Below are 57,671 nucleotides of genomic sequence, written 5' to 3'. Positions count from 1 at the left end.
CCACTGGTACCACATGGACATGACCTACCGCGGCATCATCAATATGCTGATGCTGTGCGGCTGCATCGGCCAGTCCGGCGGCGGCTGGTGCCACTACGTGGGCCAGGAAAAACTGCGCCCGCAAACCGGCTGGGCGCCGCTGGCCTTCGCCGGCGACTGGAACCGCCCGGCGCGGCAGATGAACGGCACCAGCTTCTTCTACGCCCACACCAGCCAGTGGCGGCATGAAAAACTGGGCGTCGGCGAAATCCTGGCGCCCACCGCCGACGGCCGCATGGCCGGCATGGCGCTGATCGATTACAACGCCAAGGCCGAGCGCATGGGCTGGCTGCCGTCCGCGCCGCAGCTGTCCGCCAACCCGCTGGAGGTGACCCGCGCCGCGGCCGCCGCCGGCCAGGACGCCGCCGCCTACGTGGTGGACGGCCTCAAGTCCGGCAAGCTGGACCTGGCCTGCAACGACCCGGACAACCCGCAGAACTTCCCGCGCAATATGTTTGTGTGGCGTTCCAACATCCTGGGCAGTTCCGGCAAGGGCCACGAATACTTCCTCAAATACCTGCTGGGCACCCAGAACGCGGTGCTGAATTCGGAAGACGACTGCATCAAGCCCACCGAAATCACCGTGCGCCCGGCGGCGGAAGGCAAGTTGGACCTGCTGGTGGTGCTGGACTTCCGCATGTCCACCACTTGCTTGTACGGCGATGTGGTGCTGCCCACCGCCACCTGGTACGAGAAGGACGACCTCAACACCTCGGACATGCACCCCTTCATCCACCCGCTGTCCGAAGCGGTGCAGCCCTTGTGGCAGTCCCGCACCGACTGGGAAATCTACAAGGGTTTCGCCAAGAAGCTGTCCGAGCTGGGCAAGGACTACCTGGGCGTGCAAAAGGACCTGGTGCTGACCCCGCTAATGCACGACACCCCGGAAGAACTGGGCCAGCCCTTCGATCCCAAGGACTGGAAAAAAGGTGAGTGCGAGCCGGTGCCGGGCAAGACCATGCCCAAGATGACGGTGGTGGAGCGCGACTACGGCGCGATCTACGACAAGTTCACCACCATTGGCCCCTTGCTGGAAAAAGCCGGCAATGGCGGCAAGGGCATCAGCTGGAAAACCGGCCATGAAGTGGACATTCTGCGCGGCCTGAACCAGGTGGCCAGCCAAGGCGCCGGCAAGGGCCAGCCCAAGCTGGAAACCGCGATCGACGCCGCCGAGATGATTCTGACCCTGGCGCCGGAGACCAACGGCCACGTGGCGGTGAAGGCCTGGGACGCGTTGTCCAAGATCACCGGCCGCGACCACACCCACCTGGCCAAGCCACGCGAGCACGACAGCATCCGCTTCCGCGACGTGCAGGCGCAGCCGCGCAAGATCATTTCCTCGCCCACCTGGTCCGGCCTGGAAAGCGAAGAAGTCAGCTACAACGCCGGCTACACCAATGTGCACGAGCTGATTCCCTGGCGCACCATCACCGGCCGCCAGCAGTTCTATCAGGATCACCAGTGGATGCGCGCCTTCGGCGAAGGCCTGTGCGTGTACAAGCCGGCGGTGGACCTGAAAACCACCCAGGCGGTGCTGGGCAAGCACGGCAACGGCAACCACGAATTGGTGCTGAACTTCCTGACCCCGCACCAGAAGTGGGGCATCCACAGCACGTACTCCGACAATCTGCGCATGCTGACGCTGAGCCGCGGCGGCCCGCACGTATGGCTGTCCGAGGACGACGCCAAGAAGGCCGGCATCGTGGACAACGACTGGATCGAGGTGTTCAACGTCAACGGCACGCTGACCGCTCGCGCCGTGGTGTCGCAGCGAGTGCCGCAGGGCATGACGCTGATGTACCACGCCCAGGAGAAGATTGTGAACGTGCCGGGCGCGGAAGTGTCCGGCAAGCGCGGCGGCATCCACAACTCGGTGACCCGCGCGGTGACCAAGCCCACCCACATGATAGGCGGCTACGCGCAGCTGTCCTGGGGCTTCAACTACTACGGCACCGTGGGCGCCAACCGCGACGAATTCGTGGTGGTGCGCAAGATGAACACAGTGGACTGGATGGATAGTCCGGCAGGAGAGCAACAATGAAAATCCGCGCTCAAATCGGCATGGTGTTGAATCTGGACAAGTGCATTGGTTGCCACACTTGTTCGGTCACCTGCAAGAACGTCTGGACCAGCCGCGACGGCGTCGAATACGCCTGGTTCAACAATGTGGAAACCAAGCCCGGCATCGGCTACCCCAAGGAATGGGAAAACCAGGAAAAATGGAAGGGCGGCTGGGTGCGCAAGCCCAACGGCAAGCTGGAGCCGCGTCAGGGCGGCCGGCTGAAAATCCTGGGCAATATCTTCGCCAACCCCAATATGCCGGCGATAGACGATTACTACGAGCCGTTCACCTACGACTACGAACATCTGCAGAACGCGCCGGAGATGAAGACGCCGCCCACCGCGCGGCCGGTGTCGGTGCTGACCGGCAAGAAGATGGACAAGATCGAATGGGGCCCCAACTGGGAGGACGATCTGGGCGGCGAATTCGCCAAGCGCAGCAAGGACGCCTTGTTTGAAGGCATCCAGAAGGAAATGTACTCGGCCTTCGAGAACACCTTCATGATGTATCTGCCGCGGCTGTGCGAACACTGCCTGAACCCGGCCTGCGTCGCCTCCTGTCCGTCCGGCTCCATCTATAAGCGCGAAGACGACGGCATCGTGCTGATAGACCAGGACAAATGCCGCGGCTGGCGCATGTGCGTGTCCGGCTGCCCGTATAAGAAGATCTATTACAACTGGACCTCCGGCAAGGCCGAGAAGTGCACCTTCTGCTACCCGCGCATCGAGGGCGGCCAGCCGACGGTGTGCTCGGAAACCTGCGTCGGCCGCATCCGCTACCTGGGCGTGCTCTTGTACGACGCCGACAAGATAGACGAAGCCGCCGCGGTGGAAGACCCGAAGAGCCTGTACGAGGCGCAGCTGGGCGTGTTCCTGGACCCGAACGCGCCGGAGGTGATCGCCGAGGCGCAGAAGCAGGGCATTCCGCAGAGCTGGATAGACGCCGCGCAGCGCTCCCCGGTCTACAAGATGGCGATGGAGTGGAAAGTGGCCTTCCCGCTGCACCCGGAATACCGGACCCTGCCGATGGTGTGGTACATCCCGCCGCTGTCGCCGATCCAGTCCGCGATGGAAAACGGCCTGATTGGCGAGAACGGCATCATCCCGGACGTCAAGGACCTGCGCATCCCCATCCAGTACCTGGCCAATCTGCTGACCGCCGGCAAGGAAGAGCCGGTGGTGAAGGCGCTGGAAACCATGGTGGCGATGCGGCGCTATATGCGCAAGAAGAGCGTGGAGAAGGTGTCGGACGCCGCCACCCTCAAGGGCACCCATCTGAATCCGGCCCAGGTGGAGGAGATGTACCAGGTGATGGCCATCGCCAATTACGAAGACCGCTTCGTGATTCCGTCCAGCCACAAGGAACTGGTGGAAAACACCTTCGAGGACAAGGCGTCCTGCGGCTTCACCTTCGGCAACGGCTGCTCCGGCGGCGAGTCCGAGGCCAGCTTGTTTGGCAAGAAGAAGGCCACCCCCATCGTGTTCCACGACATGCGGCGCGACCGCAAGTCCAATCCCGGCCAGTGAGGGAGAACGCCATGCGCATCTATCAAGCCTTATCCGCATTGCTGTGCTACCCGGAACCGGATCTGGTCGCGGCGGCGGACGACATCCGCGCCGAGGTGGCGGCCGAGCCGCGCATCGCCCGGCTGCTGGAACCGCTGCTGCTGTCCTTGGAGGGCGAGGATCTGATCACCCTGCAAGAACGCTATGTGCAGACCTTCGACCGCAACCCCAGCCATTCGCTGCATCTGTTCGAGCACATCCACGGCGAGGACCGCGCCCGCGGCCAGGCCATGGTGGACCTGCTGGCCGAGTACCAGGCCCAGGGCTTCGAGCCGGCGGGCAACGAGCTGCCGGACTACCTGCCGCTGTTCCTGGAGTTTCTGGCGCAGTGCCAGCCGGAGGAGGCCGCCCGGCTGCTCTCCGACGCGGTGCACGTGATCGCCCATGTGGCCGGCAAGCTGGCCGACAGTCACTCCCACTACGCCGGCGTGCTGCAGGGGCTAGTGCTGCTGTCGCCGGTGGCGCCGGAAGCGCTGACCGTGCCGCCGGTGCGCGACATGGACGAAATGCTGGAGACCTTCGGCCCCGGCGCGGACGGCGTGGAGCCGTTGCTGAAGCCGGCGCGGCCGGCCATCGCTCCGGTGAACTTTTACCCGCAGCGGCCGCAGGGCTGAATCCCGCTGCCAGGAGAGCAACATGAACTATCTGCACCAATTCGTATTCGGCATCTACCCCTACATCGCGCTGGCGGTGTTCCTGCTGGGCAGCCTGATCCGCTTTGACCGCGAGCAATACAGCTGGAAGAGCGAATCCTCGCAGCTGCTGTACCGCGGCCAGCTGCGGCTGGGCAACATCCTGTTCCACCTCGGCATCATCGGCCTGTTCTTCGGCCATCTGGTGGGCCTGCTGACTCCGGTGGCGGTATGGGACGCGCTGGGCGTCAGCCACAGCTTCAAGCAAGTGTTCGCGATGACGGCCGGCGGCATCATGGGCGGCCTGTGCCTGATCGGCATCCTGATCCTGCTGCACCGCCGCTTCACCTGCGACCGGCTGGCGGCCAACACCACCTGGCGCGACAAGCTGGTGTTGTTGTGGATTCTGGCCACTTTGCTGCTGGGCCTCAGCACCATCGCGGTGTCGGCGCAGCATCTGGACGGCCACGAGATGGTGTTGCTGATGAGTTGGGCCCAGCACATCGTCACCTTGCGCGGCGACGCGGCCTTCTTCATCGTCGACGCCTCGCCAGTGTTCAAGGCGCACTTGTTCATGGGCATGAGCTTGTTCGTGATCTTCCCGTTCACCCGCCTGGTGCACGTGTGGAGCGGCTTCGGTGCGGTGACCTATCTGGGCCGGGCCTGGCAGCTGGTGCGGCCGCGGGGTTGATCCGGCTGGTTTGCCTAGATTCAGCATGAGGTCGCGGCGGGGCATCCTTGGATGCTCCGCCGTTTTTCATGCCGTCCGGCTACATATAAATTCGAGAAGTTGTGAAGCGATAACAAGAGCGAACAATCCCTAACAATTCGAAACAACCGGCTGTCAACCAAACGGTTAAGCTGCCTCATCCGTTCAAATTCAGGAGTTAGCCGCATGAAACGCGCACTTGTCATCTTTTCGCTGAGCCTGGCCGGCCTGGCCTCCACCGCCATGGCGGACACTTCCACCATCGTCGGCGGCGCGCTGGGCGGCGCGGCCGGCGCGGCGGTGGGCGAGGCGGTGGGCGGCCGCAACGGCGCCATCATCGGCGGCGCGGTGGGCGGCGCCTCCGGCGCGGCCATCGGCCACGACTACGGCAAGCCGGCGGTGTCGGAACGCCGCGATGACGACGGCCGCCGCTACCGCAAGCACCGCCATCGTCACCACCGCGACAAGGGCTATTTCTGCCCGCCGGGCCAGGCCAAGAAAGGCCGCTGCTAAGCCGCCATCGCTGTCCAGCCTGCCATAGGCATTAAACCGATCGCAGTATTCAGCATGGGTCGGGCTTGATCTATATTGATGGGTGTTGGTTTCCATTGTCATGGAAAATCAAGAGAAACAGTCGATAGAGATCGGAGCCCGCCATGCTGTCCAGGCTATCCCTCGCCAGCAAGCTGCTATTGCTGCTGCTGCCTTTTTCCGCCGCCCTGATCGGCCTCGCCTCGGTGCTGGCCGTCGATCGCTTCCAAACCCTGTCGGAACTGCAACGCTCGGATCGCCTGATCCAGGTGGCGGCGCGTTCCAGCCAACTGATCCATGATTTGCAGACCGAGCGCGGCCTGAGCAACGGTTTCCTCAGCGGCCAGGCCGCCGGCCTGCCGCCGCCCTTGCAGCAGGCGCGCGCGGTCAGCGACAAGGACCTGGCCGCCTTCCGCGACGAGGCGGTCAACCACGCCGCCAGCAGCCTGGCCGGCGATCTGTCCGCCTTGAGCAGCCAGCTGGACGGCCTGTCCCAGTTGCGCGACGGCGTGGAAAAACGCGCGACGCCGGCGGCCGAGGCCTTTGCCGCCTATTCCGGCCGCATCGACGCGCTGATCGGCCTGATCGCCAAGCTGGCGCAGGCCAATAGCGACGGCGATCTGCTGCGCAGCACCGCGGCCTTGCTCAGTCTGCAATGCGAGAAGGAGTTCGCCGGCCGCGAGCGCGGCTACGTCAACGGCGTGCTCAGCGGCGGGGTGTTCGATCAGAAAAGTTTCGGCCAGGCCGCCGGTCTGAATGCCAAGCAAGCCGCCTGCGCCGGCCAACTGCGCTTGATGGCGGACGAGGCGCTGCGCGGCCGCGTCGACGCGATGGAAGGCGGCGAGGAAACCAAGGCCTTGCAGGCGCTGCGCGATAAGCTGCTGAGCCAGCCCCTGGGCCAGCCGGCCGGCGTGACGCCGGCCGAGTGGTTCCAGGCGGCGAGCAAGCGCATCGGCGCGCTGAAGGCTTTGCAGGACCAATTGCTGGACGATCTGGCGCGGCAGGTGGCCGCCAAGGTGTCCCAGGCCCGTACCGATCTGTGGGTGACGCTGGGCGGCTCCACGCTGGTGATCCTGTTGCTGGGCGGCCTGGGCTTCGCCATCTATCGCGGCATCCATGGGCCGGTGCGGCGGCTGGAGTTGCTGATGACCTCGATGAGCCGGGATTTTGATCTGCGGCCGCGCGCCAGCATCCAGGGCCAGGACGAAGTGGCGCGCATGGCCAGGGCGTTTGACCACTTGGTGGAAGCTTTCGCCCGGACCCTGAGCCAGGTCAACCAGAATGCCCATTCCCTGGTGGACGCCGCCAATGCGATGCTGGGGATCTCCCACCGCGCCGCCAAGGCCTCGGAAGCGCAAAGCCAGTCGGCGGCCGGCATCGCCGCCGCGGTGGAGCAGATGAGCGCCGGCATCGAATCGGTCAGCGCCAATACCCGGCTGTCGCTGAACGTGGCGCAGCAGATGCAGAGCAGCGTCAGCGACGGCCGCGAGCGCATGCGCAGCACCACCCAGGCGATGAACCAGACCTCGTCGGTGCTGGGCGACGCCGGCGGCCGGATCGAGGCCTTGCAGCAGAAGTCCGAGGACATCCGTTCCATCATCACCGCTATCCGCGAAATCGCCGACCAGACCAATCTCTTGGCCTTGAACGCGGCGATCGAGGCGGCGCGCGCCGGAGAAATGGGCCGCGGCTTCGCCGTGGTGGCCGACGAAGTGCGCAAGCTGGCCGAGCGCACCGGCAAGGAGACGCTGGACATCACCTCGCTGATCGAGGACATCCGCGGCGAAACCCAGACCGCCGCCCACCACATGCAGGAGGCGCGCCAGCGCATGGAGTCCGGCCTGGAGCTGGTGGGTCAGACCGTGCACGACCTGGACGAAATCCACGACGAGGCCAGCGAGGCCGCCGCCAAGAGCCAGGGCACCGCGGCGGCGATGGCGCAGCAGACCGCGGCCAGCGGCGAGGTGGCCAACAATATCAGCGTGATCGCCTCGCTGGCGGAGGAGAACTCCGGCCTGGTGCAGGAGGTGGCGGATTTGTCCGACCGCCTCAACGCCTCGGCCAGCGAACTGGTGGATCTGGTGGACAAATTCAAACACGCTTGAGAGTTCGCGCTCTTGGCTGGATCGTGAGCCGTTCCTGATCGCCGGGAGCGCGGAATTCCGCGCCTTCATTCAGCCGACTGGCCCCTAGTTAGAAGTGACTAGGGGCCAGCGTGCTTTGGTTGGACTGCGAAATGTTGGTCTAGCTAGTAAAATTGAATCAGGAAATATCAGATTGGCGGCGACAGCCGGGCCACTTGGTTGCGACTAAGCGGTATCATTGGCTGCCATGGAGGAACTCATGCTTACCGACCGCTTCGGGCGCTCCATCGAATATCTGCGTCTGTCCGTGACCGACCGTTGCGACCTGCGCTGCAATTACTGCCTGCCCAAAGGCTTCAAAGGCTTCGAGGAGCCGGCCAACTGGCTGACCTTCGACGAAATCGAACGGGTGGTGGCGGCGTTCGCGCGGCTGGGCACCCGGCGGTTGCGGCTGACCGGCGGCGAACCGCTGCTGCGCCGCAATCTGCCGGAGCTGGCGGCGCGCCTGTCCGCGCTGCCCGGCCTCAACGACCTGTCGCTGACCAGCAACGCCACCCAGTTGGCGCGCCACGCCCAGGCGCTGCGCGCCGCCGGGGTCAGCCGCGTCAACGTTAGCCTGGACTCGCTGCGCCGCGATTGCGTGCACGACATCACCGGCAGCGACAGCCTGCCGCGGGTGATGGAAGGCCTGATGGCGGCCAAGGAGGCCGGTTTTTCCCCGATCAAGATCAATATGGTGGCGATGAAGGACGTCAACGACGACGACATCGGCGCCATGGTCGCCTTCTGTATCGAGCATGGCTTCGTGCTGCGGCTGATCGAAGCCATGCCGATGGGCGACACCGGCCGCGCCGCCAGTTATCTGGACTTGCAGCCGGTGCTGCGTCAGCTGCAGACCGAATTCGACCTGGTGGAACAGGCCGCCACCCTGGGCGGCGGTCCGGCCCGCTACTGGAAAACCCGGGACGGCGGTTTCTCGCTGGGCCTGATCACCCCGATCTCTCAACACTTCTGTGCCACCTGTAACCGGGTGCGGCTATCGGTGGACGGCACGCTGTACATGTGCCTGGGCCAGGAGGAGAGCTTCGAGCTGCGTCCGCTGCTGCGCGCCGGCGTCAGCGACGCCGAGCTGGAAGCGGCGATCCGCGCGGCGATAGAACTGAAGCCGGAGCGACATGAATTCAGCGAAAAGCCGCAAAAGCTGGTGCGCTTCATGTCGATGACCGGTGGCTAGGGCGACCACGATGCGGCTGAACGTGTCCCCGGTGCTGGGCGGCCCGCTGGGCCAGCGGCTCAGTGCCAAGATCGTCGGCGTGCTGGCGGCCTTTCTGCTGGTGGCGCTGGGTTCCATCGGCGCCACGCTGTGGTTGTCCTGGCAGCAGGAGGGCGGCGCGGCGGCGATCAACGACGCCGGCAGCCTGCGCATGCGCGTCACCCGGCTGGCGCTGGATCTGCAGCTCAGCGGCCGGGACGGCGCGCGCGCCGACGCGCTACGCCGCGACATGAGCAATTACGAAGCCATCTTGCAGCGGCTGCGCCGCGGCGATCCGGCGCGCCCGCTGCTGGTGCCGCGCGAAGCCGACATCCAGCAAGCGCTGGCCCAGGTGGAGGGGCAGTGGCGCGAACAACTGAAGCCGGTGTTGCTGGACGCGCTGACGCGGCCCGGCGACAACGCGGCGGAAGCCGCTCGTTTTGCCGAGCGCGTGGCGCTCTACGTGGCGGACATCAATACCTTCGTCAGCGGCATGGAGGCCTACAACGCCCGTAACACCGATTATCTGCGCCTGTTGCAGCTCTTGCTCGCCAGCATGGCGGTGGTCGGCACCGTCGCCTTGATCTATCTGATGCTGCTGATCGTGCTGCGGCCGCTGGACAAGCTGCACCAGGGCATACGCCGGCTGGCCGCCGGCGATTACAGCGTGCGGGTGCCGGTGGAGACCGACGACGAGTTCGGCCAGGTCAGCACCGGCTTCAATCTGATGGCGGCCTGTCTGTCCGAATCCCACGCCACCCTGGAAGAGCGGGTACGCGGCAAGACCGCCAGTCTTCAGCAGAAAAACCAGGAGCTGGCGCTGCTGTACGAAATCACTTCCTTCTGCAATCAATCCCAGCCGCTGGAGGCGCTGTGCAAGGGTTTCCTGGCCCGGGTGATGCGCGCCTTCGACGCCGACGGCGGCGCGGTGCGCTTGACCGACCACGGCCAAGGCCTGGTGTTCGTGGTGGCCGACGACGGGCTGCCGGAAGCGCTGCTGCGCGACGAGCATTGCCTGAAAGTGGGCGACTGCCTGTGCGGCGAAGCCGCCGCGATGGCGGAAAGCCGGGTGGAGAACATGGGCGGCCGCGCGGACAAACAATGCAGCCGCGAGGGCTTTCGCGTGGTCAGCGCCTTCCCGGTGGCGACGCAGAACCGCACGCTGGGCATTTTCAATCTGCATTTCCGTCAGGCGCGTATCCTGCCGCCGCAGCAAGTGCGGCAGCTGGAAATGCTGGGCCAGCATCTGGCGGTGGCGATCGAAAACCTGCGGCTGGCGGCCAAGGAGCGCGAACTGGCGGTGCTGGAAGAGCGCAATCTGGTGGCTCAGGGCCTGCACGACAGCATCGCCCAGGGCTTGTCCTTCCTGAACTTGCAAACCCAGATCATGCGCCAGGCGCTGGACAGCGGCGACCCGGGCCTGGTGGACGACACGCTGGCCTTGTTCGAGGCCGGGGTCAAGGAAAGCTACGACGATGTGCGCGAGCTGCTCAACAACTTCCGCTCCAAGCTGTCGGAGAGCCTGGGCCAAGCGGTGAGCAGCCTGCTGGACAAATTCCGCAAGCAGACCGGGATGCGGGTGGAGCTGCGCTCCACCGGCGCCGGCGCGCCGCTGATGCCGGAACAGCAGCTGCAAATCCTGTTCATCCTGCAAGAGGCGCTGTCCAATGTGCGCAAGCACGCCGAGGCCAGCCAGGTCACGGTCAGCCTCAGCGACGACGGCGAGGTCTTCGTGCTCAGCGTGCTGGATAACGGCGTCGGTTTTGATCTGGATACCGTGCGCAACAAAGGCGACGGCCATTTCGGCCTGTCCATCATGCAGGAGCGCGCGCAACGCGCCGGCCTGCAGCTGGATATCGAATCCACCCCGGAGGCGGGCACCCTGGTCAGCCTGCTGCTGCCGCGCGCGCGGCGTCTGGCCGCCTGAGCCCGGCGCGCCGCGGCGCAGCGGAAACCAGGCCGAGAAACTGGCGCGCCATGCGGACAACTCTCATACTGTCCATATCTGAATTTAAAAACCCCTGGACTCGATGATGTCAGAACAGAGCATACGCATTCTGCTGGTGGACGATCACACCTTGTTCCGCAGCGGAATCAAGGCTTTATTGGCGCGCCAGGCCAGCTTTGATGTCGTCGGCGAGGCGGCGGACGGCGCCGAGGGCGTCAAGCTGGCCAAGCAACTGGACCCGGACGTGGTGCTGCTGGACCTGAATATGCCGGGCATTTCCGGTGTGGAGGCCTTGACCTTGATGCTGCAGGATCAGCCCAAGCGGGCGGTGGTGATGCTGACGGTGTCCGAGGAGGCCGAGGATCTGACCGCGGCGCTGAAGGCCGGTGCGCGCGGTTATCTATTGAAAAACATCGACGCCGATTTCCTGACCCAGGCGGTGGCGCGCGCCGCCGCCGGCGAATCGGTGATGAGCGATTCGATGACCGCCAAGCTGATGGCCCAGTTCCGCCACGGCGCGGCCGCGCCGCAGGCGGAGCCGGCGGAACAGGAGCTGGACCGGCTGACCCCGCGCGAACGCGAAATCCTCGGCTTTCTGGCTCAGGGCAAGAGCAATAAGGAGATCGCGCGCAGCCTGGATCTGGCGGAGAGCACGGTCAAGATCCATGTGCAGAACATCCTGAAGAAGCTCAGCCTCAGCAGCCGGGTGCAGGCGGCGGTGTTCGCGGTGGAGAACGGGGTGGGGCGCAGCGCTTAGCCCTCCACCAGCCGATAGCCGACTCCGGTCTCGGTGAGGATGTGGCGCGGCATCGCCGGATTGTCTTCCAGTTTCTGCCGCAGATGGCCCATATAGACGCGCAGATACTGGTTGTGTTCCGAGAACGACGGCCCCCACACCGCCAGCAGCAGCTCGCGATGGGTGATCACCTTGCCGGCGTTGCGGATCAGCGTGGACAGCAGCCGGTATTCTATCGGCGTCAGGTGCACCGCCGTCTCCGCCTTGGCCACCTGGCGGTTGACCAGGTCCACCTTGATGTCGCCAAACTGGAACAGCTGCTGCGCCGCGGCGCTGCCATGGGTGCGGCGGCGCAGCAGCACGCGGACGCGCGCCAGGCATTCGGCCACGCCGAAGGGCTTGGTCAGGTAATCGTCGGCGCCGGCGTCCAGCGCGGCTACTTTCTCTGTTTCCTGGGTGCGCGCTGACAAGACCAGGATGGGCAGGTCGGTCCATTCGCGCAGCTGCTTGATGGTGTCCTGGCCGTTCATGTCCGGCAGGCCCAGGTCCAGGATCACCAGGTCCGGCTTGCGGGTGGCCACTTCGATCAAGCCCTGCTTGCCGGTTTCCGCCTCGTGGACGGTCAGGCCTTCTTCTTCCAGCGCCGCGCTCAGAAAGCGGCGGATCGGTTTTTCGTCTTCAATGACGACGATGCTGATTGGTGCGTCTTGCATGATGGGTTTCGCTCAGGTTTAGGCTCGCGGTTCGGGGAGTTCTTCTGGCAGCGCCGGCGCGGGTCCGGCCGGCAGGCTGAAGCGGAATTCCGCGCCGTGAGGCGAGCGGTTGCGCGCGCTGATGCGGCCGCCGTGGATTTCCACGATGGAGCGGCAGATCGCCAGCCCCAGCCCCACGCCGGGGGTGCTGGATTCCGCCGCGCCGCGCGAGAATTTGTCGAAGGCGCGCTGTTCCATATTGGGCGGCAGGCCGGGGCCGTCGTCACTGACCGACACCAGCACCTCCGCGCCCTCGCGCCGCGCCGCCAGCGTGATATGGCTGCCGGGCGGCGTGTATTTGCCGGCGTTTTCCAGCAGGTTGACCAATACCCGCTCCAGCAGCACCGCGTCGTACTCCAGCACCGGCAGGTCCGGGTCCAGTTCCAGCTTCAGCTCCCGGCCGCGCAGGCCGCGTTCAGCGGCGCGCAGCGCGCTGCCCACCACCTCGTCCAGCATCTGCCATTCCTTGTTCAACTTGACGCCGGATTGCAGCCGCGCCATGTCCAGCAGATTGGTCACCAGCTTGTTCATGCGCAGCGCCTCGTCCTGGATGGCGGCGGCGATCTCGGCGCGCTGGCCGTCGTCCACATTGGGCGAGCACAGCCGCTCGGACAGGCCGGCCATGGTGGTCAGCGGGGTGCGCAGATCGTGGGACACCACCGACAGCACGCTGTTGCGCAGCCGTTCGGATTCCATCGCCACGATGGCGTCCTGCGCCACTTCCACGTAATGCACGCGCTCCAGCGCCAGCGCGATCTGGGCGGCGCAGGTTTCCAGCAGCCGCTGCTGTTCCGGCAGGAAGGCCTGATCGGTGACCTCCGGCAAGAGCGCGATCACGCCGCGGTTGCGCATCGGCGCGCGCAGCGGCACGTAAAGCGCGGCGTTGGCGGGCAGGGTGTTGGTGCCCAGGCCGGCCGGCTGCTGATGATCGTAAACCCATTGCGCAACGCCGATATCCGCATGCTCTCGGCCCTCGCCGGCCAGGCGCAGTTCGTCGCCGCTATTGGGCAGGAACAGGCTGACCTTGGCGGCGAACAGCGGCTCCAGCCGGCTGACGGCGGTGTCGACGATCTGGGCTGCGGTCAGCGCGCCGGCCAGTTCGCGGCCCAGGTCGTACAGCGCGCGGGTGCGGCGTTCGCGATAAGTGGAGATATTGGCTTCGAAGCGCAGCCGGGCGGTGAGCTGGCTGATGATGGAGGCCACCAGCAACATCACCACGAAGGTCATCAGATATTGGGTGTCCGACACCGCGAACGACATATGCGGCGGCACGAAGAAGAAATCGAAGGAGGCCACCGACAGCAGCGAGGCCAGCATGCCGGGACCGCGGCCGTAGCGCACCGATACCAGCACCACCACCAGCAGGTAGATCATGATGTCGTTGGCCAGCGCCACGTGGGGAATCAGCAGGCCGGCCAGCGCGGTGGTCAGCAGGCAGGCGACGAAGGCGGCGAGGTAGCCGAAGCGCGAGCGCGGGCTGTCCTGCTCTTCGAACAGCAGGCTGCCGCCGGTTTTGGCGGCGGCGTCGGCGGCGGCGTCTTCTTGCTCGTGGGCCACCACGTAGAGATCGACGTCGCTGGAGCGGCGGCTCAGTTCGCCGGCCAGCGGGCGGCGCCACAGCCGCGACCAGCCGCCGCGCGCGGATTTGCCCAGCACCAGCTTGGACACATTGCGGCTGCGGGCATAGGCCAGCAGCGTGGGCGCCAGCTCGCTGCCGCCCAGCACCGTGGTCTCCGCGCCCAGCTCCTGCGCCAGCTTCAGGCCCTTGAGCACGCGGGCGCGCTGCTCTTCGGACAGCTTGCGCTGCTGCGGCGTTTCCACGTAGACGGCGATCCAGTCCGCGTCCAGGCTGGCGGCCAGGCGCTTGGCGCTGCGGATCAGCTTGTCGATGCCGGCGCTGGCGCCGACGCAGACCAACAGCCGCTCGCGCGCGTGCCACACCGGGTTGATGGACTGGTCGGCGCGGTAGGCGCGCATCTGCGCGTCCACGCGGTCGGCGGTGCGACGCAGCGCCAGTTCACGCAGCGCCAGCAGATTGCCCTTGCGGAAGAAGTTCTTCACCGCGCGCTCGGCCTGCTGCGGCAGATAGACCTTGCCGGCGGCCAGCCGGCCCAGCAATTCGTCCGGCGGCAGGTCCACCAGCGCCACTTCGTCGGCGCGGTCGAACACGTGGTCGGGCAGGGTTTCGCGCACCACGATGCCGGTGATCTGGCCGACCACATCGTTCAGGCTTTCCAGATGCTGGACATTGAGGGTGGTGTAGACGTCGATGCCGGCGGCCAGCAGCTCCTCAACATCCTGCCAGCGCTTGGGGTGGCGCGAGCCGGGCGCGTTGGAGTGGGCGAATTCGTCCATCAGGATCAGTTGCGGCCGGCGCGCCAGCGCCGCGTCCAGGTCGAACTCGGACAGTTCGTGGCCCTTGTAGGCGATCCGCCGCGGCGGCAGCAATTCCAGGTCCGCCAGTTGCGCCTGGGTTTCCTTGCGGCCGTGGGTTTCCACCACGCCCGCCAGCACGGTCACGCCTTCCTGGCGCTTGGCGCGGGCCGCGGCCAGCATCGCGTAGGTTTTGCCGACGCCGGCGCAGGCGCCGAAGAAGATCTTCAGCCGGCCGCGCCGGGAGTCCAGTTCTTCGCGTTTGAGCTCATCGAGCAGGGCGTCCGGATCGGGACGGGAGTCGGGCATGGAGCGTCCTGTTTTTTGCCACGGAAAAACACGGAAATGAAACTCGACCACAAAGCCCATGTTAGGGCTATTCCATGATATGGAGAGCGATTCGTCCGTGTTTTCCGTGGCTAATTTTTAATTAAGCGCCCAGCTTGTCCAGCGCCAGGTTCAATTCCAGCACATTGACGCGCGGCTCGCCAAGCAGGCCGAAGGTTTCTCCTATCAGTCGGCTTTCCACCAGCTTGCGCAGCGCGGCCGGTTCCATCTTGCGGGCGGCGGCGACGCGCTCCAACTGGTAGAAAGCCGCGGCGGCGGAAATTTCCGGGTCCAGGCCGCTGGCCGAGGCGGTGACCAGGTCCACCGGCACCGGGCCGCTTTGCCCCGGATGGGCGGCGCGGACGCGCGCCACATTGGCTTTCACCGCGTCCAGCTGCGCCGGGTTAGTGGGGCCCAGATTGGACGCGCCGGACCCGCCGGCATTGTACGGCATTGGGCCGGTGGCGGACGGGCGGCCCCAGAAATATTGCGGGCCGCTGAAGTTCTGGCCTATCAGCCGCGAGCCGACGATCTTGCCGTCGCGTTCGATCAGGCTGCCATTGGCCTGGAACGGGAACAGCGCCTGGGCGGCTCCGGTGGTGAGCAGCGGGTAGGCGAGGCCGGTGATCAGGCTCAGGCCGCCGAACACCACCAGCAGGGGACGTAATAGTTTCATTTGGGTTTTCCTTTCGGTGCTCATACCAGGCCCAGAGAGCCCAGCAGCATGTCGATCAGCTTGATGCCGGCGAAGGGCACCAGCAGGCCGCCCAGGCCGTAGACCAGCAGATTGCCGCGCAGCAGCTCCGCCGCGCTCCTGGCCTGGTATTTGACGCCCTTCAGCGCCAGCGGGATCAGGAACACGATGATGACGGCGTTGAAGATCACCGCCGACATGATGGCCGAGGCCGGGCTGTTCAGACCCATCACGTTCAGCGCGTTCAATTGCGGGTAGGTGCTGGCGAACGCCGCCGGGATGATGGCGAAGTACTTGGCCACGTCGTTGGCGATGGAGAAGGTGGTCAAGGAGCCGCGCGTCATCAGCATCTGCTTGCCGATTTCCACGATCTCGATCAGCTTGGTGGGATTGGAATCCAGGTCCACCATATTGCCGGCTTCCTTGGCCGCCTGGGTGCCGGTGTTCATCGCCACCGCCACGTCGGCCTGGGCCAGCGCCGGCGCGTCGTTGGTGCCGTCGCCGGTCATCGCCACCAGCTTGCCCTCGGCCTGGTGGCTGCGGATCAGCTTGAGCTTGGCTTCCGGCGTGGCTTCGGCCAGGTAGTCATCCACGCCGGCCTCGGCGGCGATGGCGGCGGCGGTCAGCGGGTTGTCGCCGGTGATCATCACCGTCTTGATGCCCATCTGGCGCAGCTCGGCGAAACGCTCCTTGATGCCGCCCTTGACGATGTCCTTCAGCTCGATCACGCCCAAGGCGCGATTGCCTTCCGCCACCAGGAGCGGGGTGGAGCCGCGGCGCGCCACTTCGTCGGCGCTCTTGGCCAGCGCGTCCGGGAACTGGCCGCCCTGGTCGGCGATATGGCGGCGGATGGCGTCGATGGCGCCCTTGCGGATCTGGCGGCCGTCGTAGTCTATGCCGCTCATCCGGGTTTGCGCGGTGAAGGGGATGAACACGGCTTCATGGCTGGCCAGCTCGCGCTGGCGCAGATTGAACTGCTTCTTGGCCAGCACCACGATGCTGCGGCCTTCCGGGGTTTCGTCGGCCAGCGAGGCCAGTTGCGCGGCATCGGCCAGCGCCTGTTCGCTGACGCCAGGCGCCGGGATGAAGGTGGAGGCCTGGCGGTTGCCCAGGGTGATGGTGCCGGTCTTGTCCAAGAGCAGCACGTCCACGTCGCCGGCGGCTTCCACCGCGCGGCCGGAGGTGGCGATCACATTGGCGCCCATCATCCGGCTCATGCCGGCCACGCCGATGGCGGACAACAGGCCGCCGATGGTGGTGGGGATCAGGCACACCAGCAAGGCCACCAGGGTGGTGATGCTGATGGGCGAACCGGCCTTGGCCGCTTCCACGCTGAACAGCGAGAAGGGCAGCAGGGTGACGGTGACCACCAGGAACACGATGGTCAGCGCCACCAGCAGGATGGTCAGCGCAATCTCGTTCGGGGTTTTTTGGCGTTTGGCGCCTTCCACCATCGCGATCATGCGGTCGAGGAAGGTTTCGCCCGGGTTGACGGAAATCCGCACCACGATCCAGTCGGACAGCACGCGGGTGCCGCCGGTGACCGAGGAGAAATCGCCGCCGGCCTCGCGGATCACCGGCGCGGATTCGCCGGTGATCGCGGACTCATCCACCGAGGCCACGCCTTCGATCACCTCGCCGTCCACCGGGATCACGTCGCCGGCCTCCACCAGCACATAGTCGCCACGGCGCAGGCTGCTGCCGTCGATCACGGTCTTGCCGGCGCCGTGGCTGGGGCCGGACAGTTTCTTGGCCACCACGTTTTTCTTGGCCGAGCGCAGGCTGGCCGCCTGGGCCTTGCTGCGGCCCTCGGCCAGCGCTTCGGCGAAGTTGGCGAACAGCACGGTGAACCACAGCCACAGCGCCACCGCCAGGATGAAGCCGGACGGCGCCTCGCCCTGGCCGGCCAGCGACTGCAGCCACAGCGCGCTGGTCAGGATGCTGCCGATGTAGACCACGAACATCACCGGGTTGCGCCACTGGGTGCGCGGCGACAGCTTCTTGAAGGAGTCGACGATGGCCGGTTTCACCAGGCTGGGGTCTAGCATGGATTTGGCCGCGTTGCGGTGACCCGCCTGGGCGGGCTGGGCGGCCGACAGTTTGGAATGATTGATATCGTTCATAGTATGAGTCCTCCCGCAAGCTTAGCGGCCGCTGATCATCTGCAATTGTTCGACGATGGGGCCCAGCGCCAGCGCGGGAACGTAGTTGAGCGCGCCCACCAGCAACACCGTGCCTATCAGCAACACCACGAACAGCGGACCGTGGGTGGGCAGGGTGCCGCCGGTGACGGCCAGGCGCTTCTTGGCGGCCAGCGATCCGGCGATGGCCAGGATGGGCACGATCATGAAGAAGCGGCCGAAGAACATGGCCACGCCAGTGGCGATGTTGTAGAACGGCGTATTGGCGGACAGGCCGGCGAAGGCGCTGCCGTTGTTGTTGGCGGCCGAGGTGAAGGCGTACAGCACCTCGCTGAAGCCGTGGGCGCCGGGGTTGAGGATGCCGGCCTTGCCGGAGGCGGCCAGCACCGCGACGGCGGTCAGCGTCAGCACCAGGATAGGCGTCACCAGGATGGTGATCGCCGTCATCTTCATCTCGTAGGTTTCTATCTTCTTGCCCAGGTATTCCGGGGTGCGGCCCACCATCAGGCCGGCGATGAACACCGCCAGGATGGCGAAGATCAGCATGCCGTACAGGCCGGAGCCTACGCCGCCGAACACCACCTCGCCCAATTGCATCAGGAAGGTGGGCACCAGGCCGCCGATCGGGGTCAGCGAATCATGCATGGCGTTGACCGCGCCGCAGGAGGCGGAAGTGGTCACCGCGATGAACAGCGAGGTGTCGATGACGCCGAAGCGGGTTTCCTTGCCTTCCATATTGCCGCCGGCCTGCAGATGGCTGGCCTGCTGATCCACGCCCATGGCGCTCAGCTGCGGCACGCCGGCCTGTTCCGCGCCGGTGGTCGTCGCCACCGCGCAGACGAACATCACCGTCATCGCGGCGATGATGGCCCAGCCCTGGCGCTGATCGCCCACCATGCGGCCGAACACGAAGCACAGCGCCGCCGGAATCAGGAAGATGGCCAGGCTTTGCAGGAAATTGCTCAGCGGGGTGGGGTTTTCAAACGGGTGCGCCGAGTTGGCATTGAAGAAGCCGCCGCCGTTGGTGCCCAGCAGCTTGATCGCTTCCTGCGAGGCCACCGGCCCCATTGGCAGCGTCTGTTTCTGCGTGCTGGCGTCCACCATCACCGGCTTGCCGTCGGCGCCGTTGACTACATTGCCCTGGGCGTCGGTCTTGGCCTGCTGGTAATGGGTGGCCTCCACCGTTTGCACGTCTTTATAGGCGGCCAGGTTCTGGATCATGCCCTGCTGGCTGAACACCAGCGCGAACACGAAGGACAGCGGCAGCAGCACGTAGAGAGTGAAGCGGGTAACGTCCACCCAGAAATTGCCGATCTTGGCCGAGCCGTGGCGGACGAAGCCGCGCACCAGCGCCAGCACCACCGCCGCGCCGGTGGCGGCGGACAGGAAGTTCTGCACCGTCAGGCCCAGCATCTGCACCAGATAACCCATGGTGGATTCGCCGCCATAGCCTTGCCAGTTGGTGTTGGTGATGAAGGAGATCGCGGTGTTGAACGCGGAGTCCGGCGCCACCGCGCCCATGCCCTGCGGGTTGAACGGCAGCCAGCCTTGCAGGCGCTGCAGCAGGTACAGGACCAGCGCGCCCAGCACATTGAACAAGAGCAGGGCCACCGCGTAGCCGCGCCAGCCCATGTCCTCGTCCGGCTTGACGCCGGCCAACCGGTAGAAGCCGCGCTCCAGCGGCGCGAACAGGCGCAGCGGGCCGACGTTGTCGCCCCGCATCACGCGGGCGATGTAGGCGCCCAGCGGCCAGGCCAGCGCCAGCAGCGTCAACAGGAACACGCCCAGCTGCAAGGGTGCGGCCGAGCCGATGAAATTGGCGAACATGATTAAAAATTCTCCGGCTTAAGCAGTGCGTAGATCAGATAGCCAAGCAGGCCCAGCGCGATCAGCGCGCTGAGCAGATACCAGACGCTCATTCCTTGTCTCCCAGTTTCCGGCAGCCGGCGACAAAGCCGCAGGCCAGCGCGCCGAACAAGAGGACGAGTCCCAGATAGACGACATCCATGGTGAAAATCTCCATTTGAATCAGTAATGGAAAGGTACTGAAGCCGGCGTCAAAAACCCGATAAAAGCCGTTGGAGCGGTATAAAAATCGCGTAAAAACCGGTGGGAAATCGCAGTTAGGCGCAAATTCGGCGGGATTTGGGCGGGAAAGGGAATTTTCTTTATGCGCGGCGGCAAGCAGCGGCGTTCGGCGCGTAATGGGGAGGCCGGGGAACGGCTGGCGCGGCGGCGGGAGACGAAACGGGCTGCCCGGCGCAGGCGGCTAGCGCGCTGTCCGCTTCAAGGCAGGAGGGTTGCGGCGTGGCGTATGGCTGGGCCGCTAACCGTTAACAGGCGGCAAGCCGCCAGTGGGCAAGGTGTTCAGAACAGGTCGTCGCAGCGGTCGGCCAGGAACCGGGCATCGTCCCGGTCGTGCGCGCGTTGGCGCACTTTCTGCTGGCGCGACCTCTCAGCATCACTCAACTGAGGCTTGGCGACCGCGTAGAGAAAACTCTCGTGCTGGTCTCTAGCCTGCTTTCTGCGAACACTCAGAGGAATACGGGAAGTCATCATCCTTGCACCTCTCGGTCACGTACTTGTGTGAGGCCAGGGCAAACCCTGACCCTTTGACATTGACGCTATTTTGAAGATTTGTAAAGCCCTGCTTGGTTGCGATTAGAAGCAAATATTGCGTTTGCTTTCCGTCCCGGCCATTTCACGCTACCGGCGCGATGTTACCGCAGCATGATCTGGCGGATGAGCGGGGCAAGTCTTTGAGGTAAATCACTTTTCGAATAATGTTGTTTCAAAACGGTATAAATCGTTATATGAAACTGGCGTAGCATCCGGCTATCGAATGGCGCGGCCAAGGAGCGGGTGTTATGGAGTGGGGGTATGCGATCGCAGGCCTGGCGGTGGGTTTCATCGTCGGTCTGACCGGAGTGGGCGGCGGCTCGCTGATGACGCCCATCTTGCTGTGGTTCGGCATTTCCCCGGCCACCGCGGTCGGCACCGATCTGCTGTACGCGGCCTTGACCAAGATGGGCGGGGCGACGGTGCATCATCGCCAGGGCCACGTCGATTGGCGCATCGCCGGCTGGCTGAGCGCCGGCAGCGTGCCGGCGGCCTTGCTGGTGCTGGCCGGCCTGTCTTATTTGCATCTGCCGGAGAAGATGCTGGACACCTTGTTCAAGCTGGTGCTGGGCGTCGCGCTGTTGCTGACCGCGGCGGCGATCTTGGGCAAGCCTCTGCTGCTGCGCTGGCTGGGGCGTTCTGGCGCTCTGGCCCTGTCGTCGGAGCCGCGCATCGGCCTGACCGTGGCCACCGGCGTGGTGCTGGGCGTGTTGGTGACGCTCAGCTCCATCGGCGCCGGCGCGCTGGGCACGCTGGCCTTGTTCCTGCTGTACCCGGCGCTGTCGACTTCGCGGCTGGTGGGCACCGAAATCGCGCACGCGGTGCCGCTGACCCTGGTGGCGGGTCTGGGGCACGCCGGGCTCGGCAATGTGGATTTTCTGCTGCTGGCCAATCTGCTGGCCGGCTCGCTGCCCGGCATCTGGCTGGGCAGCAAGTTGACGCGGCAGTTGGCTGAGGGCTGGCTGCGGCCGGCGTTGGCGGTGATGCTGGCGGTGATAGGCGGCAAGCTGGTGTTTTGAGCCGGCGCGGCATGAAGGAAAACAGGCGGCTCCGGCCGCCTTTTTTCATGTCCGCGCGCCAAAAAAAACGCCCTGATCGGAGAGGCGAGCAGGGCTGAAATGCAAACAACAAGAGGAGAAGCCAAATTAAAGCCTCTTAATATTAGGGTTCATTAATTTTTACGCCATTGACCTGGAGCAAGAAAGCCGCGCCCGCCGGCTACAATTGTTTTTCCAGGATGATGCGCAGATCGGGGATGCCCGCCGGGTAGGGCTCTTCCGCGACGACGCGATAGCCCAGCGCCTGATAAAAGCGCAGATTGGCCGGCATGCTGGCGCGGGTGGCCAGCTGGACGCGGACGACGCCCTGCTGTTTCAGGCGGGCTTCGCCGTGCAGCATCAGCCGTTTGCCCAGGCCGAGGCCCTGCCAGTCCGGGTGGGCGCAGACGCGCTTGCATTCCGCCGCGGTCGCGCCCAGCGGCGCGGTGATCATGCAGGCCAAGAGCGCGTCCTGCCGGCTGGCGACGTGGATGCGGCCGCCGGCGCGGAGGCGTTGGCGCAGGCTGTCCTCGGTCTCGTCCAGCGCGGTGGGGCGGCTTGGCAAGCGCGCGGCCAGCGGCAGGAAGGCGAGGGCGATCAGGCTCAGCACGGCGGGCAGTTCGTCGGCGCGCGCCGCGCGCAGTTCCAGCGCTTCGAGTCGGTCCATGGCGGTTTCCTCTGCGATGTCCCGGTCCAGCATGCGCGCAATCAGGCCGGTTTGGCAAAAGGCGGACAAAAAAAAGACCGCGCAAACGCGCGGTCTTTTGTCGGAGTGAGGCGTGTGGCTTAGAGCCTGTTCAAAGTCTCGCGAGCAAGGGCGAGACAAGGCGAAAACAAGCGAAAAAGCGGAATGTACAAGTGGTACATGAGCATTTTGAGCTTGTTTTCAACGCCGTATCGCTGAAGCGCAGCAGACTTTGAACAGGTTCTTAGAGCCTGTTCAACGCCGTATCGCCGAAGCGCAGCGACTATGAACAGGCTCTTAGAGCTTGCCGGCCACCCAGGCCTGCACGCCGGCCAAGGCCGCCGCCAGGTTTTCCGGCTGAGTGCCGCCGGCCTGGGCCATGTCCGGACGGCCGCCGCCCTTGCCGCCCACCTGCTGGGCGACGAAGTTGACCAATTCGCCGGCCTTGAGCTTGGCGGTCAGGTCGGCGGTGACGCCGGCCACCAGCGCCACCTTGCCGTCGCCCTTGGCGGCCAGCACGATGGCGGCGGAACCCAGCTTGTCTTTCAGCTTGTCCAGGGTTTCGCGCAGCGCGGTGTTGTCAGCGCCCGGCAGTTCCACCGCCAGCACCTTGACGCCGTTGACGTCGGCGGCGCTGTCGGACAGGCTGTCGCCGGCGGAGGCGGCCAGCTGGCCCTTGAGCTTGGCCAGCTCTTTTTCCAGCGTCTTGACGTTGTCCTGCAGGCTGCCGATCTTGGCGGCCACTTCGTCCAGCGTCTGCGCTTTCAGCGCGCCGGCGGCTTCTTTCAGCAAGGCGTCCTGCGCCTGGATGTAAGCGATGGCGCCTTCGCCGGTGACGGCTTCGACGCGGCGCACGCCGGCGGCGACGCCGCTTTCCGCGACGATCTTGAACAGGCCGATGTCGCCGGTGCGCTGCACGTGGGTGCCGCCGCACAGTTCGGCGGAGAAGTCGCCCATGGTCAGCACGCGCACTTCATCGCCGTATTTTTCGCCGAACAACATCATCGCGCCGGATTTCTGCGCGGCTTCCATGCTCATCACTTCGGCCTTGACCGGCAGGTTGTGGCTGATCACGCGGTTGACCACGCGCTCCAGCTCGGCGATCTGCTCGGCGCTGACCGGTTCGCCGTGGGCGAAGTCGAAGCGGGTGCGCTCCGGATTCACCAGCGAGCCCTTCTGCGCGACATGGTCGCCCAGCACGTGGCGCAGCGCCGCGTGCAGGAGGTGGGTGGCGGAGTGGTTGCGGGCGCTGGCGGCGCGCGCGTGCAGGTCTATGGTGGCGGTCACGCTGTCGCCGACGGCCAGGCGGCCGCGGGCCAGCTTGCCCTTGTGGCCGAACACCGCGGCCTGGATCTTCTGGGTGTCGTTGACGTCGAACAGCGCGCCGATGCCGCCTTGCAGCGAAATCTCGCCGACGTCGCCGACCTGGCCGCCGCCTTCGGCGTAGAACGGGGTGTCGTCCAGCACCACGATGCCTTCTTCGCCGGCTTCCAGCGCGGCGACGGCTTCGGTGCCCTTGAACAGCGCCAATACCCTGGCGTCGGTGCTGGCGGAATCATAGCCGTGGAAGCAGGTGTCGGCGCCGCTGTAGCTGACCTTGCCGGTCATCTTGAAGCTGGAGCCGGCGCGGCCGCGCTCGCGCTGGGCCTCCATCGCGCGCTCGAAGCCTTCCAGATCGGCGTGGATGTCGCGTTCGCGGCAGATGTCGGCGGTCAGGTCCACCGGGAAGCCGAAGGTGTCGTACAGCTTGAAGATGGTGTCGCCGTCAAGCGCGGTCTTGCCGCCTTCCAAGGCGGAGTCGACCAGGCCCATGCCGATTTCCAGCGTCTCGGCGAACTTGATTTCCTCGGCGCGCAGCGCGTCTTCGATATGCGCCTGCTTCTCGCGCAGTTCCGGATAGGCGTCGCCCATCTCGGCCACCAGATCGGCGACGATCTTGTGGAAGAACAGGCCTTTCTGCCCCAGCTTGTAGCCGTGGCGGATGGCGCGGCGGGCGATGCGGCGCAGCACGTAGCCGCGGCCTTCGTTGGACGGCAGGATGCCGTCGGCGACCATGAAGCAACAGGCGCGGATGTGGTCGGCGATCACTTTCAGCGACGGCACGTCCTGGCTGTAGCCAATGCCGGTTTCGCGCGCGGCGGCGCGCACCAGGCAGGCCAGCGCGTCGGTCTCGTAGTTGGACTTGACGTGCTGCAGCACGGTGGACAGGCGTTCCAGGCCCATGCCGGTGTCTACCGACGGCTTGGGCAGCGGATGCAGGGTGCCGGACTCGTCGCGGTTGAACTGCATGAACACGTTGTTCCAGATTTCCATGAAGCGGTCGCCGTCTTCGTCCGGGCTGCCCGGAGGGCCGCCGGCCACGCTCGGGCCGTGGTCGTAGAAGATCTCGGTGCAGGGGCCGCAGGGGCCGGTGTCGCCCATGGTCCAGAAGTTGTCGGACGCGTACGGCGCGCCCTTGTTGTCGCCGATGCGGATGATCTTGTCGGCCGGCAGGCCCACGCTCTTGTGCCAGATGTCGTAGGCCTCGTCGTCGGAGGCGTAGACGGTGACCAGCAGCTTGTCCTTGGGCAGGTTCAGCCACTGTTCGCCGGTTAGGAATTCCCAGGCGAAGGTGATGGCGTCTTGCTTGAAGTAGTCGCCGAAGCTGAAGTTGCCCAGCATTTCGAAGAAGGTGTGGTGGCGCGCGGTGTAGCCGACGTTTTCCAGGTCGTTGTGCTTGCCGCCGGCGCGCAGACATTTCTGGCTGGTGGTGGCGCGGGTGTAGTCGCGCTTTTCAAAGCCCAGGAACACGTCCTTGAACTGCACCATGCCGGCGACGGTGAACATCAGCGTGGGGTCGTTGCCGGGGATCAGGCTGCTGGAGGGCACCACCTGATGGTTTTTGCCGGCAAAGAAATCCAGGAATTTCTGGCGAATTTCAGAGGTTTTCATGTTTGATTTCGTAAGATTGCGAATTCTGGGCCGCTTTGGGGGCTTGAACCCAGAGCGGCGCGGACAGCTGATTGTGTCAAGCCGCGCCGGCGCTGGCAAGGGTTTCGGCGCGACGCTTGAGCGCCTGGTTCATCAATTCGAAACCCTTGCGGGCGTCGGCCAGCAAGGCCTGACCGAACAGCGGCAGCAAGAAGCCGCTGAAAGTTTCGCCGTGATGCAGCCGGGTGCCGCCGTTTTCCAGCGCTTCCAGACGGAAACTGTGGCGGCCGTCCAGCAGGCCGGGCAGCAGCGCTCGCCCCAGCCACGCCAGCTCGTCCGCCGTTTGCAAGACCTCCAGCCGCGGGCGGAAGGTCAGCCGCGGCCGGCCGGGCGGATGGATGCTGACCACCAGCCGGGCGCCTATCTGCTGGCGGCCGTGCAGGCCGACGATGAAGGGGTTCCACGCCGGATAGGCGGCCCAGTCGCACAGCACGCGCCAGACCGCGGCCGGTTCGGCGTCTATGTCGATCTGGGTGGCGATGCTGCGCGTTTGCATGCTCAGTCCTCGTCGGCGGGAAAGTCGTCGTCGTCGGCGCCGCTGAGCACCTTGGCGATGACGGACATCGGGAAGCCGCGTCCGGCCAGAAAGCGGATCTGGCGCGCGCGCTCCTGCGGCGTGTCCGGCATGCGGCCGAACTTCTTCCGCCATTGCGCCTGGGCGGCGGCCAGGTCGTCGCGGCCTTGCAAGGCGTCGCGGATCAGCTCGGCGTCCACGCCGCGCTGGCGCATTTCCTGTTGCAGCCGGCGGCTGCCGTAGCGCTGGCCCTTGCTGTCGGCGAACTGCTGGGCGAAGCGCTGATCGGACTGCCAGCTGTGTTCGGCCAGATCGTCCAGCAGGGCGCTCAATTGTTCCGGGCTTTCCGCAAACGGAGCGAGCCGCCGCTCCAGCTCCCGCCGCGTGTATTCGCGGCGGGACAGGAGGTCGACGGCTCGCGCCCTCAGGCTTTTTTCCATTCGGGAAATCAGGCGTCGAGCGCGTCGTCCGCGAACTCTTCGTCCGGCTGGCCTTCGGTGATTTCCACTTTGATGCCCACCGCGTCGCGGATCTTGCGTTCCACTTCGGCGGCGATTTCCGGGTTGGACTTCAGCCACTCGCGGGTGTTGTCCTTGCCCTGGCCGATCTTCTGGCCGTTGTAGGCGTACCAGGCGCCGGACTTGTCGATGAAGCCGTGCTTGACGCCCAGCTCGATGATTTCGCCCTGGCGGGAGATGCCCTCGCCGTACAGGATTTCGAAATCGGCCTGGCGGAACGGCGGCGACACCTTGTTCTTCACCACTTTGACGCGGGTGTCGTTGCCGATCACTTCCTCGCCCTTCTTGATGCCGCCGGTGCGGCGGATGTCCAGGCGCACGGAGGCGTAGAACTTCAGCGCGTTGCCGCCGGTGGTGGTTTCCGGGTTGCCGAACATCACGCCGATCTTCATGCGGATCTGGTTGATGAAGATCACCAGGGTGTTGGTGCGCTTGATGTTGCCGGTCAGCTTGCGCAGCGCCTGGCTCATCAGGCGGGCTTGCAGGCCGACGTGGCTGTCGCCCATCTCGCCTTCGATTTCCGCCTTCGGCACCAGCGCGGCCACCGAGTCGATCACGATCAGATCGACGCCGCTGGAGCGCACCAGCATGTCGCAGATTTCCAGCGCCTGTTCGCCGGTGTCCGGCTGCGAGATCAGCAGGTCGTCGACCTTGACGCCCAGCTTTTGCGCATATTGCGGGTCCAGCGCGTTTTCCGCGTCGATGTAGGCGCAGGTGCCGCCCAATTTCTGCATCTCGGCCACCGCTTGCAGACACAGGGTGGTTTTACCGGACGACTCCGGGCCGTAGATTTCCACGACGCGGCCGCGCGGCAGGCCGCCGACGCCAAGCGCCAAGTCCAGACTCAGCGAGCCGGTGGAGACCACCTGCAGGTTTTCGTTGATCTGGTTGTCGCTCATGCGCATGATCGAACCCTTGCCAAATTGCTTTTCAATCTGGGCAAGGGCCGCGGCCAACGCTTTGCTCTTGTCTTCGGATGCCATGCTGTCTCCAGTGTGGGGCGCTAAACGAAATGAATGGTCGGCCAGCGGCGGCAAGCGTCCTGTTGGCGGAAAAACCCGATGCCGGACAGGGGTTTGCGGGGCGCGGGCGGGGAAGGCCCGCCGCGCTTGCGTTTGCTGCGCCGATAGCCGAAAAGATGGCGTCGATTATCTCATAAAGCCTTGGCCAACGGCAGGGCCGCTTGCCGGCGATACCGTCCTTCGGGACGGGAAAGCGCGATCTCGCTTGAAAAAGTTGTGATTGCGACCACTTTTACAAGTGTCCACCCTGTGTACAATGAAGCCATCATGATGAACGAACGCGCGCAACACCTGCTCAAGGTCCTGATCGAACGCTATATCGTCGACGGCCAGCCGGTGGGGTCCAAGACCCTGTCGATGCTGCCCGGCGTCGAGCTGTCGTCCGCGTCCATCCGCAATGTGCTGGCGGAACTGGAGGCGATGGGGCTGATCGCGGCGCCGCACACCTCGGCCGGCCGGGTGCCCACCGCGCGCGGCTACCGCATGTTCGTCGATCGCCTGCTGACCATCCGGCCGCTGGAAGAGGCGGCGCTGCACGAGCTGGAGCTGAACCTGCAGCCGGACAGCCCGCAGCGCATCGCCCAGTCCGCGTCCTCGCTGCTGTCCGAACTGACCCATTTCGCCGGCGTGATCGTCACGCCGCAGCGTTCCGACATCGCCTTCCGCCAGATCGAATTCCTGCGCCTGTCCGAGCGACGGGTGCTGATGATTCTGGTGACGCTGGACGGCGACGTGCAGAACCACTTGCTGACTACGGAGCGCGACTACACCCCGTCGGAACTGATAGAAGCCGGCAATTTCATCAACCAGCATTACGCCGGCCAGGGCCTGGACAGCATCGCCAGCCGGGTGGCGGACGAGTTGCGCCAGTTGCAGGGCGACATCGCCGAGCTGATGTCGGCGGCGATCCGCCTGGGGCAGAGCTCGATGGCGGCCAGCAGCGCGGCGGTGGTGGTGGCCGGCGGCAGCCGGCTGCTGGAGGTGAGCGACCTGTCCGAGGACTTGTCGCGGCTGCGCCGGCTGTTCAATGTCTTCGAACGCAAGACCGAATTGCTGAAGCTGCTGAACCAGGGGCGCGAAGCCCAGGGCGTGAACATTTTCATCGGCGAGGAGTCCGGAGTGGTGACGCTGGACGAATGCTCGGTGGTGACCGCGCCTTATCGGATCAACGGCCAGGTGGTCGGCGCGCTGGGCGTGGTGGGGCCCACCCGGATGGCTTACGAGCGGGTGATACCTATCGTCGACATCACCGCGCGGCTAGTGTCCAGCGCCTTGTCGTTCCGCGCTTAGCGTTTGGCCGCGAGCTTGCGGGGTCCGTGGTCGTGTTTTCGCGCCGCGTTCTTTAGGGGAGCGCGGCAAAGTCAAAAATCCAATCAGAAACCAGCCCATGAAATCTTTGCTTAAACTGGCCCCGTTGGCGGCCCTGTTCTCCTTCCAGCTTGCCCAGGCCGACGCCGCCTTCCTGGCGCGTCCGGACGTGCAGCGCTATATCGACGAGCAGGTAGCCGGCGGCCAGTTCAATCGCCCGGAGCTGGAGGCGGTGTTCGCCAATGTCGAACTCAAGCCCAACATCATCAAGATCCTGGACAAGCCGTCCACCTCGCGGCCTTGGTATCAGTTCCGCAATTCCACGGTGGGGGAAAAGACCATCGCCGACGGCGTGACGTTCTGGCGCGCCAACGCGGCCGCGCTGGCGCGCGCCGAGCAGCAGTACGGCGTGGCGCCCGAGCTCGTCGTCGCCATTCTGGGCGTGGAGTCGCATTACGGCCGCAACACCGGCAGCTTCCGCCTGGTGGACGCCTTGTCCACCATAGGCTTCGATTACCCGCGACGGGCGGAATTCTTCCGCAAGGAGCTGACCGAATTCCTGCTGCTGGCCAAGGAGGAGGGCAAGGACCCGCTGACGCTGAAAGGCTCTTACGCCGGCGCGATGGGCTGGCCGCAATTCATGCCGTCCAGCTTCCGCAAATGGGCGGTGGATTTCGACGGCAGCGGCCACCGCGACATCTGGAGCGATCCGGACGACGCGATCGGCAGCGTGGCCAATTACTTCCAGCGCCACGGCTGGCGCCACGGCGACGACGTGATCCTGCCGGCCAGCGTGCAGCCGGGGCCGCAGATCGATCAGCTGATCGCCGACAAATTCAATCTGCACTACACCGTGGGCGAGTTGAAGAAAATGGGCGTGACGCCGCAGGCTCCGGTGGCCGACGACGTGCCGGCGGTGCTGGTGCCGCTGGAAACGGCGCCGGGCGTGACCGAATACTGGCTGGGCCTCAACAACTTCTTCGTGATCACCCGCTACAACCGCAGCACGCTGTACGCCAAGGCGGTGCAGGAAATCGCGGATCAGCTGCGCCAGCGCTATCTGGCGGGCCAGGCCGCAACCCAGCCGTGACGCCGCGCGCCGCCCGCCGCGGCGGCGCGAAACCTGTCGCCACGCGCGGCAATTGCCATTAAAATCCGCCCCCATGAGCTATCAAGTCCTTGCCCGTAAGTGGCGTCCCAAGCGCTTTGCCGATCTGGTCGGCCAGGAGCACGTGGTGCGCGCCTTGACCAACGCCCTCAAAGAACAGCGTCTGCACCACGCTTATCTGCTGACGGGGACGCGCGGGGTGGGCAAGACCACCATCGCCCGGATTCTGGCCAAGAGCCTGAACTGCGAAACCGGCACCACCGCCGAGCCTTGCGGCGAATGTTCGGCCTGTCGCCAGATCGACACCGGCCGCTTCGTCGATCTGCTGGAGATCGACGCCGCGTCCAACACCGGCATCGACAATATCCGCGAAGTGCTGGAAAACGCCCAGTACGCGCCGACGTCCGGCCGCTTCAAGGTCTACATCATCGACGAAGTGCACATGCTGTCCAAGAGCGCCTTCAACGCGATGCTGAAGACGCTGGAGGAGCCGCCGGCCCACGTCAAATTCATCCTGGCCACCACCGACCCGCAGAAAGTGCCGGTCACGGTGTTGAGCCGCTGCCTGCAGTTCTCGCTGCGCAATATGACGCCGCAGCAGGTGGCCGGCCACCTGGCCCACATGCTGGACGTGGAGGGCATCGCCTACGAGGCGCCGGCGCTGGCCTTGCTGGGCCGCGCCGCTTCCGGCTCGATGCGCGACGCGCAGTCGCTGCTGGACCAGGCCATCGCCTATGGCCTGGGTGAGGTCAAGGAAGACGGCGTGCGCGCGATGCTGGGCGCGGTGGACCGCCGCTACCTGTTCGCTCTGCTGCAGGCGCTGGCGGCCGGCGACGGCCCGCAGCTGATGGCCGAAGCCGACGGCCTGGCCGAACGCGGCGTCAGTTTCGAAGGAGCGCTGAGCGAACTGGCGGTCTTGTTGCAGCAGCTGGCGCTGCTGCAGACCGTGCCGCAGGCGGTCGCCCAGGACGAGCCGGAGCGCGACGCGCTGCAGGCGCTGGCGGACGCCATCGCGCCGCAGGACGTGCAGCTGTATTACCAGATCGCCATCCACGGCCGCAAAGACCTGGCGCTGGCGCCGGACGAGCACGCCGGCTTCAATATGACCCTGCTGCGCATGCTGGCCTTCCATCCGGCCAACGCCCGGGCCGAGGCCGCGCCGGCGCGCCCGGCCGCCGGCGCGCCGACGCGTCCGCTGCCGCCGCAGGCTCAGCCAGCCCCGGCCGCGTCCGGAGGCGTTTCGCCGGCCGCGCGCGCCTTGCAGGCCGCCGGCCTGAGTTCGCCGGCCGCGCGCCAGCCGGCGCCGCCGCCTGCGCAGGACAGCGCCCCGGCGGCGGAACCCGAACCCGAGCCTGCCGCGCCAGCCCCCGTGCCAGTCGCGGCCAGGCCGCCCGCGCCGGTCCGTCAGGCCGCGCCGCCGCCCGAGCCTGAGCCCGAGGAGGAAGACGCTGCGGACGACGGCGACGTCAGCCCCGACGACGTGCCCTGGGATCAGGGCGCGGCGGCGGACGAGGAAATGCCGTCCTATTTGCAGGCGCCGCCGGAAGAGCCGGCCGATTATCGATTCGACGGGGATTGGCAGGCGCTGGTGACCGAACTGGGCGTCAAGCTGGGCGCGGCGCGCATGCTGGCCCATAATGCGGTATTGAAGGACTGGGACCAGGACCGCCTGGCGCTGGCGGTGCCGGAGAGCTTCCGCCACATGACCAGCCGCGATTATCAGGACAAGCTCAAGCTCGCCTTGCGCGAGCGCTTCGGCCGGCCGGTGGAACTGGCGGTGACGGTGGAAGAGCTGGGCCTGGAAACGCCGGCGATGAAAGACGCCCGCCATAGGCAGGAGCAGTTGGACATCGCGCGCGAGAATATGAAAAACGATCCGGTGGTGCAGCAAATGGTGCGCGAATTCGACGCGACGCTGCTCATCGAAACCATTCAACCCGTGAAGGAGTGAAACGATTATGTTTGGCAAAGGTGGCATCGCCGGCCTGATGAAGCAGGCCCAGCAAATGCAGGACAATATGAAGAAGGCGCAGGAAGAACTGGCCAAGGTGGAAGTGGAAGGCCAATCCGGCGCCGGCATGGTCAAGGTGGTGATGACCTGCTCCCACGACGTCAAGCGCATCAGCCTGGACGACAGCCTGCTGGACGACGCCAAGGAAGACAAGGAAATGCTGGAAGACCTGATCGCCGCCGCGTTCAACGACGCGGTGCGCAAGGTCGAGGCCACCACCCAGGAAAAGATGTCCGGTTTTTCCGCCGGCCTGAACCTGCCGGCCGGCATGAAGCTGCCGTTCTGATCGCGTCGGTTTCGGCATCCGGATGGCTCGGCGCGCGCCGGGCCATTTTTGCGTTGACCCTGGGGTAGCCATGCGCCGATTCGCCCATTTCACCGTGCGCAGCCGCCTGCGCGCCGACGCCGACCGGGTGTGGGCACACGCGACCAGCGCCGCCGGCATCAACGACGAATTGAGGCCCTGGCTCGGCATGCGCTTGCCGGGCAAGGTTCTGCCCGCCGGGCTGACGCCGCCGGCGCGCATCGGGCGGTGCTGGATTCTGTTGTTCGGCCTGCTGCCGGTGGAATGCGACGATTTGGGGCTGACGCGGCTGGAGCCGGGCGCCTTCGACGAGCGCTCGACCATGCTGAGCCAGCGGCGCTGGCTGCACCGGCGGCGGGTGCGCGCCTTGCCCGAAGGCTGCGAAGTGGTGGACCGCGTCGGCTTCGCGCCGCGCGCGCCGCTGCTGTTGACACTGCATTACGGCATTTTCCGTCTGGTCTTTGCCTGGCGGCACGCGCGTCTGCGCCGCCGTTTTTCCCGATTGTGAAAGCGATGAAGAACCCTCCCGCTCTAGACCATCTGATCTCCGCCCTGAAAGTGCTGCCGGGCGTCGGGCCCAAGACCGCGCAACGGATGGCCTTCCATCTGCTGCAGCGCGACAAGAAGGGCGCGGACAAGCTGGCGCGCGCGCTGGACCGCGCGCTGACCCAGCTGACGCACTGCGAACGCTGCAACACTTTCAGCGAAACCCCGCTGTGCCCGATCTGCGCCGACGAAGAGCGTCGCCAGGATTTGCTGTGCGTGGTGGAGATGCCGGCGGACCTGCTGACGCTGGAGCAGGCCAAGTGCTTCGACGGCCTCTACTTCGTGCTGATGGGCCGCATCTCGCCGCTGGACAATGTCGGCCCGCGCGACATCAACCTGGACAAGCTCTTGGTCAGGGCGGCGGACGGCGCGGTGGAGGAGGTGATCATCGCCACCAATTTCACCGCCGAAGGCGAGGTCACCGCGCACATGATCGCCGAATTGCTGAAGGAGCGCGGCCTGAAGGTGACGCGCATCGCGCGCGGCATGCCGGTGGGCGGCGAGCTGGAGTACGTGGATCTGGGGACCTTGGCGCAGGCGGTGTACGAGCGCCGCGGCGTCGGCCAGTAACGGCGGGCCCGGCGGGGCAAAAAAAGCAGGCCGGACGAGCCGGCCTGTAACAGAGGAACATCTGAAGCAGTGGGATGGCCTGCCGCATGCGCGGCGGGCCGTCGCGTTTTTAGGACAGCGCCAGTTCGGCGGCCGCCTGCGCCGCCGGCTTGGCCGGGGCGTTGAAACGGTCCGCCAAGAAGGGCGTCACGTCCAGCGGCGGCGTCTCGCCGCGCACCAGCGCGTCCAGCATCACGCCGGTGATGGCCGAGGTCAGGATGCCGGTGCGGAAATGGCCGCAGGCGTTCAGGTAGCCGTCCACGCCCTGCATCGGCCCCAGGATGGGCAGTTCGTCCGGGGAGCCTGGGCGCAAGCCGGCCCAGCAGCGCTTGATGTTGATGTTCTTCATCTCCGGCAGGCAGCGGATCGCGCCCTTGACCAGGCCGGCGATTTCCGGATAGGTGTTGCTGACGTCGAAGCCCTTGTCCTCGGTGGTGCTGCCGATCAGGATCTCGCCGTTGTCCTTCTGCGCGATATAGCAGTCGCTGGTGGTGATGCAGCCGCGCAGCAGCTTGGGCATTTTCTCCGACAGCACGATCTGGCCCTTGACCGGTTTGACCGGAATGCCCACGCCGGTGGCCCATTGGCTCAGCTCGGCGGCCCAGGAGCCGGCGGCGTTGATCAGGGTGTGGCAGTGGAAGTCGCCGGCCTCCAGCGTGCGCACGCCGGTGACGCGCGAGCCTTGCTTGAGCACGCCGGTGACATTGGTGTTGAAGAACACGTCGACGCCGTTCTGGCGCGCCGCCTCGGTGTAGGCGTCGGTCAGGCGGAAGGGGCTGACCTGGTGGTCGCACAGGAATTCCAGCGCGCCGGTGGCCTCGTGGCTGATGTAGGGTTCGTTCTCGCGCAACTGGGCCTGGTCCACCCAGCGCACCTGGTCGGACAGGTGGGGAATCTGCGCGGCGATGTGTTCGGCGTAGAGCTGGTCTTCCTCGTCGTAGATCACGAACTTGAGCCCGGTTTCCTCGAACTTGAAGTCCATGCCGTGGTTTTCGATCAATTCCTGATGTAGGGCCGGGTACAGCGCGTTGGAGGCCAGCGCGAAATTGAAGAAGGATTCCGGCAGGATGTGCGGGGTGCTGGCGTCCACGGCGATGGCGGCGCCGGCCGCCTCGCGCTTGTTCTTGGCCGACGTCATGCGGAAGAAGATCACGCCGCAGCCCAGGCCCACCGATTCGCCTATCGCCCACAGGCCGCCGGCCGAAGCGCGAGAAGCGTTGCCGGGGCGCTTGGCGTCGATCAGCGCGATTTTCAGGTCTTTGCGTTTGGACAGCTGGTAGGCGCAAGAGGCGCCGATCACGCCGCCGCCGGCGATCACGATGTCGTATTGTCTGCTCATGGTCAGGCCTCTTCGGTTTCGGTTTGGAAGGCGGAGAACGGCAAGGGGTCCAGCGGGAAACGCGGCCGGATCCAGCCCACGTCCGCCTTGCCGGTGTGCTCGCGCAGACGGTCGCTGCAATAGCCGACGCACATCTTGCCCTGGCAGTCGCCCATGCTGACGCGGGTTCGCATCTTCAGGCTGATCAAGTCCTGCACGCCTTGCTCCAGCGCGGCGTCGATGTCCTTGCGCAGCGCGTTCTCGCAGCGGCAGATCACCGTGTCTTCCTGCGGCAGCGCCAGCTGTCCGCTGCCGCGCTGGGTGAAGCTGTCTATGCCCACGCGGAAGCGCAGCACCGCCTTCAGTTCCGCCAGGTAGCGCTGGCGGTTTTTCTCGGCCAGTTCGGCGCTGATCGCGCCGCGCTGCTTGAGGATGGACTGGGCGGCGATGCGGCCGCTCAGCATGGCGGCTTCGCCGCCGCGCAGTCCGCCGATGTCGCCGGCCAGGTGGATGTGGGCTTCGCTGCTTTGCTGCCAGCCGTTGATTTCCGGCTTGAGGAAGCCGTCGGCGTCGTAAGCGTGGCGCAGGCCCATTTGCTGGGTCAGCTGGGTGCGGGGTATGAAGCCGTAGCCCACCGCCAGGGTTTCCGTGGCCAGGCTGACCGCGCGGTTCAGGTCCGGCGTCCAGTTGTCGTCGTAAGGCGCGACGGTGACTTCCTGCACCTCTTGTTCGCCGGTGGCCTCCACCACGCCCCAGCCGTAGTGCAGCGGCACGCTGTGGCGCTTCAGGTAGGCCAGCATGCTCAGGCCGTCCAGGAACAGCTGCGGCTTGTTCAGCATGGCCAGGGTTTCCTTGGCGATGCGGCCGAAGGAGCTGGCCTCGTAGACGCCCTGGACGTCGGCGCCGGCGCGGTGCAATTGACAGGCCACCAGCGGCAGCAAGGGGCCGGTGCCGACGATGGTGGTGCGGCCCAAGGGCTTGACCACGCCGCTCTTGATCTGCAGCTGCAGGCCGCCCAGCATGATTACGCCGGGCAGGGTCCAGCCGGGGAAGGGCACGCTGCGCTCGTGGCAGCCGGCGGACAGCAGCAAGTGTTCGAAGTCTATCTTCTCGACTTTTTCCTGTTCATTCAGCGCGTATAGCCATTGGCCGGCTTCGCCGCCGACGACGCGGGTGTTCAGCTTGATCTCCACCGCGTGGCTGACTTGGGCAAACTCCGCGTGCAGGGCCTGCATCGCGTCGCGGTAGCGTTCGCCCAGATAGTCCAGGGTCACGCCCTGGCGCAGCGGCCCGCGGTACACCACGCCGCCCAGGCGCGAGGCTTCGTCTATCAGGGTGCAGGGCAGGCCGTGCTTGACCAGCTCGATGGCGGCGGCCATGCCGGCCGGTCCGCCGCCGACGATGATGGGGCGCGCGCTCATTGCAGGCCCTCCAGCTCGATGCGGTTGGCCGCGGTTTCCACGGTCATGCCGGGCTGCACCACGGTCTGGCAGGCGCGGCGCTTGTAGCGGCCGTCGATGCGCACCAGGCAGCAGTGGCACACCCCCATGCCGCAGTAGGAGCCCATGGTTTGCTGGCTGTCGTTGCGGCTGACGCGGCGCAAGCCGACGGCGTTGAGCACGCTGAGCACGGTCTCGCCCTGCGCGGCGGCGACGGTGTTGCCATTGATGTTGATGGCGATTTGATCTTCATTCAATTTCTGAATGTCATATTTTCTGTCTAAATTTGGCATCGAAATAGCTCGTTCTGGTTCTACTGACACGAAAGGGGCGCCGGATGACGCGCGGTGTGGACAGTCGCTTCCGGCCGCGAGCGATTTGGTCGCGTCTGATTTTGGTCAGACAATCAGGCGATGCGGCGATGACCGTGGCCTAATTATGATGAATCGCTTTTTAATTGTCGCAAGCATTGTTATCGCATTGTATGGGTACAGGCAATGTACAGATTACTGTGATCAGATGTATACAGATTGGCGACGACGGCAGGAGTGGGGCGAGCTATGACTGGGTAATTGTGATTTTAAAACAATGTGTTGAGATTATTTTGCGCGGCCATAGACCGTTGGGATAATGTATTTTTCTGTTATTTCAATGCGTATAGCATTTTCAAAACTGTGCATTATTTGATTATGATCAAATGGCTTAAAAAATGATGTCATCATCATTATTTTAGCCATTGGATATAGTGTGTTTCAGGACTTTTCTGTTTGAAACCAAGCGCTTGCCACGCTTGGTCGGCGGCGTTCAGGCCGGTTTGCGCGCGTCGCGGCCGGTTTCGCTCTGGCGCTCCTGATGCCAGGCTTCCAGGGCCTCTTCCGCGTTCAGAATGTGCTGCCGCAGGAAGGCGGCGGCGCTGACCGCGTCCTTGCGGCGGCACAGTTCGAGCATTTCGCTGTGCTCGCGATGGGCGCGATCGCTGAAATTGGTCAGCAGAATCTGCATTCGGGTGTAGCGGTCGGTGCGGTTGTGCAACTGCTCGATCAGCGCCAGGGTCTGCGGCCGGTTGGCGGCCTGGTACAGCGCCAGGTGGAAGCGTGAATTCAGAATGCCCCAGGCGCCGACATCCCGTCGGCGCAGCGCCTCCTCGAACTGCGCCAGCAGCGCGCCGGCCGCGTCCAGATCCGCCTGGGTCTGCCGCGGCACCGCCTCCAGCAACATATCGCATTCCAGCAGCACTCTCACTCGCAACAATTCCAGCACTTCCGGCAAGGACAGCTGGGCGATCACCGCGCCGCGCCGTTCGGTGATGGCCACCAATCCTTCGGCCTCCAGTTGCCGCAGCGCTTCGCGCAGCGGCACCCGGCTGACGCCCAGCTCCTTGGACAGCGCCTCCTGGCGCAGTTGCGTGCCGGCCGGCCACTCTCCCAGCAGGATGCGCTGACGCAGCGTGTCGGTGGTGGTGGCGGTGAGGGTTTGGCGCGGTGCTGTGGTTCGGGGCATGGCGGTGTCGGCGGTTGCAATCCTCAAATTATCACAGGCGCGGGGAGGGCGGGCAATGGCTGCGGCAACGGCGGCGAGGCCGACGCGCTTCGCGCTCATGTCTTGATTTTGTATTCAATTATTGCTGATTTTGCTTGGGGAAAAGATGATTTTTTCAGTCTTTGTCGTGCTGCAATGCAAGGTGATTAAAATGCAACAATGCATAAATATTTGATTTTATTGATTAATAAATTATTTTTGATATAAATCAAAGCCATTTCTTTGCTGCGGTTAGTGTGCGTCGTGCCTTGAAAATTGTATTCAAAAAACGACGAGGTTAGAGTGGCTCCATCACAAGCGAGGAGCAAGATCATGGCGGTGAGCGAATTCGAATGTCTCGATGGCCATACCTGCGGCAACCCGGTGCGGCTGGTGGCGAACGGCGGCCCGCGGCTGGAAGGGGAGACGCAGGCGGAGAGGCGGCTGGACTTCATCCGCCGCTATGACTGGATACGCACCGGCCTGATGTTCGAGCCGCGCGGCCACGCGCAGATGTCCGGCGCCTTCCTGTATCCGTCGACGCGGGAGGACTGCGACATCGCGGTGCTTTACATCGAGACCAGCGGCTGCCTGCCGATGTGCGGCCACGGCACCATAGGCGTGGTCACCATGGCGCTGGAGCACGGCCTGGTGACGCCGGCAACGCCCGGGGTGCTGAACCTGGACACGCCGGCGGGCAAGGTGGCGGCGCAGTACCGGATGGAGGGCGACAAGGTCGCCGCGGTGACGCTGACCAATGTGCCGTCCTTTCTCTATCTGCGGGACGTGGAGGCTGAGGTGTCGGCGCTGGGGCGCTTGCGGGTGGACATCGCCTACGGCGGCAATTTCTATCCCATCGTCGAGACGCAGCCGGGCTATCGCGACATGGCGGATTACTCGCCGGCGCAACTGGTGGCGATGGGGCGCGAGCTGCGCGAATACCTGAACCGGCATTACGACATCGTCCATCCGCTGGACCCGAACATCCGCGGCGTCCGCCATTGCCAGTGGACCGGCGCGGCCAAGAGCGCCGGTTCCAGCGGCGCCAACGCGGTGTTGTACGGCGAGTCGGCGCTGGACCGCTCGCCGTGCGGCACCGGCACCTCGGCGCGGCTGGCGCAACGCCATGCGCGCGGCCTGCTGGCCGTGGGCGAGGACTTCGTCCACGAGAGCCTGATCGGCAGCCAGTTCGTCGGCCGCGTGCTGGCGGAGACCCGGGTGGGCGATTACCCGGCCATCGTGCCCTCGGTGCAGGGCTGGGCGCGCTTCACCGGCTACAACCGAATCCTGCTGGACGACGCCGACCCCTATGTCCACGGCTTCGAGGTGGCCTGAGATGAGCGCTCGCGTCATTGTCGTCGGCGCCGGCGTGGTGGGCATCGCCACGGCGCTGCAATTGAGGCTGGCCGGCCTCGAGGTGCTGTTGCTGGACCGCGGCGAGCCGGCGCGGGAAACCAGCTACGGCAACGCCGGCGCGCTGGCGGTCAGCGACGTGATCCCGCTGGCCGAACCCGGCGTCTGGCGGCGGCTGCCCGGCTGGCTGCTGGACCCGCTGGGGCCGCTGGCGGTGCGCTGGCGCTATCTGCCGACGCTGGCGCCGTGGCTGACGCGCTTCGCGCTGGCCAGCCGCCCGGCCAGGGTGGCGGCGCTGACCCGCGCGCTGGCGGCCTTGCTGAACCGCGCCGCCGCCGACTACGCGCCGCTGGTGGAGCTGGCCGGGCTGGAGGGCATGTGGCGGCGCCACGGCGCGCTGACCTTGTACCGCGACGCCGCCGAGCTCGAGCAGGCTTTGCCGGCCTGGCGGCGAAAGGCCGAGCACGGCGTGGCCTGGCAGGCCTTGGACCAGGCGGCGGCCCAGGCCTGCGAGCCGGCGCTGCGCGACGGCTGGGCGCGCGCGGTCAAGGTGGCGGACTGGTCACATGTCGACGATCCCTATCTGTTCAGCCGCGGCCTGTTCGACGCCTTCGTCGCCGCCGGCGGCGGTTTCGAGCAAGCGGAGGCGACGGCGCTGAGCGAGCGCGGCGGCAAGGTGGACGGCGTGGTCTGCGCCGACGGCCGCACGCTGGCGGCCGGGGAGGTGATCGTCGCCGCCGGCATCTGGAGCGACCGCTTCACCCGCCAGTGCCGCTACCGGGTGCCGCTGGAAAGCGAGCGCGGCTATCACGTCAACCTGCCCAAGGCCGGCGTGGCCTTGCGCCATTTCATCCAGTGCGCCAGCGAAAGCTTCGTGATCCTGCCGCTGGCCGACGGCGGCCTGCGGCTGGCCGGCACCGTGGAGCTGGCGCACCGCGACGCGGCGCCGGACTGGCGCCGCGCCGAGATACTGCTGGACAAGGCACGGCGCATCGTCGGCGATTTTTCCACCGACGGCATGACGCTGTGGATGGGCAATCGGCCGTCGCTGCCGGACACCGTGCCGGTCATCGGCCCGGCGCCGGACCGCGCCGGCCTGTATTTCGCCTTCGGCCACGGCCATCTGGGCCTGACGCTGGCCGCCACCACCGGCGCGCTGCTGCGCGACATGGTGTTGCGGCGCCCGTCCGGCCTGGACGTGCATCCTTACCGACTGGCGCGTTTTTAGAGCGTGTTTACGATCTGCCGCGCCGCGGCCTCTCCGCGCCGGCGGCCTCGACGCCGCCGGTCACCCACCCGAAGCAGAGGAGAAACGTCATGCAAGCAAGATCGCCACGGTTGCCGAGCGCAACCCAGGTCGTCGCGGTGATGGCCGGTTTCATCGCCATCATGTTCCTGTTCCTCAATGTGCTGGACCTGCCGATCCAGCTGGCCTTGTTCAGCAGCTGGTTCCTGGTGATAGGCCTGGGCAACTGGTTGGGCCGCAGTTACGACGATATGCAGCAGGGCCTGATCCAGGGCATCTACAACGGCATGGTGGCGGTGCTGGTGCTGATCACCGTCGGCGCCTTGATCGGCACCTGGATCGCCGGCGGCGTGGTGCCGGCCATCATCTACTACGGCCTGGCCATCATGAGCCCGCAGATTTTCCTGGCCGCAGCCTTCATCATCTGCATGCTGACCTCGCTGGCCACTGGCACCTCTTTCGGCACCGCCGGCACCGCCGGCATCGCGATGATGGGCATAGGCTACAGCTTCGGCATGCCCTTGCCGCTGGTGGCCGGCGCGGTGATTTCCGGCGCCTACGTCGGCGACAAGATGTCGCCGTTGTCGGACACCACGGTGATGACCGCCTCGCTGTGCAAGGTGGACTTGATCGACCACATCCGCTCGATGATGTGGGTCAGCGTGCCGGCCACGCTGTTGACCACCTTGCTGTTTCTCGGCGTCGGCTTTTTTTATGTGGACGCCGGCCTGGACACCAGCCGCGCCGATCAGGCGATGCAGGCCTTGGGCTCGCATTTCACCGTCAACGGCTGGCTGCTGCTGCCGGCGGCGGCGGTGATCGCGATGCTGGCGATGCGGCTGCCGTCGATTCCGGTGATCACCGCCGGCGCGGTGATGGGCGTGGTCTGCGCCTGGTGGGCGCAGGGCATGCCCTTGCTGGACGCGGTGCGCACCGCGTACTTCGGCAACCGCACCGCGTCCGACATCGAGTTTCTCAACACCTTGCTCAACCGCGGCGGCATCGAATCCATGCTCAGCGTGATCGCGCTGATCCTGTTCGCTCTGGGCCTGGGCGGCCTGATGGAGCGCGCCGGCATCCTGGAGGTGATCAGCGCCAACTTCCTGCGCTGGGCCAATAATCCGGGGCGGCTGACCGTCTCCACGCTGCTGGGCGGCTTTTTCGGCAACTTCTTTGGCGGCGCGGCCTATGTGTCGCTGATCACCGCCAGCACCATCACCGAACGCAATTACGACCTGCAGGGCATAGAGCGCCGGGTGTTGTCGCGCAATGTCGAGGCCGGCGGCACGGTGACGGCGCCGATGGTGCCGTGGAGCGACGGCGGCGTGTTCATGGCGGCGACGCTGGGCGTGTCCACGCTGCAATACCTGCCCTTTCTTTGGTACCACCTGCTGGTGATCGCCATCAGCGTGTTCTACGGCTACGCCGACATCGCCATCTGGCGCGTCCGGCCCGCCGGCGCCGCGGCCGCGGCGCCGGCCTGAGCCGCGCGGCTTCCCTCCACCCCAAGCACAAAGGAAACACCCCATGCAACAACAAGGCATTCTGGTTCCCATCGTCACGCCTTTCGACCGCGACGGTCGCCTGGACCTGGCGGCGCTGCGGCAGCTGGTCGAGCGCTTCATCGAACAGGGCGTCGCCGGCATCGTCGCCTGCGGCACCACCGGCGAGTACTACGCGCTGGACGAAGACGAGCGCCGCCAAGTGCTGGAGTGCGTGGCCAAGGCGGGCAAGGGCCGGCTGCGGCTGATCGCCGGCGCCAACGATCTGTCCACCCGCGGCGCGATAGCGCGCGCGCGCCAGGCGGCGGAGCTGGGCTACGAGGCGCTGATGCTGGCGCCGCCGGCCTACAGCCTGCCGGACCAGGCCGGCATCGTCGCCCACTTCAAGGCGGTGGCCGCCGCCAGCGCGCTGCCCATCATTCTCTACAACTTCCCGGCGCGCGCCGGCGTGTCGATAGACATCGCCAGCGTGATCGAGCTGAGCCGCGACCCCAATATCGTCGGCATCAAGGAAAGCAGCGGCGACTTCAGCCGCGCGCTGGCGCTGATCCAGGCGCGGCTGCCGGATTTCGAAGTGATCTGCGGCTGCGACGACCAGGCGGCGGACTTCCTGTTCTGGGGCGTGCGCAGCTGGATCAGCGGCGCGGCCAATGTTTTCCCCGGCGAGCAGGCGGCGATGCTTAACGCGGCCAAGGCCGAGGACTGGGCGCGAGTGCGCACGCTGATGGCGGCGATGTATCCGGCGATCCAGGCGATGGAGTCCGGCGGCTACAACCAGAAAGCCAAGCTGGGCGTACGCCGCCACGGCGTCGACGCCGGCGATGTGCGCCTGCCGCTGCTGCCCTTGCCGAACGCGGAAGCCAAGGCTTTTCTCGACGCGCTGGCCGCGTTCGATCGTTAACAGGAGACGGAGATGGCATTGAACAAGGAAGCGGTATTCGACAGCGCACGCGCCGGGCGCTTGTGGGCCGGCCTGCTGATTCCCGGCCATGAGGGCAGGGGGGAGCGGCTGGAGAACCGGACGCCGATGGACAACAGCCTGATCGGCCATGTCGCCGCCGGCGACGCCGCCGACGTCGACGCCGCGGTGGCGGCGGCGCGCGCCTGCTTCGAGTCCGGCGAATGGTCGCGCCGGCCGCCGGCCGAGCGCAAGCAGACGATGCAGCGCTGGGTGGCGTTATTGCATGAGCACGTTGAGGAGCTGGCGGCGCTGGACTGCATCGACGCCGGCAAGCCGATCACCGAATGCCTGAACACCGATCTGCCGGCCACGCTGGACACCTTCGCCTGGTACGCGGAGGCGATAGACAAGTGCTACGGCAAGGTGGCGCCCACCGGGCCGGAGGCGCTGGGCTTCATCGTCAAGGAGCCGATAGGCGTGGTGGGCGCGGTGCTGCCGTGGAACTTCCCGGCGCAGATGTACGCGTGGAAAGTGGCGCCGGCGCTGGCCGCCGGCAATTCGGTGGTGGTGAAGCCGGCCAAGCAGACCTCACTCAGCGCCTACCGCATCACCCAGCTGGCGCACCAGGCCGGCATCCCCGCCGCCGCGCTGACCCTGGTCACCGGCTCCGGGCTGGCGGTGGGCGAGGCGCTGGGCCGGCATCCGGACGTGGACATGGTGTCCTTCACCGGCTCCACCGAGGTGGGGCGTCTGTTCCTGCGATACGCCGCCGACAGCAATCTGAAGGAGGTGGTGCTGGAGCTGGGCGGCAAGAGCCCGCAACTGGTGTTCGAGGACGCGGCGCTGGACGATATCGTCGACGACGTGCTGGCCGCCGCGTTCTGGAATATGAGCGAGAACTGCAGCTGCGGCTCGCGTTTGATCGTCGCCGCCGGCGTCAAGGACGCGCTGCTGGAGAAGCTCAAGCAGCGGCTGGCCGGCTGGAAGCTGGGTCTGCCCACCGACCCGACGGTGCAGGTGGGTCCGCTGGTGGAGCAGGCCCACTTCGAACGGGTGAAAGCCTATCTGGAGGTGGCCAAGGCCGAGGGCGCGCGGCTGGTGCTCGGTGGCCGCATTCACGCAGAGCTGGGCAGCGGCTGGTATATCGAGCCCACCATCTTCGACCAGGTCAGCGCCAAGATGCGCATTTTCCAGGAGGAAATCTTCGGGCCGATCCTGGCGGTAAGCACCTTCGACAGCGAGGAAGAAGCGGTGCGCTTGGCCAACGACAGTGTCTACGGCCTGGCCGCCTCGCTGTACACCCGCGACGTCAAGCGCGCGCAGCGCGTCGCCGCCGCCTTGCGCGCCGGCACGGTATCGGTCAACGGCTTTTCCGAAGGCGACATCAGCACGCCGTTCGGCGGTTTCAAGCAGTCCGGCTTCGGCGGCCGCGACAAGGGTCTGGAGGCGCTGGAGCAATACCAGCAGACCAAGACCATCTGGTACGTGAACTAGCGTCCGGCGCGGTCTGATCCGCCGCCGGCGCGCCCGGCCGGCTCCGCAGGCGCGGCGCCGGCTTGTTCCCGCAGCACCCATGTCAAAACAAAGGAGAGACGAGATGAAACCCATTATCCCCTTGCGGGCGGCGCTTGCCGGCGCCGCCTTGATGATAGGCCCCTGGCCGGCAGCTGCCGAAACCGTGGTCAAGATCGGCTTCGCCTCGCCCTTGTCCGGCCCGCAGGCCCATTACGGCAAGGACAATGAAAACGCCGCGCGGCTGGCGGTGGACGACCTGAACGCGCGCAAGGTACAGGTTGGCGGCCAGCCGGTGCGCTTCCAGCTGTTGGCGGAAGACGACCAGGCCGATCCGCGCATCGGCACCCAGGTGGCGCAGCGCTTCGTCGACTCCGGCGTCAAGGCGGTGCTCGGTCATTTTAATTCCGGGGTGTCGATTCCAGCGGCGCGCATCTACGCCGCCGCCGGCATTCCGCAGCTGTCGGTGTCCACCAACCCGGCTTACACCCAGCAGGGCTATCGCACCACTTTCCGGCTGGTGGGCAGCGACAGCCAGGTGGGCGCGGCGCTGGGCCGCTTCGCGGTACAGACCTTGAAGGCGGGCAGCATCGTGGTGATAGACGACCGCACCGCCTACGGCCAGGGCATCGCCGACGAGTTCGCCAAGGCGGTGCAGGCCAGCGGCGGCAAGATCGCCCGTCGCGAGTACACCAACGACAAGGCCAGCGATTTTTCCGCCATCCTGACCGCGGTCAAGCCCTTGCGGCCCCAGGTGGTCTTCTACGGCGGCGCCGACGCCCAGGCCGCGCCGATGGCCAAGCAGATGAAGCGGCTGGGCCTGGACGCCAAGCTGCTGGGCGGCGACATGCTGCAAACGCCGACCTTTCTCAGCCTGGCCGGCGACAGCGCCAACGGCCACTTCGCCGGCATTCCCGGCGGCCAGTTGAACGATCGGCCGGCGGGCAAGGTCTTCCGCCAGCGCTATCAGGCGCGTTTCAAGCAGGACGTGGTGCTGCTGGGGCCGCAGTTCTACGACGGCATGATGCTGGTGGCCGCCGCGATGCAGCAGGCGGGATCGGTGGAGCCGGCGCGTTTCATGCCGGTCCTGGCCAAGCTCAGCTACACCGGGGTCAGCACTAATTTTTCCTTTAACGCCAAGGGCGATCTCAATAAGGCGGCGGTGACGATTTCCGAGGTCAAAAACGGCCAGTGGACGACGCGGGCGGTGATGCAGTGACAGGAGGCCGGCCGCCGCCCGTCCGGGCGGCGGCAAGGGGCCGGCTTCAGCGGACGTTGGCCGGGCTGAGCAGCTCGGCCAGCAGCGGCACGCCGGTGCGGTGTTGCAGAGGATCGAAGAAACTGAAGTTCAGGCGCATCGCGTTGCCGGTGTCCTGTCCCGGGGTGTGGAACATCTGCGACGGCGCGAAGTGCAGTCCTTGCTGCATCGCCATCGGCAGCAGGCGGCGGCAATCGACGCCGGGCGGCAGCTCCACCCACAGGAAGTAGCCGCCTTGCGGCCGCGCCATCCTGCAATCGGCGGGGAAGTGGACGGCGATCTGTTGTTGCAGCGCGGCCAGATTGTTTTGCAGCCGCTGGCGCAGCAGACTGAGCATGTCCTCGTGATGGCCGCCGGCCAGCAGCCGCGCCAGCGCCATCTGGCTGGGCAGCGGCGTGGCCAGCGAACTGCACAGCTTCAGGCCCAGGATGCTGTCGCGGAAGCGACCGGCGGCGATCCAGCCGACGCGATAGCCGGGGGCCAGCGATTTGCTGAACGAGGAACAGTGCAGCACGCTGCCGCGCTGATCGAAAGCCTTGAGCGGCAGCGGCGCGCCTTCGCCGAAGTACAGCTCGCGATAGGTGTCGTCCTCGATGATGGGCACGCGGTGGCGTTCCGCCAGCGCCAGCAGCGCGGCTTTTTGCGAATCGCTCATCACCTGGCCGGTGGGGTGCTGGAAATTGGGCATGGCGATGATGCCGGCCGGCTGGTGCTGGATCAGCAGCGCCTCCAGCCGTTCCAGGTCCAGCGGTTGCCCCGGCGGACAGTTGAAGCCGACGGCGCGCAGCTCCAGGTGCTCAAGCTGTTCGAAGATGGGCGGGAAGGCCGGGGTGATCACCAGCATGCAATCGCTGCCGCTGAGGCGGGCCACCGAGCGGATCGCCAGGTTCAGCGCCTCCATGCCGCCGCAGGTGATCAGCATTTCCTCGCCGTCCAGCTCCACTCCCTGGGCCAGGTAGCGCAGCGCCAGTTCTCGGCGCAAGCCCTCGTAGCCTTCGCTGTCGGTGCTGGACAGCGCGTAGCGGTAATCGCTGAGCGCGCGGGTCAGCGCGCGGGTCAGCGGCGTGGTGTTGATCAGCACCGGGTTCATGAACGGGCAGCCCCAAGGCATGGGCAGCGCCATGGTCAGGTGCTCGGCGCGGAACTCGCCGGGATGGTCCGGCAGCGGCGGCGCCTGGCGCAGCGACAGCGAGGACAGGCCCAGCACCCGGAAGCCGGAGCGGGGCAGCGATTCGATCAGGCCCTGCTTTTCCAATTCGGCGTAAGCGCGTTGGGCGGTGGTGATGCTGACCTTGTGGTCCAGGCACAGTTTGCGCAGCGAGGGCATGCGGTCGCCGGGGCGCAGATGGCCTTGCTCGATGGCATGGCGAAAGCGCTGGCTCAGTTGACTGGTCTTGCTCATTGTATTCCTGGCGGTTGGGCCGCGGCGGCGTCGCGCCGCGGCATGACTCCTGATGGACTGCCTGGGCCCGTCGACGTTTGCTTGCTTCCGAAAAACGTCGGCGGGTCCCGGCTTCATTCGCCGATGAAGCTGGATTTTTCCCTGATCATACTACCGTCATGGCTCAGAGAGCTGACCACGAAGTAGATGTCGTGCGCGCCGCGGGTGGCGTGCTCGGGTTCGGCCTGCACCCGCACGGTGACGGTTTCGGTCCGGGTGGGCGCGACTTCGACAATCTGTCCGGGCTTGTCCAGCTTCAGGCTGGGCAGGCCTTCCACCTGGATCTTGAAGCGCTGCGCCTGTTCGCTGGTGTTGATCAGCTTCAGGTTGTAGCTGTTTTCCAGCAGGCCGTCGTCGGTGGCGCGCACCAGGACCGCGCGGTCGCGCAGCACGTCCACCTTGAACGGTTTTTTCAGGATCAGCGCGGTGGTGGACAGGGCGATGATGCCGGCCAGCAGGCTGGAGTAAACGATGACCCGCGGGCGATGGCTGCCGCTGGGGCGTTCCGGCTTGCCGGCGGCTTCCAGCGCGGCGGCGCTGGTGTAGCGGATCAGCCCGCGCGGCGCATGGATCTTGTCCATCACCTGGTCGCAGGCGTCGATACAGGCGGCGCAGCCTATGCACTCGTATTGCAGGCCGTTGCGGATGTCGATACCGGTGGGGCAGACCTGCACGCAGATGCCGCAATCGATGCAGCTGCCGCGCGCTTTGTCGGCGGCTTGCTTGCTCTTGCCGCGCGGTTCGCCGCGGCGGTTGTCGTAGGAGATGATCAGGGTGTCGTTGTCGAACATCGCGCCCTGGAAGCGCGCGTACGGGCACATGTGCAGGCAGACCTTCTCGCGCAGCACGCCGGCCAGCAGCCAGGTGAAGCCGCCGTAGAACAGGATCCAGAAGCTTTCCCACGGGCCGTAGGCCAGGCTGGGCGCGGCGGCGGCCAGTTCGCGCACCGGGGTGAAGTAGCCGACCAGGGTGAAGCCGGTGAACAGCGAGAACAGGCCCATCAGTCCGTGCGACAGCGTCTTGCGCGTCAGCTTGTTCACGCTCATCGGCGCGGCGTCCAGCTTGCGGCGCGCGTTGTGGTCGCCCAGGGTCAGCCGTTCGATCCACAACATGATCTGGGTGTAGACTGTCTGCGGACAGCTATAGCCGCACCACAGCCGGCCGGCCAGCGCGGTCCATAGGAACAGGCCCAGCGCGCAGATCACCAGCAAGGCGGCGAAAAAGATGAAGTCCTGCGGCCAGAAAGTGAGGCCGAAGATCAGGAAGCGGTGCTGTTCCAGGTCCAGATGCACAGCCTGTCTGCCGTTCCACTGCAACCAGGGCAGGCCGAAGAACACCAGTTGGGTAGCGAGAACCATGAACACCCGAACGTTGTTGAAGCGGCCGGTGGTCAGGCGCGGATAGATTTTGATGGGGACGGCTTGCTGGCTAGACATGGCAAAATGACCATTGGATGAAAACCCCTTATTAGTACTGCTTGGGATCGGTACAAACAATGAACAGTTGTCTTTGAAAATGTGTATACAGCGCCGTCTGTCTATATACAGATGGGAGCGCGGGCTTGGCCGCGCCCAGTGAAAACTTCAAGTGAAAACAACGGGTTTGCCGGTGCGGGCGGCGGGCGCTGCCTGGCGCCGGCCCGGCTTTGTCCGGCATCGGCCGCGTGGCGCTGTGCTGATCGCCGCCGCACAATAATCCTGCCGAGATTGTGGGTTTCGCGGGATTTTATCGGGCAAGCTGCGGGAAAAGCCGATAAATCCCGTCCACGATGATCTCCACCGACACCGCCGCCAGCAGCATGCCCATCACCCGGTTGACGATGTTGATGCCGGTCTGGCCCAGCAGACGCGACAGCGGCGAGGCCAGCACCAGCGCGCCGTAGCAGGTGATGGCCACCAGCAAACTGCTCACCAAAAGGTAAACCACCTGTACCCACGACGCGGCCGTAGTCGCATAGATGATCACGGTTGAGATGGTGCCGGGCCCGGTCATCAGCGGGATGGCCATTGGCACCACGGCGATATTGGTCTTGGTTTCGGCCTCCTCGCGCTCCACCTTGGTGGTCTTGGTCGGCCCCGGCTTGGCGTTCATCAGCGCGATGGCGATCAGCATCACCAGCAGGCCGCCGCCCACCTGGAAGGAGCCGACGCTGATGCCGAGAAAGCGCAGCAGGGTTTCGCCGACGACGGCGAACAGGCAGAGCACGATGGCCACGGCGATGGCCGTGGTCTTGGCGATCTTCTTGCGCTCCAGCTGGTTGGAGGTGGGCGTCAGGCTGATGAAGATGGGGATGGCGCCCAACGGATTGACCAGCACCAGCAGCGCGATGAATATTTTTGCGATTTCGACTTCCATGGTTCGGATCATACCTTTCGCTGGAGGACGCCGCATTCAGGCGGGAGACGGGAAGCGTCGGCACTGCGTCAGACCGGGTCGCTCCGCGTAAAAAAACCGGTTGGCGCCATCGGGCGCAACCGGTTTCAGCATAGCCGGAATTCGGCTCAGTCCGCGTTCAGCAACTGCTCCAGCGTGCGGCGGTAAATCTCGGACAGCGGCTCGACGTCGGCCACTTCCACGCACTCGTTCAGCTTGTGGATGGTGGCGTTGACCGGGCCGAACTCCACCAGCTCGCGCGCGATGCGCTTGATGAAGCGGCCGTCCGAGGTGCCGCCGGTGGTGGACAGCTCGGCCCGGCGGCCGGTGGCGTCGGCGATGGCGCGGCCCAGGGCCTCGGTGAGCTTGCCCGGCTGGGTCAGGAAGGGCTGGCCGGACAGCTGCCAGTGCAGCTCGTAGCCCAGGCCGTGGCGATCCAGGATGGCGCAGACGCGCTCCTTCAGCGATTCCGCGCTGCTCTCCGGCGAGAAACGGAAGTTGAAGCGGATGTCGCAATGGCCGGGGATGATGTTGCTGGCGCCGGTGCCGGCGTGGATGTTGGACACCTGCCAGCTGGTGGGCGGGAAAAAGGCGTTGCCCTCGTCCCAGCGCGTCGCCGCCAGTTCGGCCAGCGCCGGCGCCATCAGATGCACCGGGTTCTTGGCCAGGTGGGGGTAGGCGATGTGGCCCTGGATGCCGTGCACGATCAAATGGCCGGACAGCGAGCCGCGGCGGCCGTTCTTGATGGTGTCGCCCAGCGCCTGGTCCGAGGTGGGTTCGCCGACGATGCAATAGTCTATGGTTTCGCCGCGCGCCTCCAGCGCGTCCACCACCTTGACGCTGCCGTCCACCGCCACGCCTTCCTCGTCCGAGGTGATCAGGAGGGCGATGGAGCCGGGATGTTCAGGATGGCGGGCGACGAAGTCCTCGCAAGCGGTGACGAAGGCGGCCAGCGAGGCCTTCATGTCGGCGGCGCCGCGGCCGTAGAGCAGGCCGTTGCGGACGGTGGGCTCGAACGGTGGGCTGTCCCATTGTTCCAGCGGGCCGGTGGGCACCACGTCGGTGTGGCCGGCGAAGCAGACCAGCGGGCCGGCGTCGCCGCGGCGCGCCCAGAAGTTGTCGACGTCGCCGAAGCGCATGCGCTCGACGCGAAAGCCTATGGCTTCCAGCCGGGCTATCATCAGCTCCTGGCAGCCTTGGTCGCGCGGGGTCACCGAATCCAGCCGGATCAGCTGCCGCGCCAGTTCTAAGGTTGCGCTCATTTCAGCAGGCGCTCCGCCCAGTCGGCTTCGACGAAGCCGACGCTGATCTTGCCGCCGGCGTCCAGCACCGGGCGCTTGATCACCGAGGGGTTGGCCTGCATCAGCGCCAGCGCGGCCGGCAGTTGCTCGGCGCCGGCCTTGACCTCGTCCGGCAGCACGCGCCAGGTGGTGCCCTGGCGGTTGATCAGCTTGGCGAGGCCGACCGCGTCGGCCCAGCGCTCCAGGCTGGCGGCGTCCGCGCCCTGTTTTTTGAAATCATGGAAGTGGTAGTCGAGGCCGTTGTCGCTCAGCCATTGGCGCGCTTTTTTGACGGTGCTGCAATTGGGGATGCCGTAAAGAGTAATCATGGGTGGGTTACAGGTCCAGTTTGATGCTGTCGAAGCTTGGCGGCTCGCCGCCGGTTTGCTTATCGTCGCCGCTCGCCGCTTTTTCCTTGCTCTGATTGATCAACCAGTACAGGTTGGTGGGCGAGTCGGCGTTTCTCAGGGCCTCGTCCAGGCTGATGCGTCCCGCGCTGTAGAGCCGGTACAACGCCTGTTCGAAGGTTTGCGAACCATCGCTCATGCTGCTTTCGATGGCCTCCTTGATTTTGTCTATCTCTCCGTTGCGGATCAACTCCGAAATGCGCGCGGTGTTGATCAGGATTTCGATCGCCGGCACTCGGGCCCCGTCCACGGTGGGGATCAGCCGCTGCGAAACCACGGCCTTCAGCGCGGAGGACAGGTCCATCAGCAGCGCGGCGCGGCTTTCCGCCGGGAAGAAATTGATGACCCGGCTCAGCATGTGATAGCTGTTGTTGCCGTGCAGCGTGGAAATGCACAAATGGCCGGATTGGGCGTAGGTGACCGCCTGGGTCAGGGTTTCCGGGTCGCGGATCTCGCCTATCATCAGCACGTCCGGCGCCTCGCGCATCGCGTTCTTCAGCGCGCGGGCGTAGGAGAGGGTGTCGAAGCCGACTTCGCGCTGGTTGACGATGGATTTGTCGTGGCGGAACAGGAATTCGATCGGGTCCTCCACGGTGAGGATGTGGCCGCTCATGCTTTGGTTGCGGGTTTGCAGCATCGCCGCCACGGTGGAGCTCTTGCCGGAGCCGGTGGAGCCGACCACCAGGATCAGGCCGCGCTTGAGCTTGATCAGCTCGCTGAGCACCGGCGGCAGCTGCAAATGATCCAGCGACGGAATATTGGGCAGGATGTAGCGCACCACCATGCCCACCGAGCCGCGTTGCCAGAAGATATTGATGCGGAAGCTGCCGAGGCCGGGCACCGGATGGCCCAGGTTCATCTCGCGTTCCTGTTCGAAGACGCCTATCTCTTCTTCGCTCATCAGGCTGTAGGCCAGTTGCTTGACCATGTCCGCGGTCAGCGGTTTTTCGTTCAGCGGCAGCAGCTCGCCGTTCTGCTTGATCATCGGCGGCGAGAAACTGGTGAAGAACAGATCACTGGCGCGGCGTTCGGCCATCAATTTGAAAAACGGCAGCATCAACATAATCGTGCACCCGGAAGCGGCAAGGTTCATCAATGGAGCGGCTGTTTTAAAGTGTAGCCGTCCCGCGGCCAAAAAAAACGCCGCCCGACAGGACGGGCGGCGGCGATTTCATGGCGTCTGCATGGATCAGGCGGGTTTGGCGCCGCTGTTCTCGTCGCGCAGCGCGCGGCGCAGAATCTTGCCGACATTGGTCTTGGGCAGTTCGTCGCGGAACTCCACCAGCTTGGGCACCTTGTAGCCGGTCAGATTGTCGCGGCAATGCTGGATGATGTCCTTTTCCGTCAGCGCGCGGTCCTTGCGCACCACGAAGACCTTGACCACCTCGCCGGACTTGTCGTCCGGCACGCCGATGCAGGCCACTTCCAGCACGCCGGCGTGGCCGGCCACCACGTCTTCGATCTCGTTGGGGTAAACATTGAAGCCGGACACCAGGATCATGTCCTTCTTGCGGTCCACCAGCTTGACGAAGCCGTCCGTCGTCAGCATGGCCATGTCGCCGGTGGCGAGGAAGCCGTCCGGGCTCAGCACCTTGGCGGTTTCGTCCGGCCGGTTCCAATAGCCTCTCATCACCTGAGGGCCGCGGATGCATAGCTCGCCCTGCTCGCCGGGGGCGACCTCCTTGCCGTCCGCGTCGCGCAGCTGCATCTCGGTGGAGGGCACCGGCACGCCGATGGCGCCGTTGTAGGCGGCGAGATCCAGCGGGTTCATGCACACGGCCGGGCTGGCCTCGGTCAGGCCGTAAGCCTCCACCAGGGTGACGCCGGTCACTTGCTTCCACTTGTCCGCCACCGCCTTTTGCACCGCCATGCCGCCGCCCAGCGCCAGGCGCCAGGTGGAGAAGTTCAGCTTGGCGAACTCGGGGTTGTTCAGCAGCGCGTTGAACAGGGTGTTGACCCCGGTCATGCAGGTGATCGGGTACTTGCTCATTTCCTTGATGAAGCCGGGAATGTCGCGCGGATTGGTGATCAGGATGTTGAGCGCCCCCACCTCGGTGAACACCATCAGGTTGGCGGTCAAGGAGAAGATATGATAAAGCGGCAGCGCGGTGACGATGATCTCCTGTCCCGGACGGATCACCGGCTTCACCCACTCGCCGGCCTGCAGCATATTGGCGACGATATTGCGGTGCAGCAGCATCGCGCCCTTGGACACGCCGGTGGTGCCGCCGGTGTATTGCAGGAAGGCGATGTCCTCATGGCCCAGCTCCACCGGCCGGTAAGGCGCGCGCGCGCCGCGGGACAGGGCGTCGCCGAAGCGGACATGGCCGGGCAGGCGCCACGGCGGCACCATCTTCTTGACCTTGCGCACCACGAAGTTGACCAGCATGCCCTTGGCGAAGCCCAGCATCTCGCCGATGGAGGCCACGATCACGTGCTTGACCTGGGTGCGAGGCAGCACCTGCTCCAGCACGTTGGCGAAGTTCTCCAGGATCACGATGGTTTCGGCGCCGGAGTCCTTCAGCTGATGCTCCAGCTCGCGCGGGGTGTACAGCGGGTTGACGTTGACCACGGTGCCGCCGGCGCGCAGGGTGCCGAACACCGCGACCGGATATTGGAGCAAATTGGGCATCATCACCGCGACGCGGTCGCCCTTCTGGAGTTTCAGCTCATGCTGCAGATAGGAGGCGAACTGGCCGGAGAGCTGGTCCATCTCGCGATAGCTGAGCTCTTTGCCCATGCAGGCCAGCGCGGGGCGGTCATGGAATTTCTTTACGCTGCGGTCGAAGACCTCGACCACGGATTGAAACTGGTTGATGTCGATTTCGTGAGCTACGCCCGGCTGGTAGTTTTTGAGCCACACCTTTTCCATAAATCCCGGTTTCTCCATCGTGCTGGTTAACGAGAGTCGCGCCAGCGTGTCGCGCGCCGGCGGGCGTCGTACCTATTTGGTGACTATATATTTGTTATGTCGCGGCGGCTTGGCCGCTCATGACGTCAAACTGCTGTTTGAGTGCCCGGTAATGTACCGTAACTGGAACCGCTCGCAAAGAAGTCCGGCGCAAACAGCCGTCTCGTCCCGTTGGAGGGGGGCGGTTCGCCGGTTTTCTTTTTCAATGGAATAGGTTACAATCGCGTCGGTTAGGGATGGGCGTTTCGCCCATTTTTTATTTGTGGAAAAAGCAATGGATGTTCGTTTGCTGCTGGAAAACACCCTGCCGGGTCTCGGCTACGAGTTGGTCGATCTTGAAATGACCCCAGGGGGCGGTTTTCGCGTTTTTATCGACAAGCCGGGTGGCATCACCGTGGAAGATTGCGTCCAGGTGAGCAATCACTTCACCCGCCTTTTCATGGTCGAGAACATCGACTACGAGCGACTCGAAGTGTCTTCGCCGGGCTTGGACCGTCCGCTGAAGAAAGAGGCTGATTTCGTCCGCTTCGCCGGAAAGCTTGCCAAGATCAAGACGCGCATGCCGATCGAGCAGCAGAAGAAATTTACCGGTCGTCTTGCCGGGGTCGAGGAAGACTCTGTGAAGCTGGATGTGGATGGCCGCATCGTGGCGATTCCGTTTGCCAATATCGACAAGGCCAGGCTGGAGCCTGAGTTTTGATGTCTGGACGGCCATAAGCCACGCAAAAGGACAAAAATCGGAGAGGAATGAATGAGTCGCGAGATTTTGTTGCTGGTGGATGCCCTGGCGAGCGAAAAGAATGTCAGCAAGGATGTGGTGTTCTCCGCCCTTGAGATGGCGCTTGCCTCGGCAACCAAGAAAAAGTTTACCGATGACGAGATGGACGTGCGCGTCGAAATCGACCGCCACAGCGGTCAATATCAGACCTTCCGCCGCTGGTTGGTGGTGGAAGACGAGCTGCTGGAATCGGAAAGCAAGGAAATCGGCGTAATCGACGCGCGCGAGCGCGATCCGCGCATTGAAGTGGGCGCGTTCATCGAAGAGCCGATGGAGGCGGTGGAGTTTGGCCGCATCGGCGCGCAAACCGCCAAGCAAGTGATCCTGCAACGCATTCGCGACGCTGAGCGCGAGCAGCTGCTGAACGAGTTCCTGCAGCGCCGCGAGCACCTGGTGACCGGCACCATCAAACGCATCGAGCGCGGCAACGCCATCGTCGAATGCGGCAAGCTGGAAGCGGTGCTGCCGCGCGATCAGATGATCCCCAAGGAAAACCTGCGCGTGGGCGACCGCGTCAAGGCTTTCCTGTTGCGCATCGATCGTCTGGGTCGCGGCCCGCAGCTGGTGCTGTCGCGCACCTCTCCGGATTTCCTGACCAAGCTGTTCGAGCTGGAAGTGCCGGAAATCGACGAAGGTCTGCTGGAGATCAAGGCCGCCGTGCGCGACGCCGGCATGCGCGCCAAGATCGCCGTCAAGGCCAACGACGCGCGCATCGATCCGCAGGGCACCTGCATCGGCATGCGCGGTTCCCGCGTTCAGTCGGTCAGCCAGGAGCTGGGCGGCGAGCGCATCGACATTGTGTTGTGGGCGCCGGAACCGGCTCAGTTCGTGATCAACGCGCTGTCGCCGGCTGAAGTCAGCCGCATCATGGTGGACGAAGACAACCACAGCATGGACGTGGTGGTGGAGGAGGAGCAACTGGCGCTGGCCATCGGCCGCAGCGGCCAGAACGTCAAGCTGGCCGCCGAGTTGACCGGCTGGTACCTCAACATCATGACCGTTGCCGAGGCTGAAGAAAAGCATCAGGCGGAAGACGCCGCCGTGCGTGATCTGTTCGTAAGCGCCCTGGGCGTGAGCGAAGACGTCGCCGCCGTACTGGTGCAAGAAGGCTTTGCCGCTTTGGAAGAAGTGGCTTATGTGCCGATTGCGGAGATGCTGGAGATTGAAGGGTTTGATGAAGAGCTGGTCAACGATCTGCGCAGCCGCGCACGTGACGCTCTTTTGACACAGGCTATTGCGTCCGAAGAAAAGGTGGAAAGCGTTTCCGATGGCCTGCGCGATATCGAGGGCCTGGACGCCGAGCTGGTTCGCAAGCTGGCCGAAGGCGGCGTGATCACCCGCGACGATCTGGCCGATTTGGCCGTGGACGATCTGGTGGACATGACCGGCATGGAGGCCGAGACCGCCCGCGCCGTCATCATGAAGGCGCGCGAGCACTGGTTCGACCAGTAAGGCCTGTCCGGAAAGAATTTACAGAATTTGGGAAGACGCATGGTTTTGACAAACGTAAAACAATTTGCCAGTGAGCTGAACCTCACACCGGAACGCCTGCTGGAACAGCTGGGCGCGGCCGGCGTGAGCAAACGCTCGCCGGATGACGCGCTATCCGCGCAAGACAAGTCCCAGCTTCTTGACTATCTGAAGCGCTCCCACGGCGCGCGCGACGAAGAGTCGCGCATCGCCCTGACGCGCAAGTCCACCAGCGAGATCAAGACCGCCGACGGCAGCACCGTCAAGGTGGAGACCCGCAAGAAGCGTTTCGTGGTGCGCCCGGAAGAAGCGTCCGCGGCTCAGCCCGCCGCGGCCGAGTCCAGCCCGGCCGAGCCGGTGAAGGCGCCGGAACCGGCGCCGGCTCCGGCGGTGGAAGCCAAGCCCGAACCGAAACCGGAAGCCAAGCCCGAGCCCAAGCCGGAACCGGCTCCGCAAGCCGCGGAAGCCAAGCCCGAGCCGAAGCCGGCTGAAGCGCCGCGCCAGGAAGCCGCCAAACCGGCCGCTCCCAAGCCGGCCGCTCCGGCGCAGCGTCCTACCGTGGCCTCCATCCTGAGCCCGGAAGAAATCGCCGCTCGCGAAGCGGAAGAGAAGCGCCAAGCCGCCTTCCGCGCCCGCCAAGAAGCGCTGATGCGTGAAAAGATCGAACGCGAAGAGCGCCGCCAGGCCGCGCGCCAGGCCGCCTTGCAACCGCCGCCGGCTCCCGAGCCGGTGCGCGCCGCTGAGCCGCCGGCTCGCCGCGAAGAACCGCGCCGCGACGACCGTCGTCCGGCCGGCGCCGGCGACAATCGCGGCCCGCGTCCGGCAGGCGACAACCGCGGCCCGCGCCCGGCAGGCGACAACCGCGGCCCGCGTCCGGCAGGCGACAACCGCGGCCCGCGCCCGGCTGGCGACAACCGTGGCCCGCGTCCGGCGGGCGACAACCGCGGCCCGCGTCCGGCTGCTGCCGGCGCGCCCGGCGCTCCGGCGGTTCCGGCCACCGTGGCCGGCCGTCCCGACGCCAAGAAAGGCGGCGGCGGCAAGAAGGGCGGCGATCGCTGGGACGAAGGCAAGAAGGGCGGCCGCGGTCTGAGGACCAAGGGCGGCGATGCCGGCAACGACTGGAAATCCCGCGGCGGCAAAAGCCGTCACAAGCAGAACAATCAGCACGCCTTCCAGGCGCCGACCGAACCCATCGTGCATGAAGTGCTGGTGCCGGAAACCATTTCCGTCGCCGACCTGGCGCACAAGATGGCCGTCAAGGCCGTCGAGGTGATCAAGGCGCTGATGAAGATGGGCATGATGGTGACCATCAACCAGGTGCTGGATCAGGAAACCGCGATGATCGTGGTGGAAGAAATGGGCCACGTGCCGAAGGCGGCTCAGGCCGACGATCCGGAAGCCTACCTGGAACTGGGCGGCGGCGAAGCCGTGGAAGTGGCGGAACTGCCGCGCTCCCCGGTGGTGACCGTGATGGGCCACGTCGACCACGGCAAGACCTCGCTGCTGGATTACATCCGCCGCGCCAAGGTCGCCGCGGGCGAAGCCGGCGGCATTACCCAGCACATCGGCGCCTACCACGTGGAAACCCCGCGCGGCATGATCACCTTCCTGGACACCCCGGGTCACGAAGCGTTTACCGCGATGCGTGCCCGCGGCGCCAAGGCCACCGACATCGTGGTGCTGGTGGTGGCGGCGGACGACGGCGTGATGCCGCAGACCATCGAAGCCATCCACCACGCCAAAGCGGCCAAGGTGCCGATGGTGGTGGCGGTGAACAAGATCGACAAGCAGGGCGCCAACGTCGAGCGCATCCGTCAGGAACTGGTATCGCATGAAGTGGTGCCGGAAGACTGGGGCGGCGACACCCA

The 57,671-nt window shown here is 65.5% G+C and carries 47 protein-coding genes (2 of these 47 cut by a window edge); 25 read left to right on the top strand and 22 right to left on the bottom strand.

Annotated elements, in window-relative coordinates:
* The 9 genes from VK98_RS01880 to VK98_RS01840 form a co-directional block, all read left to right on the top strand.
* A protein-coding gene (locus VK98_RS01880; RefSeq protein WP_048412418.1) for a nitrate reductase subunit alpha crosses the window boundary here: on the top strand, positions 1 to 2,080 show its 3' portion. The gene continues 1,622 nt to the left of window position 1, outside the view; 2,080 of the gene's 3,702 nt are visible here — the last part of the coding sequence; the start codon falls outside the window, past its left edge; its stop codon occupies positions 2,078 to 2,080.
* The gene (narH, locus tag VK98_RS01875; protein WP_048412417.1) at positions 2,077 to 3,627 is read left to right on the top strand and encodes a nitrate reductase subunit beta; all 1,551 of its coding nucleotides are present in this window, start codon (positions 2,077 to 2,079) and stop codon (positions 3,625 to 3,627) included. Before VK98_RS01880 ends, narH begins: the two co-directional genes overlap by 4 nt.
* 11 nt (positions 3,628 to 3,638) lie before the next feature.
* Positions 3,639 to 4,280 (top strand): nitrate reductase molybdenum cofactor assembly chaperone, encoded by a 642-nt coding sequence (gene narJ / locus VK98_RS01870; protein ID WP_048412416.1) that lies wholly within the window; start codon positions 3,639 to 3,641, stop codon positions 4,278 to 4,280.
* A 22-nt stretch (positions 4,281 to 4,302) separates the two neighbouring features.
* A complete protein-coding gene (gene narI / locus VK98_RS01865; protein ID WP_019102299.1) occupies positions 4,303 to 4,989 on the top strand; it encodes a respiratory nitrate reductase subunit gamma in 687 nt (228 codons plus the stop codon).
* Between the two features lie 204 nt (positions 4,990 to 5,193).
* Positions 5,194 to 5,520 (top strand): glycine zipper domain-containing protein, encoded by a 327-nt coding sequence (locus VK98_RS01860; protein ID WP_048412415.1) that lies wholly within the window; start codon positions 5,194 to 5,196, stop codon positions 5,518 to 5,520.
* Positions 5,521 to 5,663: 143 nt separating this feature from the next.
* Positions 5,664 to 7,643, top strand: coding sequence for a methyl-accepting chemotaxis protein (locus tag VK98_RS01855; protein WP_048412414.1), 1,980 nt, complete (start codon positions 5,664 to 5,666; stop codon positions 7,641 to 7,643).
* A gap of 238 nt (positions 7,644 to 7,881) precedes the next feature.
* A complete protein-coding gene (gene moaA / locus VK98_RS01850; RefSeq protein WP_048412435.1) occupies positions 7,882 to 8,856 on the top strand; it encodes a GTP 3',8-cyclase MoaA in 975 nt (324 codons plus the stop codon).
* A 10-nt stretch (positions 8,857 to 8,866) separates the two neighbouring features.
* On the top strand, positions 8,867 to 10,801 hold the full coding sequence (locus VK98_RS01845) for a type IV pili methyl-accepting chemotaxis transducer N-terminal domain-containing protein (protein WP_048412413.1): 1,935 nt from the start codon (positions 8,867 to 8,869) through the stop codon (positions 10,799 to 10,801).
* A gap of 106 nt (positions 10,802 to 10,907) precedes the next feature.
* On the top strand, positions 10,908 to 11,579 hold the full coding sequence (locus tag VK98_RS01840) for a response regulator (RefSeq protein WP_048412434.1): 672 nt from the start codon (positions 10,908 to 10,910) through the stop codon (positions 11,577 to 11,579).
* On the opposite strand, the gene kdpE is transcribed toward VK98_RS01840, so the two are convergent.
* The 6 genes from kdpE to kdpF form a co-directional block, all read right to left on the bottom strand.
* Complete coding sequence (gene kdpE, locus VK98_RS01835) at positions 11,576 to 12,271, bottom strand: two-component system response regulator KdpE (RefSeq protein WP_048409856.1); 696 nt, start codon at positions 12,269 to 12,271, stop codon at positions 11,576 to 11,578. The two genes, VK98_RS01840 and kdpE, sit on opposite strands and share 4 nt — an antisense overlap.
* A gap of 18 nt (positions 12,272 to 12,289) precedes the next feature.
* Entirely contained in the window at positions 12,290 to 14,992 is a 2,703-nt protein-coding gene (locus VK98_RS01830) for a sensor histidine kinase KdpD (RefSeq protein ID WP_048412412.1), read from the bottom strand.
* Between the two features lie 121 nt (positions 14,993 to 15,113).
* On the bottom strand, positions 15,114 to 15,686 hold the full coding sequence (gene kdpC, locus VK98_RS01825) for a potassium-transporting ATPase subunit KdpC (RefSeq protein WP_048412411.1): 573 nt from the start codon (positions 15,684 to 15,686) through the stop codon (positions 15,114 to 15,116).
* A 20-nt stretch (positions 15,687 to 15,706) separates the two neighbouring features.
* Complete coding sequence (kdpB, locus tag VK98_RS01820; RefSeq protein WP_197082929.1) at positions 15,707 to 17,752, bottom strand: potassium-transporting ATPase subunit KdpB; 2,046 nt, start codon at positions 17,750 to 17,752, stop codon at positions 15,707 to 15,709.
* A 96-nt stretch (positions 17,753 to 17,848) separates the two neighbouring features.
* Complete coding sequence (gene kdpA / locus VK98_RS01815; RefSeq protein WP_048412409.1) at positions 17,849 to 19,672, bottom strand: potassium-transporting ATPase subunit KdpA; 1,824 nt, start codon at positions 19,670 to 19,672, stop codon at positions 17,849 to 17,851.
* A gap of 2 nt (positions 19,673 to 19,674) precedes the next feature.
* On the bottom strand, positions 19,675 to 19,764 hold the full coding sequence (gene kdpF / locus VK98_RS23115; RefSeq protein ID WP_019103745.1) for a K(+)-transporting ATPase subunit F: 90 nt from the start codon (positions 19,762 to 19,764) through the stop codon (positions 19,675 to 19,677).
* 948 nt (positions 19,765 to 20,712) lie between these two features.
* Here kdpF and VK98_RS01805 point away from each other — a divergent pair.
* The gene (locus tag VK98_RS01805) at positions 20,713 to 21,483 is read left to right on the top strand and encodes a sulfite exporter TauE/SafE family protein (protein WP_048412408.1); all 771 of its coding nucleotides are present in this window, start codon (positions 20,713 to 20,715) and stop codon (positions 21,481 to 21,483) included.
* Positions 21,484 to 21,682: 199 nt separating this feature from the next.
* Here the strand turns inward: VK98_RS01805 and VK98_RS22620 are convergent, their stop codons facing one another.
* The 5 genes from VK98_RS22620 to recA form a co-directional block, all read right to left on the bottom strand.
* Positions 21,683 to 22,168 carry a GNAT family N-acetyltransferase gene (locus VK98_RS22620; protein ID WP_197082928.1) on the bottom strand — a complete coding sequence of 162 codons (486 nt, stop codon included), beginning with the start codon at positions 22,166 to 22,168 and terminating at the stop codon, positions 21,683 to 21,685.
* Positions 22,169 to 22,483: 315 nt separating this feature from the next.
* Positions 22,484 to 25,117 (bottom strand): alanine--tRNA ligase, encoded by a 2,634-nt coding sequence (alaS, locus tag VK98_RS01795; protein WP_048412407.1) that lies wholly within the window; start codon positions 25,115 to 25,117, stop codon positions 22,484 to 22,486.
* A gap of 76 nt (positions 25,118 to 25,193) precedes the next feature.
* Entirely contained in the window at positions 25,194 to 25,652 is a 459-nt protein-coding gene (locus VK98_RS01790; protein WP_048412406.1) for an SRPBCC domain-containing protein, read from the bottom strand.
* A 2-nt stretch (positions 25,653 to 25,654) separates the two neighbouring features.
* A complete protein-coding gene (gene recX, locus VK98_RS01785) occupies positions 25,655 to 26,110 on the bottom strand; it encodes a recombination regulator RecX (RefSeq protein ID WP_048412405.1) in 456 nt (151 codons plus the stop codon).
* An 8-nt stretch (positions 26,111 to 26,118) separates the two neighbouring features.
* Complete coding sequence (gene recA / locus VK98_RS01780; protein WP_043591738.1) at positions 26,119 to 27,171, bottom strand: recombinase RecA; 1,053 nt, start codon at positions 27,169 to 27,171, stop codon at positions 26,119 to 26,121.
* A 306-nt stretch (positions 27,172 to 27,477) separates the two neighbouring features.
* Between recA and hrcA the strand changes: the two genes are divergently transcribed.
* The 6 genes from hrcA (at position 27,478) to recR (ending at position 33,057) form a co-directional block, all read left to right on the top strand.
* The gene (gene hrcA, locus VK98_RS01775) at positions 27,478 to 28,500 is read left to right on the top strand and encodes a heat-inducible transcriptional repressor HrcA (RefSeq protein WP_048412404.1); all 1,023 of its coding nucleotides are present in this window, start codon (positions 27,478 to 27,480) and stop codon (positions 28,498 to 28,500) included.
* A 97-nt stretch (positions 28,501 to 28,597) separates the two neighbouring features.
* Positions 28,598 to 29,608 carry a lytic murein transglycosylase B gene (gene mltB, locus VK98_RS01770; RefSeq protein ID WP_048412403.1) on the top strand — a complete coding sequence of 337 codons (1,011 nt, stop codon included), beginning with the start codon at positions 28,598 to 28,600 and terminating at the stop codon, positions 29,606 to 29,608.
* A 73-nt stretch (positions 29,609 to 29,681) separates the two neighbouring features.
* Positions 29,682 to 31,577 carry a DNA polymerase III subunit gamma/tau gene (gene dnaX, locus VK98_RS01765; RefSeq protein WP_048412402.1) on the top strand — a complete coding sequence of 632 codons (1,896 nt, stop codon included), beginning with the start codon at positions 29,682 to 29,684 and terminating at the stop codon, positions 31,575 to 31,577.
* A 7-nt stretch (positions 31,578 to 31,584) separates the two neighbouring features.
* Positions 31,585 to 31,923 carry a YbaB/EbfC family nucleoid-associated protein gene (locus VK98_RS01760; protein WP_048412401.1) on the top strand — a complete coding sequence of 113 codons (339 nt, stop codon included), beginning with the start codon at positions 31,585 to 31,587 and terminating at the stop codon, positions 31,921 to 31,923.
* A 70-nt stretch (positions 31,924 to 31,993) separates the two neighbouring features.
* Positions 31,994 to 32,449: a hypothetical protein gene (locus tag VK98_RS01755; RefSeq protein WP_048412400.1), complete on the top strand. Its 456-nt coding sequence runs from the start codon at positions 31,994 to 31,996 to the stop codon at positions 32,447 to 32,449.
* A 5-nt stretch (positions 32,450 to 32,454) separates the two neighbouring features.
* A complete protein-coding gene (gene recR, locus VK98_RS01750; RefSeq protein WP_048412399.1) occupies positions 32,455 to 33,057 on the top strand; it encodes a recombination mediator RecR in 603 nt (200 codons plus the stop codon).
* Positions 33,058 to 33,166: 109 nt separating this feature from the next.
* Here the strand turns inward: recR and hcnC are convergent, their stop codons facing one another.
* From hcnC to VK98_RS01730, 4 genes are all read right to left on the bottom strand, one after another.
* A complete protein-coding gene (gene hcnC, locus VK98_RS01745) occupies positions 33,167 to 34,435 on the bottom strand; it encodes a cyanide-forming glycine dehydrogenase subunit HcnC (RefSeq protein WP_048412398.1) in 1,269 nt (422 codons plus the stop codon).
* Between the two features lie 2 nt (positions 34,436 to 34,437).
* Positions 34,438 to 35,835 (bottom strand): NAD(P)/FAD-dependent oxidoreductase, encoded by a 1,398-nt coding sequence (locus VK98_RS01740; RefSeq protein WP_048412397.1) that lies wholly within the window; start codon positions 35,833 to 35,835, stop codon positions 34,438 to 34,440.
* On the bottom strand, positions 35,832 to 36,110 hold the full coding sequence (locus VK98_RS01735) for a (2Fe-2S)-binding protein (RefSeq protein WP_275899845.1): 279 nt from the start codon (positions 36,108 to 36,110) through the stop codon (positions 35,832 to 35,834). The genes VK98_RS01740 and VK98_RS01735 overlap by 4 nt, the downstream gene beginning before the upstream one ends.
* Before the next feature lie 547 nt (positions 36,111 to 36,657).
* Positions 36,658 to 37,353, bottom strand: coding sequence for a GntR family transcriptional regulator (locus tag VK98_RS01730; RefSeq protein WP_048412395.1), 696 nt, complete (start codon positions 37,351 to 37,353; stop codon positions 36,658 to 36,660).
* Between the two features lie 351 nt (positions 37,354 to 37,704).
* Between VK98_RS01730 and VK98_RS01725 the strand changes: the two genes are divergently transcribed.
* From VK98_RS01725 to VK98_RS01700, 6 genes are all read left to right on the top strand, one after another.
* The gene (locus VK98_RS01725) at positions 37,705 to 38,706 is read left to right on the top strand and encodes a 4-hydroxyproline epimerase (protein WP_048412394.1); all 1,002 of its coding nucleotides are present in this window, start codon (positions 37,705 to 37,707) and stop codon (positions 38,704 to 38,706) included.
* Between the two features lies 1 nt (position 38,707).
* The gene (locus VK98_RS01720) at positions 38,708 to 39,952 is read left to right on the top strand and encodes an FAD-binding oxidoreductase (RefSeq protein WP_048412393.1); all 1,245 of its coding nucleotides are present in this window, start codon (positions 38,708 to 38,710) and stop codon (positions 39,950 to 39,952) included.
* Between the two features lie 89 nt (positions 39,953 to 40,041).
* The gene (gene nhaC, locus VK98_RS01715; RefSeq protein ID WP_048412392.1) at positions 40,042 to 41,454 is read left to right on the top strand and encodes a Na+/H+ antiporter NhaC; all 1,413 of its coding nucleotides are present in this window, start codon (positions 40,042 to 40,044) and stop codon (positions 41,452 to 41,454) included.
* 43 nt (positions 41,455 to 41,497) lie between these two features.
* On the top strand, positions 41,498 to 42,373 hold the full coding sequence (gene dapA, locus VK98_RS01710; protein WP_048412391.1) for a 4-hydroxy-tetrahydrodipicolinate synthase: 876 nt from the start codon (positions 41,498 to 41,500) through the stop codon (positions 42,371 to 42,373).
* Positions 42,374 to 42,385: 12 nt separating this feature from the next.
* Entirely contained in the window at positions 42,386 to 43,867 is a 1,482-nt protein-coding gene (locus VK98_RS01705) for an aldehyde dehydrogenase (protein WP_048412390.1), read from the top strand.
* Between the two features lie 103 nt (positions 43,868 to 43,970).
* Positions 43,971 to 45,104: a branched-chain amino acid ABC transporter substrate-binding protein gene (locus VK98_RS01700; RefSeq protein WP_082158715.1), complete on the top strand. Its 1,134-nt coding sequence runs from the start codon at positions 43,971 to 43,973 to the stop codon at positions 45,102 to 45,104.
* A 46-nt stretch (positions 45,105 to 45,150) separates the two neighbouring features.
* On the opposite strand, the gene VK98_RS01695 is transcribed toward VK98_RS01700, so the two are convergent.
* From VK98_RS01695 to VK98_RS01665, 7 genes are all read right to left on the bottom strand, one after another.
* Positions 45,151 to 46,545: a PLP-dependent aminotransferase family protein gene (locus tag VK98_RS01695; RefSeq protein WP_048412389.1), complete on the bottom strand. Its 1,395-nt coding sequence runs from the start codon at positions 46,543 to 46,545 to the stop codon at positions 45,151 to 45,153.
* A 113-nt stretch (positions 46,546 to 46,658) separates the two neighbouring features.
* Positions 46,659 to 48,020, bottom strand: coding sequence for a cytochrome c oxidase accessory protein CcoG (ccoG, locus tag VK98_RS01690; protein WP_048412388.1), 1,362 nt, complete (start codon positions 48,018 to 48,020; stop codon positions 46,659 to 46,661).
* A gap of 289 nt (positions 48,021 to 48,309) precedes the next feature.
* Positions 48,310 to 48,939, bottom strand: a complete 630-nt coding sequence (locus tag VK98_RS01685; protein WP_048412431.1) for a MarC family protein — start codon at positions 48,937 to 48,939, stop codon at positions 48,310 to 48,312.
* 146 nt (positions 48,940 to 49,085) lie between these two features.
* Positions 49,086 to 50,219, bottom strand: coding sequence for a succinyl-diaminopimelate desuccinylase (gene dapE / locus VK98_RS01680; protein ID WP_048412387.1), 1,134 nt, complete (start codon positions 50,217 to 50,219; stop codon positions 49,086 to 49,088).
* Positions 50,216 to 50,566: an arsenate reductase gene (locus tag VK98_RS01675; RefSeq protein WP_048412386.1), complete on the bottom strand. Its 351-nt coding sequence runs from the start codon at positions 50,564 to 50,566 to the stop codon at positions 50,216 to 50,218. Before VK98_RS01675 ends, dapE begins: the two co-directional genes overlap by 4 nt.
* 7 nt (positions 50,567 to 50,573) lie before the next feature.
* On the bottom strand, positions 50,574 to 51,701 hold the full coding sequence (locus VK98_RS01670; RefSeq protein ID WP_231589188.1) for a PilT/PilU family type 4a pilus ATPase: 1,128 nt from the start codon (positions 51,699 to 51,701) through the stop codon (positions 50,574 to 50,576).
* Between the two features lie 132 nt (positions 51,702 to 51,833).
* Positions 51,834 to 53,516 (bottom strand): long-chain-fatty-acid--CoA ligase, encoded by a 1,683-nt coding sequence (locus VK98_RS01665; protein WP_048412384.1) that lies wholly within the window; start codon positions 53,514 to 53,516, stop codon positions 51,834 to 51,836.
* A 313-nt stretch (positions 53,517 to 53,829) separates the two neighbouring features.
* On the opposite strand from VK98_RS01665, the gene rimP reads away from it, so the two are divergent.
* The 3 genes in view from rimP to infB are tightly spaced (at most 51 nt apart) and all read left to right on the top strand, a layout consistent with a single transcriptional unit that may run on beyond the window.
* Positions 53,830 to 54,255: a ribosome maturation factor RimP gene (gene rimP, locus VK98_RS01660; RefSeq protein WP_048412383.1), complete on the top strand. Its 426-nt coding sequence runs from the start codon at positions 53,830 to 53,832 to the stop codon at positions 54,253 to 54,255.
* Positions 54,256 to 54,306: 51 nt separating this feature from the next.
* Positions 54,307 to 55,785, top strand: a complete 1,479-nt coding sequence (gene nusA / locus VK98_RS01655) for a transcription termination factor NusA (protein WP_048412382.1) — start codon at positions 54,307 to 54,309, stop codon at positions 55,783 to 55,785.
* A 39-nt stretch (positions 55,786 to 55,824) separates the two neighbouring features.
* On the top strand, positions 55,825 to 57,671 hold the 5' portion of the coding sequence (infB, locus tag VK98_RS01650; protein WP_048412381.1) for a translation initiation factor IF-2. It continues 1,084 nt past the right edge of the window; only the first 1,847 of its 2,931 coding nucleotides appear in the window; its start codon is at positions 55,825 to 55,827; its stop codon lies beyond the right edge, outside the window.

This window comes from Chromobacterium sp. LK11 (genome assembly GCF_001043705.1).
Classification (GTDB): Bacteria; Pseudomonadota; Gammaproteobacteria; order Burkholderiales; family Chromobacteriaceae; genus Chromobacterium; species Chromobacterium alkanivorans.
This window is presented reverse-complemented; position numbering and strand designations above follow the sequence as displayed.

Coding starts and splice junctions, on each gene's coding strand:
- narH (WP_048412417.1), top strand. CDS start 2,077: ATGAAAATCCGCGCTCAAATCGGCATGGTGTTGAATCTGGACAAGTGC.
- narJ (WP_048412416.1), top strand. CDS start 3,639: ATGCGCATCTATCAAGCCTTATCCGCATTGCTGTGCTACCCGGAACCG.
- narI (WP_019102299.1), top strand. CDS start 4,303: ATGAACTATCTGCACCAATTCGTATTCGGCATCTACCCCTACATCGCG.
- VK98_RS01860 (WP_048412415.1), top strand. CDS start 5,194: ATGAAACGCGCACTTGTCATCTTTTCGCTGAGCCTGGCCGGCCTGGCC.
- VK98_RS01855 (WP_048412414.1), top strand. CDS start 5,664: ATGCTGTCCAGGCTATCCCTCGCCAGCAAGCTGCTATTGCTGCTGCTG.
- moaA (WP_048412435.1), top strand. CDS start 7,882: ATGCTTACCGACCGCTTCGGGCGCTCCATCGAATATCTGCGTCTGTCC.
- VK98_RS01845 (WP_048412413.1), top strand. CDS start 8,867: ATGCGGCTGAACGTGTCCCCGGTGCTGGGCGGCCCGCTGGGCCAGCGG.
- VK98_RS01840 (WP_048412434.1), top strand. CDS start 10,908: ATGTCAGAACAGAGCATACGCATTCTGCTGGTGGACGATCACACCTTG.
- kdpE (WP_048409856.1), bottom strand. CDS start 12,271: ATGCAAGACGCACCAATCAGCATCGTCGTCATTGAAGACGAAAAACCG.
- VK98_RS01830 (WP_048412412.1), bottom strand. CDS start 14,992: ATGCCCGACTCCCGTCCCGATCCGGACGCCCTGCTCGATGAGCTCAAA.
- kdpC (WP_048412411.1), bottom strand. CDS start 15,686: ATGAAACTATTACGTCCCCTGCTGGTGGTGTTCGGCGGCCTGAGCCTG.
- kdpB (WP_197082929.1), bottom strand. CDS start 17,752: ATGCTAGACCCCAGCCTGGTGAAACCGGCCATCGTCGACTCCTTCAAG.
- kdpA (WP_048412409.1), bottom strand. CDS start 19,672: ATGTTCGCCAATTTCATCGGCTCGGCCGCACCCTTGCAGCTGGGCGTG.
- kdpF (WP_019103745.1), bottom strand. CDS start 19,764: ATGAGCGTCTGGTATCTGCTCAGCGCGCTGATCGCGCTGGGCCTGCTT.
- VK98_RS01805 (WP_048412408.1), top strand. CDS start 20,713: ATGGAGTGGGGGTATGCGATCGCAGGCCTGGCGGTGGGTTTCATCGTC.
- VK98_RS22620 (WP_197082928.1), bottom strand. CDS start 22,168: ATGGACCGACTCGAAGCGCTGGAACTGCGCGCGGCGCGCGCCGACGAA.
- alaS (WP_048412407.1), bottom strand. CDS start 25,117: ATGAAAACCTCTGAAATTCGCCAGAAATTCCTGGATTTCTTTGCCGGC.
- VK98_RS01790 (WP_048412406.1), bottom strand. CDS start 25,652: ATGCAAACGCGCAGCATCGCCACCCAGATCGACATAGACGCCGAACCG.
- recX (WP_048412405.1), bottom strand. CDS start 26,110: ATGGAAAAAAGCCTGAGGGCGCGAGCCGTCGACCTCCTGTCCCGCCGC.
- recA (WP_043591738.1), bottom strand. CDS start 27,171: ATGGCATCCGAAGACAAGAGCAAAGCGTTGGCCGCGGCCCTTGCCCAG.
- hrcA (WP_048412404.1), top strand. CDS start 27,478: ATGATGAACGAACGCGCGCAACACCTGCTCAAGGTCCTGATCGAACGC.
- mltB (WP_048412403.1), top strand. CDS start 28,598: ATGAAATCTTTGCTTAAACTGGCCCCGTTGGCGGCCCTGTTCTCCTTC.
- dnaX (WP_048412402.1), top strand. CDS start 29,682: ATGAGCTATCAAGTCCTTGCCCGTAAGTGGCGTCCCAAGCGCTTTGCC.
- VK98_RS01760 (WP_048412401.1), top strand. CDS start 31,585: ATGTTTGGCAAAGGTGGCATCGCCGGCCTGATGAAGCAGGCCCAGCAA.
- VK98_RS01755 (WP_048412400.1), top strand. CDS start 31,994: ATGCGCCGATTCGCCCATTTCACCGTGCGCAGCCGCCTGCGCGCCGAC.
- recR (WP_048412399.1), top strand. CDS start 32,455: ATGAAGAACCCTCCCGCTCTAGACCATCTGATCTCCGCCCTGAAAGTG.
- hcnC (WP_048412398.1), bottom strand. CDS start 34,435: ATGAGCAGACAATACGACATCGTGATCGCCGGCGGCGGCGTGATCGGC.
- VK98_RS01740 (WP_048412397.1), bottom strand. CDS start 35,835: ATGAGCGCGCGCCCCATCATCGTCGGCGGCGGACCGGCCGGCATGGCC.
- VK98_RS01730 (WP_048412395.1), bottom strand. CDS start 37,353: ATGCCCCGAACCACAGCACCGCGCCAAACCCTCACCGCCACCACCACC.
- VK98_RS01725 (WP_048412394.1), top strand. CDS start 37,705: ATGGCGGTGAGCGAATTCGAATGTCTCGATGGCCATACCTGCGGCAAC.
- VK98_RS01720 (WP_048412393.1), top strand. CDS start 38,708: ATGAGCGCTCGCGTCATTGTCGTCGGCGCCGGCGTGGTGGGCATCGCC.
- nhaC (WP_048412392.1), top strand. CDS start 40,042: ATGCAAGCAAGATCGCCACGGTTGCCGAGCGCAACCCAGGTCGTCGCG.
- dapA (WP_048412391.1), top strand. CDS start 41,498: ATGCAACAACAAGGCATTCTGGTTCCCATCGTCACGCCTTTCGACCGC.
- VK98_RS01705 (WP_048412390.1), top strand. CDS start 42,386: ATGGCATTGAACAAGGAAGCGGTATTCGACAGCGCACGCGCCGGGCGC.
- VK98_RS01700 (WP_082158715.1), top strand. CDS start 43,971: ATGAAACCCATTATCCCCTTGCGGGCGGCGCTTGCCGGCGCCGCCTTG.
- VK98_RS01695 (WP_048412389.1), bottom strand. CDS start 46,545: ATGAGCAAGACCAGTCAACTGAGCCAGCGCTTTCGCCATGCCATCGAG.
- ccoG (WP_048412388.1), bottom strand. CDS start 48,020: ATGTCTAGCCAGCAAGCCGTCCCCATCAAAATCTATCCGCGCCTGACC.
- VK98_RS01685 (WP_048412431.1), bottom strand. CDS start 48,939: ATGGAAGTCGAAATCGCAAAAATATTCATCGCGCTGCTGGTGCTGGTC.
- dapE (WP_048412387.1), bottom strand. CDS start 50,219: ATGAGCGCAACCTTAGAACTGGCGCGGCAGCTGATCCGGCTGGATTCG.
- VK98_RS01675 (WP_048412386.1), bottom strand. CDS start 50,566: ATGATTACTCTTTACGGCATCCCCAATTGCAGCACCGTCAAAAAAGCG.
- VK98_RS01670 (WP_231589188.1), bottom strand. CDS start 51,701: ATGCTGCCGTTTTTCAAATTGATGGCCGAACGCCGCGCCAGTGATCTG.
- VK98_RS01665 (WP_048412384.1), bottom strand. CDS start 53,516: ATGGAAAAGGTGTGGCTCAAAAACTACCAGCCGGGCGTAGCTCACGAA.
- rimP (WP_048412383.1), top strand. CDS start 53,830: ATGGATGTTCGTTTGCTGCTGGAAAACACCCTGCCGGGTCTCGGCTAC.
- nusA (WP_048412382.1), top strand. CDS start 54,307: ATGAGTCGCGAGATTTTGTTGCTGGTGGATGCCCTGGCGAGCGAAAAG.